This is a genomic window from Metabacillus bambusae (assembly GCF_017497975.1).
GTDB classification, from domain to species: domain Bacteria; phylum Bacillota; class Bacilli; order Bacillales; family Bacillaceae; genus Metabacillus; species Metabacillus bambusae.
In genome coordinates this window covers 1-57671 of sequence record NZ_JAGDEL010000015.1, presented here as the reverse complement: position 1 = coordinate 57671, position 57671 = coordinate 1, and the positions used below count along the sequence as shown (strand labels likewise).

Below are 57671 nucleotides of genomic sequence, written 5' to 3'. Positions count from 1 at the left end.
ATGTAGATATTTCGCACTTTGGATAATAAATTGGTCATAATAGTCTTCAGGGACACTCTGAATCCTTCCGTTTCTCCATATTCTTAATGTTTCTTGACTTTCTGATAGGGACAGCCATTCTTTTTCTAAATCCTCTCTATCATGGTCTGTAAAGAACTTTCCACGACTCTGTTCATATATGATTTGGAGTTTTTCAGGGGATATCTCACCTGAATGAAGTGGAGTATATTTAACTTTTTTCACCTGAAATAGCTCTTCGTACTCTGCTGTCGTGTTGATAAGGCTGATATCAACATTTTTTTCCTTTAAAAGATAAACAACAAATCGCAACCCTGTCTGTTCATGTGCGTTATCAGAAGTCCAAATTGTTATATGAACTCCCTCTGGTATAGAGTTGATTTGGTTAATTGTCTTTTCAAACCCTTTTTTATAATCGAGAAATTCATCATATTCATCCGTAATTATTTTTTTCATCCATTCAAACCTGGCCTCTTTACCACTTTCCTCATGCAACTGCCAGACTGGCCCAATAGAGAACATGTCCCAAAAAGAGATGACCTTTTCCTTTTTATCAAGACCCATTTCCCTTAAAACATATTTTAAACTACCTGAAGCTGATGCTCCGAATAGAATATGTATCATATTTTTGAATTCCTCTCTACTTTAGCAATAAAATATTTTTCAGCACCACTTATATTATTCCACTCAATCTTATACTCATGATTAAGATGATACGTAATATCCTTCTTACCAGTCGGTTTTTGAATTGTTCCCTTTAACCGCTTTTCTTTCCTGAAAAGACGATAAATCCCTTCCTCGCCCTTATTGCTGTAAAATAACGGGTCATTTACAACAACCAAGCAATACGAATCTGAAAAACCTGCATCTACCAGTTCTTCAAGGAACTTAATATCCTTACACATTGAAAACATCTGCTCTGGATACTGACCGTTTGTTGGATACTTAATCTCAATACAATGTTTTTCTTCCGTAGCAGGATTAAAAACAACAATATCCATTTCCTTCTTTAGAAAATGACCTTTATCCAATCCAAAATAATTGATATTCCGTTCTAATTGAATTTTATATTCTTTCGGCAAATCGGCTCTTAAGAAAATTGCTAATTCAAATTGGATGCTAAACTCGTTGTAAATCTCTATAGTGCCATCGGAAACCTGATTCATGAACCCAACTACTTGAGCTTGTAAATCCAAGTCGTTCACCTCTTGCATAAGTTTTCTCTTTGAAACGGAGCAAAATCTTCTTCAAAGCACATATAACAGTAGCCTGACTGGTCTTGATTGAAAATGGCATTTCTCTCCTCAATTAATCCTTTAGGCGTGATACAATACGCACGAACTCTTTGTAAATCGAGTTCATCATCATGATAGCGATAAACCATTAAGACATTTGACTTTTGAACTTTATTCTTTTGAAGAATCAATTCGTTAAGATAATCCATTCTTTCAGCAGATTCTACGTATTGTATCCCAACAACATTATGTGGAATATAGGCATCTTCTGTTTTTGAAAATAACTTTTCAACCGTTTCGATATCCCTCCTTGGGAGACTCTCCCTCTCCAAATGTAAGGCAAGATATAAAAACTGTTCATCATCAATTCGGGCATCCCGCTTCCACCAAGATAAATCCATTGGTCGGGAACGCCCTTTCGATTTATCAAACTTGGAATCTTCTACAAATGCATCGAAGCCAAGGAACTCTCCTAATTGAGCAAAATAGTCAATTTCCCTTTTTGTAAACATAGAGATATTATGTAAGTGGGACAAATTCATTCTGCGATAATTACGCACATATCCATCAAAAAATTGCATGAGATTAAAATATTGCTTCTCCAAATTAGTCCATCTCCTTTTTCACCGTAATTTATAGGCTAAATCTATGTAAGGTAGAATTTGTCCAAAGTCATCTACCCATTCTAATCGAATATACGCCTCATGAGGATATCTTTCATCATCATGCCCTTGCCTATCAAACTTTCTGCCAAGTACACTATCTATTTCATTTTGGATACTAAGACCTAATTTTTGTTCTTTTTTACCAATATGAAGAATAAAATGTCGCTGTCTTTGAATCGATAATGTAGCAAATTTCGGCTTACCAATACGCTTATACCCTATACCATCCTTTGTTTCTGCATCCTTTATATCTGTGTAACCAGACTCATACCATATGTAATCATGAATTTTTCTTGCTAATTCTTGTGCCTTCACTTTTTCAAATTGTAAAAAGAAATATTCATTCGTTTTTGGGCTACCTATACAGTTAATAACACAGAATTCCTCAAACTGCTCCAATAAAAAGCATGTTAAAACCTCATTATTATTTCTAAAATATCTGTGCTGTTCCAGAAAGAAGTTTCTAATCATACCCCATGTTAAAATGATATTTTCCTCAACTTCCTGATTAACAGCAAATCTGTTCTTATGACCTTCAATCTGGGAAATTTCTAAGTAAGAATTTAAACCAATTTTTGTTTCTATTAAAATTGAAACCGAATTTGAGAGGATTGCTCCATCAGGTATATAATATTTTTTATCCTGCAAATTTTTTATAACTCTATCAGTTTCGGCAATTCCTATTACAACTGCTTGTGGAGTCTTGCGGTGGAGTTCATTTGATACTTGATACATGTATTCAAAGGAATCTATGCTGTTTTCCTTTAATCCTAATCACTGGATAAAGTTCCTGGTTAGAATCGGTGAAGAATGCTGTAAAACATTTACAAAGGCTTTTGTTGCATTATTTTCAATCTGTAATTGTTTTGTTTCTTCAGAGCCTTTTCTTGTTTGTCCCCGATAATAATGAAAAATATTCTTATAAATGGACACTTTATTTCACCTTCTATTATCGTATTTAAAGTTAAATATTTCTTTATTTCTCACAATTATTCTATGTTACTATTTGGTATTATGAAAGCTGTATGGATATAAAAGTTACGAAGAATAAATGAAGGAAATAGCAGAATAGACATGCTCAAAACTGATAGAAAATGCTCAGGTCCTTACTTTTCCAAATTGCTCTAAAATCAACGATGAAGATTAGAAGGGTCTATAAGAAAAATAAGTGTTATAAACTTTGAATAGTTACTACACAAAATAAAAACAACCACCTTAACCTTTGCAAAAGCAAATGAAGATGGTTGTTTCGTAAAGCAAAATGGGTGGTCGTTCTCTGTCCTTTCGATGACATAACAAAAGCTCCACCACTTATATTTTACCAGATTTCTAAATAAACAGAAAGCAGAAGGGGTATCGCAAGAGTAAATCATTCTTTCAAATCTTGCTTTAGCAAATGCAATAATTCTTCCTTTGATTCTTGTGGCAGGATTGTTACGAACTTCTGTAAGCCCATATTGAATAAGCACAACAACAGCATCTTTTCCCTTTCATTGTTAAAAGGGAGGAAAACGCCAGACCAGAGTTCTAACTTGTTTTCTCCTGGAGTAAAGCCTTGGTAGATTTCAAAATTAATCGGCTGAGCTTCTTTCTTAGGGATTAACATAAGTTCAAAATTCCCTCCTCCACGTTTTTGAACAATCAGGACATTTCCAAGCATAATGGAATCCCAATTGGAAATACCGATTTTTCTTTTACATATCTTAGATTGTATTTCTCTTGTTCTTGTTCGGTGAGAACTCTTATTAAACTCTTACCACAATACGGGCAATATTCTTTTGGTATTTCTTGCTCATTTTTCATTCTTTTCTTCTAACACTCTCAACAATCTGACATAATCCTTCTTTTAGAAGAAGCCGAACATCTATACAGGCTTCATTAAAATCATTCTGACTGTAAATTTCCTGTTCCCAAAAATTAATTTGGTTTTTTTTACGAATGATAACATGAACATTATCTAACATTTTATAGAAACTCAACCTTGTCCCTCCCATCATAAAGTCAATATTGTTTGTATAACTGCTTTCGGAGCGTTTCCTTTATATCATTAGGAATAACTTTTATCCCAGGTATAAAGTGATTCCGCCCTCTTTCTCAGCAGTTTCTATACAGCAAGATAGGAAACGAAGCAACCTCTCCTTTTCTTGGTCTACATCAAGTTGCATTGGGTGCAAACCCGAAAAGATTAAGACAGCAGGATGCAACAGTTCTCTCTTTGCTTCATTGTAAAATTCTCGGTTCTCCACCTCCTTGTAGGCTTGTTGTAGCGTTTGATAAGAGACTGTGATTTCTTCCCCTCTCCCACTAAAATCTTCGCCATATGGATTAGCCAGACCCAATGGCACATAGAGATGCTCAACATTTGGATTCCAGACCTGAAACGATTTCGTTGCAAAAACCTCATTCTTTTTATTTCGTGCTTCAATATAAAAACCCATAATTCCTTCTCCCCTTATCTCTCCATTAAGTGACTTGATAACTCCTCCAGCATTGCCAAATACTCCTTTTCGCTGTCAGGTTCACCGAATCCATATTCCTTCAACTGAACAGTAGGTGTCTGTAACCATTCCCGAATATCCTTGTCCATTTCCAGGTCCTCCAAAAACAAAACCTCCTCCACCAATTCGTTAATATCTGCTTCTTTTTCCTGCATAATTTCATTGCTCACTCTTATATCCCCCTTGTTCTTAAAACACTCCATTAACAAGACCAGCTACATCAAAAAGAAGACTTTTGCGTAATACCCCATAACTAAGGCAATTGCTATCATCAGAAAGTCCCCAAGTAATTCAACCGAAAGATTTAGCAATGATTCTTTCAACTTTGTTTTATTCAGTAGCATTTTCTATCCCCCTTTCAAATGGAGTTTGGAAACAAACAATATAAAAAACGCCCAGTCGGGTTGACTGAGCGTTAATATATGTAATATGAACTTTTATAGGAGATACCTAAAATCTTCATTTTGTTTCCTCACTTCAGAAATTTTAATATTCTATAAATCTATGATAACTACAGTTTTACACGATATCAACTCGAATTTTAATAAGCCTATCTAAAAAATACGACTACAAATATTCTCAAATTCCTCCTGTAATTCCTCTTTCCATTCGCCCCGAATACAAGCTATCTTGGCAACCCTCCACCATTGTAAGTCACAGCCCTGCCTCTCACATTCACCTATCGCCCATTTGATTCTACGTATTTGGAAATCTCTTACCGAATCAGTGTTTTGTAGTAAGTATTCGTTGGTTTGGGGCAATTTGGATAGATGCTTTTCCAGCAAAGATAATTTGCCAATTTTTTTACCAACCCTGCTTATCGTTATTCTTTCAGGTTTATCATCGGAATTGAGTATTTCTTCTACAACCGCTTTTACTACTTTAAGTATTTCTTCATCTCTTTTATCCCAATCAACTCGATTATTGACCGTAGGAATTTGCCTCTTTTTTGGTGAGTTTGTATTTAGCCATTCCCTATCGTTACGGTATAGCCAAGCATAAGTACGACTATTATCCTTTCGCAGTTCTGTTTTGCTTTTTTCAGGATATTTCTTTTGCAAATCCAGCCATTCTTCCCGAAAACCTTCCTTGTTAATCACATCGTTTTGACCTTCACTACTAAGTTCTACTTCACCTTCTCTTAACTTCTGACCGTATTTTTTAACCGTATTTACGTCTACCTTTAATCTCCTTGCAATTTCTCTCAAACTTAAATCCTTTTGGAGAAGTTCTTTCAGCTTTGCTTCCCATATTTGACCGAACTCTTTTACTCTCCCAACCTTGTACCTATATTCTTCACTGCTGTCAGGACCACTTCTTGCGTAAACAAAACCGCAGGAACAGCTAAATGTTCCAACTGGTCGCTTGATTTTGTTATCATATCGAATAGTCATATTTGTAACTACAGGCTTTAAATAATGGTCTGCTCCAGCATTCAAACATAGAAAAGGAGCTTTACCAAAAGGAAGATAATCATTTTCCACACTCCACAGCTCTTCCAACGTAATTCCTAAAAACTGAATCATCAGTAGGTGTCGAATTGGATGAACGGTTTTACGTGGCTTTCTTACCATCATACTCAGCCAAGAACTGTCATTATCATTAATAGGGGATTGCACTATTTCCAAAAGTGATTCTCCATAAAACTCAATAAACTGACCTCGAAGTTCTTTTTGTCTTACACTTCCATTCGTATTTGCTAACCCCATCATCTTTAATCTCTCTATGTATTGAGAGAAGAACCATTCAGGCGGTTTATTGGGATAACGATTATTTAATAATTTACCCACATTATCCACAAGTTGAATATACTTGGGGATAAATTCAGATTCTATAACTTCTTCTATACTCGTTAGATTTGTATATTCATCGGACAAATTGCAATTGTCTATAGTTGCGGAAATAAATTCATGCTTATTATCGTGATGCACCAATACCTTGCTGTCACTTAATAAGACTTTATGCTTCGGACAAATGATAATGCCAGGGACTTGGTCAATTCGCTTCCAATATATTTCGCCATAAATCTTTAATGACTCCATCGAACACTCTTTGCACACTCTCAAATATCTGTTTTCTTTAATTGTACTTGCCATAATTCCTGTTCGACTATGGATGCCTCCACCGCTGTTTCCTTTCATGGATTGTAAGGTTATTTTTGTACGTTCTGGTGGAAGAAAGGCACTATAAAACGGATATAACGTGTTCTTCACTATCAACCTTTCAGCAGTATAGTTACTTCCAATCGGCAAATTGCTTATTAATCTATCTACATTAGCTGGTAAATCCAAAACAGCAGTGACAGAACGAGAACCAAATAATTCTTCAACAGTGGCCTTTGGGCTGATATTACCGCTTCTTACATGATATCGAGCCAATATCGAGTAAAGTAATTCCCCTTCTGGATATGGGGTAGGAAAGAACGTAATCATAATCGTCACCCTACACTAAAAAAATCGCTTTCTATTACTTTTATGATTCCCTTTTCTTTAAGGGCTTCATGGGCAGATAGACCATTTGCTTTCCCTTCCGAAACAATCAACCTTAAATCCTGTTTGTTTTGCAACTCCACTTTCTTTGGTTTTTTAGTCGGTTTAGGGCTACTTTCTTCTATATTTATAGACAGTTTAAAAGCCTCTTTTACAATCCCCTTTATATCCAATTCTTGTCCTTGCTGTTCCATCACAGAATCAACGCATTTTTTTGCCTTGCTTATTTCTACATCCAACTCACTTAACTTTAATATAGCCTGTTCTCTCACGTTCTCCTTCCAATTTTTCTCCTGCTTTTTCTTCGCCTTTTGAAGCTCTTTTATTTTTTCATTCATGGAAACAGTAGCAAATTCCTGATTAATAAAACCTTCTACATCTATAGGCGTGATATCTTCGTATCTCGAAATAGCTTTAATGTCACCACTTCTTATAGCATTAATCATCGGCTGAATTAGTTGCAAATTCTCTCTTGCTACTTTTCTTATTAGTGAGGGTGTTATTTCTTCTTTGCCACTGGAAATTGCCTTTACTTGAGCCATGACAAAAAGTTTAATCGCAATATCTGTTATTCCTCCAGATTCATCATATAAAATATCTTTAAACTCTTGTGTAAGAGCAGTTGGCTTTCTCACCCACTGATAATCCCACATTCCTTCGAGAATTAAATCCCAATTAAAATCCTTTTTCATGCGTTCTATCACCATATCACCCTGACCACTGCCTCTTCGTGCTTGGCGGAGGTCGCCTCTTAAATAAGGTAGTGCCTTTGGTGTTCCTATCAAAAGAATAGGAGTTCCCATATTAGATAAGTAATGAAAGAAGTTCATCATTTTTTCAGCTCCACCAGATTTGGCAACGCTCAGCGATTGCACCTCGTCTATTACCAATAGTCCAACCCCATGAACTCTAAGCATTTGAGATAAAGCAGGTTGCATGGAGGCTATGGGCATTCTTGCTGAACCAAACCGCTTATAATAACTTGTACCCAACAAACTGTCCAAGCTCCTATATGCATCAATACAAACGCCTTTGATATTTCCATCGAATGAACAATCTAATTTTAGCCAGACCAACTGATACATATTAAAATCATCACTCTTATAGCGAGAATGAACAAGAAGTTGTGGCAGAGCTGATAGTACAACATTTATCATTCGGCTTTTACCGATTCCTGATGGCCCCAAAATCGTCATTGCAGAAGACGTGCTTTTTAAATTGCCATTGTACATATCTATGTTTGCGTTTAGAATCGACTTGTAGTTATCATGCAATCCCTTAGCGAATTCTGGTTTAAAAGGATTTCTATGAACATATCCCATACGAATCATTCTTGAGACCCTTGACTCCAAATCAAGAGTTTGAAAAATCGGCTGGTAGTATTGAAACAAACGCTGAACGAGATGGAGTCTTATATGACTATCCAGCTTTCGTTCATTTTCATCAAAGGGTGGATAATAGGCTAATTTATCAATTGCATCCTCTTTGGAAAGAATGGGAGGCAGAGCTTCAATGAACGGATTATTTTGATACTCCATCACCTCCTGCTCTCTGTATTCTGCCATTACAGCTTCCCCACCATTTGGAATTATTACTTTATTCTGTTTTTCCATTCGTTCTCTCCTTCTGCTTCTTTCTTAATAAAGCAATTTCATTTTCAAGTTCATCTTGCTCCTCTTCTGGTTCTTGATTATTCATTCTATTAAAGGAAACAACTTGTCCTGTTCCCTTCGCTTCCCTCTTATCTAATTCAAATGCTTCACTTTCTCTGTTAATCATTTTTTCTATTTGTCTATTTTTACGGATTCCTTTTAACTTTTGGGTCTTGCTTTCCGTTTCATCCTGCTGTTCTTTGGTCATCTTCTCCGCTTCTCGAACTATGTTTTCTATTTCGGATACCAAATCAATTTTTGATTGTAGCTGTTCGTCTTCTTTTTGCTTTTTCTGTAACTTTTCATACTCCTGCAGATATTCAAGCTCCTCGAAACTCTTGTATTTATGGGCTTCTTGATAATCAAGGAGATGGCATTTCTCAAAACCTTTTCCGTCTTCCTTCTTAATATATACGTAGTTTAAATTTCGTGGGTCATAGGATATTTGAATCTTCTCTCCACTTCCTATTATACGAACACGTTCAAAACTACCTTCTTTAAGAAGGTTTGAGGAGCTGTAAAATAATCCCTTGAACTTAATTCCCTTTCCAGTTATATAAGCATTTGCAGTTGGCATTAAATTCAACTTCACAATATCTTCTGAAACGGAACGCAATAAACCAGCTCTATTTTTTATTCCCCAGTTCCACAACTTTATAGGAATTGGTTCTATATCATCTGCTATCATCATCTCTTCCCGATTATAATTAGATAGCCAACTTTGATTATATTCGAGAATTGAGTAAACCATAATTTGGGTAAATTGGAACAAATCAAGAACACTATCAAGACGATAATCTCGGCTTCCCCTCTTACGGAAATCAGTTTTCACAGTTCCAGGTAAAAATGGTTGAACTGATTTCTTGTTAATAACTTGGAAGCTCCTTTCTACAAAAGGTTTCATGTCTGCTCTGTAGGGACTTGTCGTCTGTACTTTAACATGTAAGGAACTAATGAGTGTCTCAACCTTTTTACCTTGTAACTCTCGGTCAGCTATCAAAGTGTCACAAAGATGGCGGGATGGCCATTGTTCCTCTGTAATCTCAATACCGTATTCTTTACAAAACTCCACTTTATTACTTGCAGAATTAGCAAGAGCACTCATAGCTCCATTCCAAGAAGGACCTTCTAACCCAACATATAAGCCAGTAATCATTCGAGAAAATCTGTCCACACAAAGATAGACAACAGGGCGACCTATTATCCAATTTCTGTTATATCTGGATATCAAAAAAACATCAGCGATAGTTGCGTCAATTTCAAAATAACCAGGACCATAAGCCTCTATGGTAGAGTTACCTAATAACGGTCTATTATTTTGTAGATATTGTTTCGACCCCTCCCTTGAGTATATTTCCTTCTTCAGGTTTCGCTCCTTATAAAAAAAATATTTAAACTGCCCAAAAGTCGGAACTTCACTCGATGGTTTTAATATTGGCTTCTCAATGCCCCCATCTATCTTGTAACCATCCGTATAAAATTCCTTCCGCATTAACTCGTAGGCCGTCTTTAAAGAATTGCTGAAATTTGTATAATAAAATTTATTAAGTGCAACACGAAAAATTCTCTTTGTTTCTTCATCTACATTTATACCTTCTCCCACGATATCCCTATATTTCTTGGGTCTACCTCTCTTCTTACCTGTCCCTTGTTTTTCCTGAGACCTCCCTATATTCTTGTAATCTGGCAAAAGGGCATTCATATGTTTTCCCCTTTGCCAATACCGCCTTAAATACTTGTAGACTGTTTTACTACTTACTCCGAATTTATTACTCGCTCTTTTTACAAGCTCTGCTCGTTGTTTTGCATTAAAAACTTCTGGTTCATTTTCTTTCTCCGCAATGGATTTTATTATCTCCCATGCTTTATTCCTAATTTCCTTCTCTTTTTCACTAATCTCATTTTCATTTCTAAAAGTTTGAAAAGGGTCAGCTTTAATAAGCATCGCACTTTTAGCCTCAATATCATTAATAATGTCATCTACATTTTTATATATTGGAGTGCTTTTATTAGCGTAAATATCAATCAAAACTGCAACATTATAATCTGTACTAATCCACAAAACCCTCTCAATCGTTTCCTGCAAAGAGCTTTCCGTATAACCAATTAACGTATTAACGGTCAAGAGCAATTTTCAATCCCTCCTTTTTATCCTGTGAAACAATCTCTAAAACCTCTGCCGACTGATTTAAGTCAATCTTCTTATCCATATCTACCTTTACCTGTTTTGTTGCTAATAAATGTTTAAATAGCAACACCCCTGAACCAGCTTCAAGATTCAATTGAGCATCAAAGGAACTGGTAATTTCTCGAATCGCCTTTGTATTTTTATAAAATGACTCCATTAGAATTCGGGTTAGATACGAAATATCATCGTTACTAAAATCCGTTGTTTCTTCTAAAAACCTCGCTGGATGTATCCACTCGATATTCTTTGCCTTTACCAAAGGAATTTCTTTTTGCGTTATTAGTCCCCAGCTTGTACCCTTATTTTCAAAATACCTCCGAATTAATTCAAAACGTTCAACTACTGTCTTTTTTTCCAATTCATGACTTGCTTTAACACTCCTTGCTACATCATAGGTATTACCATCATTCCCCTTGACCGTAATTAAAAAGTTTGTTGTTAAAATATAAGGAAATCCAGATTGTTTATCCTTAAATTTTCTTATATCTATATCTTCTTGTTCCCCAACTACATTCTCGAAGTCGTATAAAGGAAAATGCTCTTTCACTTGCAAAATCGATTCATTATATTCGGTTAGGTAAAAGAATCTTGATTCTATATCTGAAAGTAAATGAACTACCCTATTACACTTCCATGTCCTTATGCGACTACTTCTGCCGAGGGACCCGAAATCATGAATTTGTGTAAATGGTTTATAGGATTCAAATTCTCCCTGCCCTCTTCCCTCCTTTACATACCGTTGTAATTTCTCTTCATCCCATTCATTTCTCATTTTCAACACCAGCTTTTCTATTTCTCTTTAACAAGGCTTGAACCTTTCCGAAAACAATTTTATTTATTAAAGGAGTATGATTGCCTTCAATAATTAAATCGGAATGCCTCAACACCCCCTTGTAAAAATCATTTCTCAATATCTCTACTAAAGACTGTTTACTAAACTTGTTACCTCTGCTGGTTTTAAATCCTGAAACGTCTAAATATCTTTTCAATTTTCCAAGACTACCAAGTTCCAAATACTTTTTGAAAATCAATTCAATAATGGCCGCTGATTCGTCATTGACAGTAATTTTCGCTTTATCATTCCACTTATAACCTAAAGGAGCATTGCCACATGCTTTATCGCCACTCTTAATTTTTGTTCTCCTTCCTTTACTAAGTTTCATTGCGATTGACATTCTTTCATATTGGTCAAGCAATTCCATCATTCCATTAATTAGAAAGTCATTAGGGTCCTTGGTGTAAATGCTATAGTTCGGTTGCTCGATACTGATAACATCAGCAGAGTGCCTTTGAAACTCCCTGTGAACTAAAACCTTGACTGTATCACTCCTCCATAAACGTGATGTATTTAGTACAACTACTTTTTTTACTTCTCCAAAAGAACTAATTAAATCATTTAATCCGTCTCTGTTAGCAACCGCTCCTGATAATCCTTCGTCTCGAAGTATTTCAATTAGGTTATATCCATTCTTTTGGCAAAAATCTATGATTGCTGATTCTTGGGTTTTAAGCCCATATCCATCCATTTGTGTTTTGGTACTAACTCTTATATATCCAAAAACATCCAAATCGTTCCCCCTCCTGTACATAAATAGTCAAGTATTATTCATAATGTCTGACTTAAAAACTGAAAAAATATAGGACTATCAATGTCCAGTTGCTTTTTAAGTCATATGTTAATGAATTAATCAATTTATTAGTTAATTGCATAGCCCTTTTCGGTATCACCCCCTTGAATATAGTCATTGGGTATAAAAAATAGCCAGTAGTCAATCCAAATGGTTTTTTTTGGAAAGACTACTGGCTATTCTAATTTTTTTATATAAGTCGAAAGGGCTGAATCTTATCTCCCTGCCCTTAGATGTTTTTCTTTTGTCATCATCTTATCTCAAGGGGTAACAAAACTCAAGCATAAATTGATTGAAAAATTCCAACATACAAATCCATAAGAAACCAAAACCGATATTGCTATAACGTTCAAAGTTCACTCAGATTAGTAAGATAAACAGCATTACTGCTATCGTTCTTGTCTACAATAGAGTCCTTAGTAAAAATGTATTTGCTACTATCCAGTGTTTTCCTAATGCTTTTGAAATAGGTTTCTGCCTCTCTCCTTGTGTAGAATATTTCTGTGTTCCCCATATTCCCCCAACACTCGACAGCCCAACTCTTTTCCATTTTTAATTTCATCCCTTTATTCCGAGTTTCTTCAATTATATATGTTATATTTTATAAATCTGGATTCATTTATACAAGACCCTTGTTCTTTAAACTGACCCTCACCTTCCTAAGTCATCATACCTCAATAAATATGAAAGAAAATCTATTCAAATAACAGGCAAAAAGAAAAGAACTGCAATAATTAACTCGCAGTTCTTCTAAGGCTGTCCTAACCCATGTTCTTCTTAATTCTTGTTCCAATCCTTTTATTTAGTTTTATATTGATAATCAGACCTCCTATACACATCACACCAATCACACCAGTAAACAAACCCATCAAAAATGTCATTTCTTTTGTAATATAATCGCTAATATTTATTACCATAATAAGAATGATAAGGGCAAATATTGTTCTCCGATGGCTTTTCAATATTCTCAAGTTCTTTTTATCATCTTCAAGATTACTATTTGTTCGATGGACTGACCCTAATATATTTAGCACTTTCTCTGCCTCCTTTTTTGTGGTTGTATTTTATTATAGATTTAGCGAAGATATCTATAATCTATAATAATGGAAATTGAAGGAGAATTACTAAGCCCTGATTAATCATCTTCTAATAGGGGATTTTTCTTGTAAACTACAAATTGCTTTATCTCCTCTTCCGTTAAGTCTTCTACACCGACATTTTTCGATTTACAATACTCCAGCAATGCCCGAACTTTAACTTTGTAATGTGATGGAACAGCATAGACACCATCATCAGTATCAAAATCACCATCAAACATTATAAACGCCTCCATTTACCCAGAAATATTTTCAACATATCAATCGATATAACATTTAAATGCTCCAGCAATTTTCCATTTCTTGCTTGACTCTCTTATGTTATTTTCAATATATTTCAAGAATGCACCATATCCCTCCATATATATTTTGCCCTCAATAAAGAACACCAACATCGAGAATTCCACTCTTAACGAATCCCATGCTGACACCTTTACTTCGTCAGTAATAATATTGGATTGAAAACAAGGAAATCTCCCCTCTTCTGCCAGTTCAACTAACTCTTTTAATGATGATAATTCACCAATCATTTCCGAAGCCGATTCAAAACAATCTGTGTCCCATTGCTCTTGAGGATACATCGAATATTGATATTGCATAAATTCCTGCAATTGTTCTAAGGCTACCGTTTCTTTAATCTCAAAAATGACTTCTTCATGAGTTTCATTTATTTCGTACAAGGTAATATCCAAGTGTTTATTTAACTCATTTATCAATCCTTCTAATGTAACCTCTAACTTATCCAATCTTTTTTTATCAACTTCCAATCTATAACAAATTCCCATTTGCAGATATTGCCCCATTATTCTCCCTCTCCTTTACCTCTATCCTTACTTCCTGCCTTCTCCCTGTTCCTTTATATATTCAATCAACAACTTTTTCAGGTCCATCGCTAAAATCTTAGAATCTGTTATTATTTCTCGGGGAGGTGTATCCTCGATGTCCCTTTTTGCAAGTTTCAATCTGTATTGATAAATCCCCTCCAAGGATTCTCGGTCAAAAATTCCATCTGTTTCCACATATAAGTCGAACTTATCTTTTACATATTCATCAAAATCAGCCTGTTCCACTATCTTCTCCGCTTGATTAACACTAAGACTAAAAAGTTTTATGATTTTCGGAAACGGTAGGTAATTCAAACTTTCCATCGCTAACAGCAACCGCTGTTCCCCATTTAATTCAACTGCATTAGCCAATTCCACCGCTTTATTAAAGCCCTTTGCAAATCCTTCATCATAACCAGTTTTATATGGTTCAGTATCCCTCATGCCTCATTTCTCCTTCATTCCCTGTGATGTGGTCAATATTAACACTGGACTTATACAGAATTTCAGGGTCAAAATCTACTTCATTCTCAAACACTACCGTTCCTGCTATTCTGTCTACCCTTGCAGTTCGGAACATATCTATATCCAAAATTTCTGCCAATACACCCTTTTCATTTTTCAGCAATCCTTTCACATTCAGGAGTCGATATTCCCGATTATCGAATTCAAGAATCAGCTTAAATGACATCAAAGCAAAAACAGCAGTTATTTTTACACCATTCTTGCATTTACTACTTACTCTTGTTTCCCCTTTTACTGGTTTTACTTCTTCCTCATTCCCTTCTCTTATCGGTCTTACTAATAGCTTTACTCTTGCAAACATATCGCCTTTTTCTATATAACTGTCCAGGATTTCATATCCCTGTTCGGCATACAGTTTTCTCTTAGATTCAATCTGGGCATTAACTATATCAAGATGGCATCCAAATTTTGATACCCATGTTCCTTCCCATTTCCACCCTTCTGGCTTCTCCACAGGTTTTATCGTTTCAAATTTTCCAGACATCCTTATTCCTCCCTGTTGTTTTTAGACAAAAAGCAAAGGCATCTTGACAATAGACAAAATTCTCCCTTTTTTTAAAAGAAAAACCTCTATTGCAAGATGCCTTTATAGTATAATTTGCTGATATATGACCTTTATCATCTATAGGATATAGGTGGATTAACAGAATTGCAACGAATTTATAACCCTAAATGTCTTTAAAATTACTGCAAGTGGTTAGGAGTAACTAATAAACAAGAGATTTATTCAACAGCTAATTTAACCTTATTAGAGTTCTCCAATAGATTCATAACTTCACCTTTTACATTCATTTTTATAAGTTGTTCCAAAGAATAGGTAACAAAATGTTCCAACTCCCCACAACATTCACAATTAACAAAAATGGCAAAGTCCCTTTTGTTTTTATGTTGGCAGACTACAGTATCCAAACCGTATTTATAACATAATAATGACGAAAGATGGTTTATCCTTTCTAACGCTAATTGTTGTCTCATTTGCCCAAGTCCCATGTTATTTACCGCCTTATTCATTTTACTCATATCATAATTCTCCTTTTCAATGTAAGATTATATTTAAAATTAAACAATTTGTTTTCCCATACAAGATTCAATTATTGGAGACCATTAATGGTCTCCACCTTCACACCACCCATTAAATATTGCTTTTAATAGGTTTTCGTTTTGACTTTCCATATCAATCGCTTTTCTTTCTCGTGAATACAAATATTCATAAGCCATTCTTATTACCGTAAAAGCCTGGAACTCTGTTAGTTGATTCAATTTCTTCAATAGCTTATCGGCAGCAACACCAAATATTTCTTCAGCTAAATTAATTTGAATATCGTCTTCTACATTAGCAACTAACACTGTTTTATTGGGTAATTCAGAAGAATATAAATGTCCATTAAACGCATTGACTATAAGCCTTGCCTCATTCAAACTGAAAAACTCTTTTAATTCTCTTTTTGTTCCTTGATAAACTTCATTCAGCATATACACCATTTGTTTAGCTTTGAAAGAATAATCATCAAGCTCTGTTTCCATAGGAAATTGATTAAATCCCTTCCACTCAGGTTCAAAATCAAGAAAATCAACTGTAAATTCGTGTTCAATTACTACGTTTTGCATAGATTTATTCCTCCCTAAAATTCATTTCGACTTTTGACTAAAGTTTTAGTTATAAGCTGAGGATAGTTAATCTCCAACTCTTCGTTCTTGCTATTAATCTTCATCTGTAAAATTTTCTTCAATCAAATACTTGGTTTCTTCCATCACATCTATTTCTACTAATTCATCAATTGAATACGATTCTAAGAAATGAAGTTCTCCGCAATTCTTACAGTCTTCATATAATGCGAATTCCCCTTCATCAAACCTAACAGCAATAAATATTCCGAATTTAAGTGCGAATATCGTGCCAATATGACGGAGTTTTTGAAACCCTAATTCCCAACTAAGTTCAAAATTATCCCACCCACAACCGCAACACTCTTCTTCATCTTCAATAATCATTTCGCTATCAGATATCTGGAAGATTCCGTTTAATAGTTCCTCACTATCTTGGTCTAATTCTTCATCCAAATCCGTCTCAAGGAATTCAGAGACCATTTTTAAAATGCTAAATGTCTGAAATTCCGTTAATCTTTGCAACTTATTTAGTAACAGAGTATCATCAAAATCTAATAATCCTTCGGCAATACCATGTTGGATATAGTCTTCAACAAACTCATTTACAATGAATTTTGCCGACTGTTCAGAAGAATAAGGTATTCCATTAAGACTGTCTACAATAATCCATAACTCACTCGTAGTAAAAAGACCTTGCAATTCTAACTTGGCCGCTTCGTATTGATTATCGATGAAAAACGACATCTGTTTTTCATCGAATTCTAATCCCCCACCAATTGAATAAGTTTGAAAGTCATTTCCGCTTGTGGTTACTTGATTTTGCATAATTATTTCCTCCTCATATTAGTAAAATTCTTTATTATTGAATCTTATAGATTATTTTAAGAGTTCTTCATATTCATCCTTTGACAGTTGTACAAAGTGCTCCTTCAAAAAAGCTGTAAATCTAACTCCCTTATCCTCCGCCATTTCCCAATAAATCGGATTATCAACAAATACAACATCTACAATATTTCTAATGCCTAATTCATTTTGTATTCTCTTCTTATCCCTTTGTTGACCTCTATCCCCTCCGACCACTGCTACCAATTCACCTTCTTTAAAGGGGAAAACTTGTTTCTTAACCCTATCTACGCAAACAATGCGAACAAGGTCGCTATCTTTTTCACCTTTCTCATATCTTCTCAATTCTTGTACCAAAGTTTTTTCATCTTTGAATTTAATAAATGATTCTTGATATCCCATTCTTTATTCCTCCAATTTTAAAATTCCCGTAATTACCATACATTGTTATTGAATAAAGACCAGTTCCTTGTTGAATCCTGACCAATGGCAGTCAATGTTACAAAAGAGTTTCCATTATCAATTTTTCAAGGAACGACAAAAAGACCGAATCTATTTATTGTAAAAAACACATAGGAATAAATAACCTTAAGGAAAAATCCTTTAGGATATATTCAAAACCTATATGAAGTTACAATAGATAGATTCGGCCTCTTACCGAAATCAGATAATAATACATTTTTAAAAATGTATGAATTAGTCTCAATAAATCTTCTTTAGGCAACAACTTTATTTCCATTGCCTATGGTCCTACTATACATAGATTATAGTTGTTCGTCAATATGTTTTTAAAAAAAATATAAATAATACAATTTACTATAGATAGTTGCAGTGGATTAGCAATGGCATGGGGAGCATATTTTATAGCACTTAATATTATGCAATTTCCCTTTTTACCTTCTTAATTAAGGGAATAAGCATTTTAATAATCTGGCAAACTTCATTTTCTAACTCGTCATAGGTTTCTAAATTGACAAAACCAACACGATAAATCAACTCAATTTGTGCTCTTACTTCGTATGCAGAACCTAATGAAATTGAATAAAACCGTAATTCTTGGTTGGGAAAGAGACCCGCATACCCTTGACCTTCTGCGAGATTGCTGAAAGTCGAAACCGATGCCCTTTCAAGCTGAGACCTTAGACCATATTGTTCGTGTTGCGGAAACCCTTTTGCCAATTTATAGATTTTTTCTGATAATGCCACCGCCTTTTTCCAAACTTCCAGTTTTTTAAAATCTTTTGCGAAAATATCCTGTCTGTTCGTACCTTTTTTCACTACCTTCTTCCTCCTCCTGTTATTATGCAGTTCTATTTAAACTTTCAAGTTTTCTAATGTCCTCAGTTACGTTCTGGTACAACTGCTCTTTTAAAGTGATAATTAGGCTATAACTAATTTCCACCAACTTAAATCGAATCTCTTCCAGTTCCTCCACACTATAACCTACAAAGCAGGTCTCTAAAAAGGCCTCTTTTAACACCTTTGTTTTCTCCTGCAATTATTCCAGCTCTTCTATTGACAGTGGTTGTAATAAATGGAGAAACAGCGTTCTTTCCAATTGGTCGATGGTTGTTTTAATTTGTTCTATAGTCATTTAGTTAGCTCCTTTCATTGAAAACGATAAATCCCATATATATATTTCTGCTATCAATCTTTTTCTTGTAAGTCAATTATAAGAAATATACAAGAGGAAAACGATAGCAAAGCTGTTCTATACTGTCTGACCCCGTAGAGATATGGTTTAAACACTATTAGGTTGAAAATTACACAATTCAATAATCCGTTTATGCTACTTAAAATCCTTTTGTTACCAAAAGAACTACGTCAATTAAAATCATCTTATGCAGTTACCGAAACCCTGAGAATCAAAGTGTTATAACCATAAAACCATAACTTACACACCACCTTGACCGTCATCCACCAAGACACTGATAATTGTCTACATATGGGGTTTAGTAGGGGCTTCCCAAATATTCAAACAAGATAAAAAAACTATCTGAAGGTTCAAGAGTAATATATATTTCTATATAATTAATCCCCCTATGATAGTTCCTGTTGCCAAAATACGATTTGAGGCAAACCGATTTTAACTTAATGACATAGAGCAGTTTGTTGTTTTCCCTACCAACATGATTTTGATTAAAAGTTTTCTTTTAGCTTTTGCTTGTGCTATATCATCCAAGATTAAGTTGAATTAGACGAATAGAAGCCTTTAAAGGCGAAAAGAAGTCAAATGACATAAACACAAATCTTGAATAGTTTTTTTCATATTTGTCTATAGTAAAATATGTTTGTTCATTTGGAATCTTTGAGATTTTCTTTAAAACGATAATAGCAGTTTTATTTATGCAGTTAGTCATAGTAACATAATAAAGTAGTTTTATTTATGCAGTCAGTGTAAGTTACTGCAGAAGCACCGTTTTTCCCTATCCTCCAACACAAAAAAACCTGCCAATCAATCAGCAGGTTCGATATCATAATACAAATGTTCCTCCAAGGATTTTTCCAATAACTGTTCCCGAATAGACATGGGTTTTACATATACTTTTTTGGCAAATCCCTCACTAAAGCACTGTCCTATTTTCTTCTTTGAAATAAGCCACGTGCTTGTAATGCCATGTTCATTTAATTGCTTTACACGTTTTTCTGCTTCTAAAAGAACCTGACGATTAATAGCTGGAACAGTATAGAAATTAACTAATTTAAACTCATTTCTCCTTCCTCTAATAGCTTGGGCTACACTCATGAGGCTATTAGGAATTTCCTCCTCTTTGACCTTTTGTATCAATCCTAATACTGCAAACATATTAACTGCTCGACTACATATCGTTTGGTCTCTACCTACTATCTTTTCCATATGCGTAGTTGATTGAAAAAAGATACTTTCACCTTTAAAGCTGTGCTCCTTTTCCAAGATATGCTTAACTCCCCAATCGTTTAAATGTTCGAGCAAGGGCAAATAACTTTCAATGAAACCAAATAAATTCGGGAAATCTCTTTGTATCTCAACATCTGCACGTTGGATGATATCCATATTTTTTTCATACTTTTTCTCTTGCAAGATTTCCCACTGTCTCTCTAAATAAACGATACCTAAATCGGAAGCTAATCTTCTTCTGGCATTATTCATGCTATGAACAGAACCAATTTCAGCTCCTTCACGTATTTCAATTAAGTCAAAGATATTCAATCCATGAACCGTATGCTTTTCTGCATCTTTAGAATAGTATCTATAGACACCTTCATCATCTTGCTTTATCCATGCTTTATTTCCTTCAATAAATATACATGTCTTCGTGTCATAGATATTCCAATCCTGTAGTCCCTTAAAATAAAATCGGAAATCCAAACTCTGCATATTTTTCATAAATTCTTTGTGCTTGGTAATCTTCTCTGGAATTGTTATCTTATGCTCTGCTATACTATTGGTAGTGGTTAATATTTCAAGATTATTACTTTGAAAAAGTCCTTTTGCGAGAAGGATTTTTTCATTTTTCCCAGGTTTTACATATTTTGTTTGAATTCCTTCTTCTATCTTTTGGTCTTCCAGATGTTTTAATTTATAAACAGCATTTCTGATTTCCTCTCCAGTTGCACCTTCAGCTTCCATTTTGTTTTTTAGCCTATCAATCCTTTTCTGTTTCCTAAACTGCTTTTCCTTTATCTTACTACTGCTTATTCCTGGTTTTAAATCTGTTGAATCTCTTTGCTTCATTACTTTTCACCATTTTTAGAGGCTTTCAATCTTGCAAACATAGCATCAAACTGTGCAACTGTTTTATTAACATGTTCTACTCTTTCCTGATGATTGTAGGCAGAAGCCATTTTCTCTATTTGCTCTCGATTTATCTTATCGTTTTTATTGCTTTCCATATTGCTCATATTCTTTTCAGTTTCAGTAAATGGTTTCATATCAAAAACCCTCCTTCTTAGATGTTATTGTTTTTATAATATAATTTCATTTTACCTCTGTGGTTCATTATTGCCTATAGTAGAACGGTTCTATGGAGTTTGACTATTTTATCACTTAAACTATACGAAGAAGATTATTTCCATGTATCCATCTGCAATTTTGCCAAAATAAAAAGAGCCTTAATGGCTCAATTATCGGATAACACTAAACAAATATTTGGATTTCCCCAAAATTATCAATTCACTTCATTTCTTTTTGCTGAATGCTGATATGATAGCATCTACATTTGAATACGCACGTTCAGGCATTTCATCCCAAAACGTTTCTGTTGCTTCTACGTAGCTTCTAAAGTCTTGTTCCTCCACCATAAGGGAAAATGAATCTAACAATACTGCTCCTGCAAGTTCCAATGTATCTGTCCCTTTTATAAAATCGAGTTCAAAATAATCTGGTCTAATCTTTCTAAGTCTTCTGGCGGATTCGCCATCACCATGTTTGATAGTATTGACCAGTAGCCTTATTTCCTTTATTTTCTCCCAAGATTTCGTATCCTCAAACTTTACACAATGTAACTCAAAAATCTTCTTCGCATCACCGAACGATAAGGAATTATTTTGAATATGTAAAAAGTGACGCAACTCTTTCAAAGTAAACTTGATTAATTGCTGTTCCCATATTTGACAAAGCAATGAAATCGACATTAATAGATGATTCTTCTTCATGGTATCCAAAAGCTCGTAAAGTTGTATCCCTTCATCATTTGCAAAATCTGCAACTGTGGCAGGGTCAGTATTTTCGTCTGCTGGAAAGCTATTATAGATGGTATCAGCGTAATCGTTGGCTTCTTTTTCGATGTCGCCAAAGGATGGTATCGTTCGATTATAATATTCCGCCACCATAGATAACTCTTTTTTATACCTATCCATTAATGGCTTCCAAAAGTAGAGTTGGGTATCCTTCATCTTTACCACTCCTCTCTATTTGCAATCCTTTCATAAATCCAATAATACAGTCTGGAATGAACGTAATCTATTTCCTTCTGCATGTGCTTGAAGTCAATTCCAAAACTTTCTTTCCCATTACCATACTGATACTCTTCTAAATTTTTATCATACGGATATCTGAAAGTCATAGAACTGTCATCAGTATTGTGTAGCTCCATAATTAATTTGCCAATTTTTTTTAGTTCATTCTTTGCCTGTTGATTATCTAAAAAACCATAATTATTTCTTATCTCATTATTTACTTTTGACCACAAGCTATCTAAGCTATGTCCTTCAAGTTTTTCCTTGATTTTTTCGTAATCGACACCATTATCAAGATAAACTTTATAAAGAATTGCTTTTAAACATAACTCAATTGAATGTCGGTAAAGAAATAAAGCTGGATTTATAATACTATCAACAATATGCCCTCGGTTCTCACCAACATCATTTATTAATTTATCCGCAGAATCTTTAAACTGCACCGAATACAGAGCAAACTGTTCATCAAATTTCCTCATTGATTTTTGCCAGTTTTGGTAGGCGTTCTTATAGATATCTGGATTTGATTTAAAAATCATTTTTCCCTCACCTTATTCCTCATATTCTTCCTCACGAAACATATCCGTATGGTCAATATTTTCACACTCTATTATTTCAACACTAAGATAGTCTGGTTCATTCCCTTCAATATACTTTCTTAAAGAGAAATTATCGACAGCCAATTCCTTTTCGATATCCACTGGAAGCAAAAAGACTATATTTTCCGTAACCTTAACCATATCAGTAGCATAACTTTCAAATTTTTCATCTAAATCATCATGTACAGGATTATAAATATAGATATCTACCTCCATTTCCACATCAACATCTACTGAGACAGAAATAGAATCTCCATATACATCAACTTCGCTTAGCCGAATATCACTAATATTCCCAAACAATAACGGGTCAACGTATCCTTGCATAAAATAATCTTCATGTATCCCATTCGGTTGCATATTGGAAAGAAAACTATAAGTTTCGGATAAAATTTCTTCTGCAAAATATTGATTAATCAACTCTTCTGCGATACCATCTTCCAATTGTTCTACCACCTTATCAAATAACTCACTCGATAAGATTTTTGAATGTAAATCTTTAAACAATCTCTTTATCTGTTCATCATTATGGGCGAGAAAATCATGTATATTTTTATATGCAGTTATCTTGTTATTCTTAATAATTTCGGGATGAAGTGGATAAGGCATTTCCTTTGGACTGCTTTTAGAGCCAATTTTGCCAAATTCCTTTGTGTTATTAGAAATAAAATAGCAGTCTTCTAAATTATTATTCTCTGCAAACCGTTGATAAGAATACCAAATAATCGCATCTCTTATCGCCTTATTTACGGTTTTTACATTTTGACCTTTGTTATTCGTAATGTTACCTTGCTTAATAAACGGACTTTTCTCATACATGTCAGCTTCAATGATATCTTCTAATACATCCCCATCATACTCAATAATTTCGATTTGGCTGTCGTCTTGGAAAAATTATACTGCTTATGGAAATCATCTAAAAAATCATCCAGTTTTATATCAATAACAAACTTTTGAGCTGTCTTATCTAAAAAAGGACTTAATTTAACCATTGATTCATTGGCCGCTTTAAGTTGTTGCTCAATAAAAACCTTATGTGCTCTAAAAAGTTCGGAATATACAGCTTTGCATATGTAGATTTTTACATCATCATGTTTTGCAAGGTTTAGTAGAATTCTATTTTTCCCCTTTTTAAAGAATGGGTCATAATATATGGCATTAGTATCCAAAAAGATATTCATGTTACTCTCCCTATTTTTCAATGTGCCATTATAAAAATCTGCTGGAGAAGTTGTTCCCCAGCAGTTCCAGCAATTCTATATTAACTTACTCCTAATGCTTTAAATACCGAATCTATTGGGTCGGAATAAAATATCGGCTGAACTTTTATCAGAAGCTCTGGCGGAACTGTTTGCAAATCTACAACGGAAGAAGCAGGGATTAACACTTTTTTCGCTCCTGCATCCACACACACTTGAAGCATGTTAGCAAACTCCTCTACCTTAGATATTGTTCCTCCAACCGTCATATTTCCTAAAACAACCATACTTTCCTGGACTGGTTTTTCCAAAGCTCCTGAGCATAATCCAATAAGCTCCGCAATTGCTAATGCATCAGTTAGCCCAATTCCTTGTAAATCACTAATATGCATCAGATAATCCTTTGTTTTCGTACTGATTGAACCACTAATGCTCTTACAATTGGCAGTGAAGTATCTAAATGCTGTATCCAAACTTTCTTTAGCTCCCCGATGTGAAGCAATACCTGATTTTTCAAATTTACCAGTACCAGAAACAACTTGGTTTTCGAGTTTATAAACACCAATCATTCCAGAGTTTCCATGGCCTACTGTATAAACATGTCCAGGTCTTCCTAATCCCTCTGGGATTAATTTGCCCCCACCTTGCTCTGGAACTGATACGTATTCTTCTTGCATGGATTCTTTATCTATGTAAGAGAAGTTAATATCATAAAATTCCATACCGCCAATTTTTTTCAGTTGTTCCTTCACCCTTCTTCTACCTTCCAGAGCAAAGGCAAGGATTTCTTCTATATCTTCTTTCGTATATTCTCCATGTGGGAAAATCAGCTTTACAAGTCCAGAGACCGTTTTCCGTACTGCTATAACATCACGTTGGTTCAGATTATTGCCCAACTTAAAGTATTTATCTATAGAGTCAGCAAAGGAACGCTTTCTCATTTCTCTAAAGAATTCTGCCAAATAATCAACGATGAATCCGTACTTATCCGTAAAGAACTCTGGTCGCATTTTAGGTATTTCCCAACCTGGGATGTAGTAGTGCATCCTATCAAAAAAGGCACTGTCATTTGCCATCTCTTCTGGGAACGGAGCAAATAAATGAGATGTTTTGATTAGTGAATCCAAGCTCTGATTGATATTCCCTACAAATATCATGGATGCAGAAGCATTTTTTTCTTCTTTTCCCCTTGCAAAAGAGCCAGATGCCATATAATCCTTCATGATTTGTATTCCATCTTTATCTTTGAAACGGATTCCAGCCACTTCATCAAATGCAACGACATCCCACATTCCTACAAGACCTATCTTTTTTGTTGACATATTGTAAAAGAGATTGGCTACAGTTGATTGTCCTCCAGAAACTAAAATGGAGTTTGGTGATATTTCTTTATAAACATGCGACTTACCTGTTCCCCTTGGACCAAGTTCACACGCATTAAAATTATTCTCAACCAAAGGGACAAGTCTCAATAGAAGATGCCATTTTACCCTATCTTCTAATTGTGTTGATTCCATCCCTGTAGAGCGAATAAGAATATCTATCCACTCTTGTTTGGTGAAGTTTTTCCTTCCTTCAAAGACCTCATTCAAATCCATATTGGGCATTTGGATGGGCTTTAAGCTACTGATACTAAATGGATTCATATTTTTAACTTCTTCATCGTAGAAATAATCCATTTTTAAAATACACCATATCCCACCTGCAAGAAGTTTATCGAACTCTTTTACATAATTGGCTGAGATTGGCACACCCTTTAACCCAAGGTTAGAAAACTCTGCTTCATATGTATCTATCTTGGCGTTTAAGGTTACATTCACCTTATCAATAATGGTGTATTGTCCTTGTTCACGTATCCTTGATTTGATTTTTTCGGCTTCATCAGGTCTTACAAAGTTATCAGCAAGAATTTTTTTGACCCTCTCTACGCCTTCACTAATGCTTTCTTCATCATCTGTGGCCGCATACATACCTAAAAGATACTCAAGCACATAGACAGGGACATTAGCACCTTCTTTTATGAGCTTGGTTAAATCTTTTCTTACTACTCTTCCCGCAAAATAAGAGTTTAGTTTTTTGTCCAAGTCAATGCTATTTTCCTCACTCAATAGCTCCATGCAACTTCACCACCTTTATTAAAAGTCAAAATCACTGACAATTCCTAAGTTTATTTGGAAAGGGATTTTTTCTATAATGACATCTGTTTCACTATCTTTGATAATCAAATAATAGTATTTGTTTTTATCATATTGCTGTGATTTAAGAGCAAATTTCACTCTAAATGTTCTTTCATCTGGTTTATCTGTCTGCTTGTCCCCAATAATGGTTTCTTCATTAGAAATTAATGCATCATTCTCGTCAGCCATATAGATGTTTACTGTTCTCGGAACTACCTTATCTTCCACTTTCTCCGTTTGGAAGAAGGTAAGATTAAATAGACTGTTGGTAATTTTCCTTACAGTATTGGTCAATTTTATATCGACCTTTTCAATTTCTTTACTATTCGACTGACCCCTTCTAATATTTTTAAATTGAATAACAGGAACAACTACTTCTTGAAGACTTGCTCCACCATGAACGAAATTAGCTCCGCTTCCTTGTGTTTTAAATCGTATTGTGGAATTTGGCATATACACCGTCAATGAACTATCATTACCAATAATATAATCCATACTAAAATTTAATAGCCCTTTAATTTCCTTTTGCTCTTTTGATAGTAGGTATCTTCTCTTAACCTCTATGGATGAAATATCTTCTCTTTCAATTTTGTCGCTTTCCTCTAACGAATCTCTCTGATAGATAAATCCATGGTCGGCTGTGATAAATATGTTTGTCCCACTTAAATCATCTTTAATAACTTTAACTAAATTATATAATTCCTCTATCGCTTTCTCCACTGCATTAAACGTATAGAATTCCGTAGAAGCCTTATCACCAGTAGCATCAATAGAATCATGATAGATATAGTTAAGTTTTTTTCCTTTGAAGTGCTCTCTTCGACCTGCTTTGTTCATTGCCATGATTTCCTGATAGTGAATAGCCATGCTATTTTCCACTTTGTCTTCGAGAATGTTTTTTCGATTCTCTAATCCTTGGGAATCCTTTGAATCAACATACACTCTCCCATTATCCTTTATTTCAATCTGCTTATAAGGGAGCAAGGAAGCCATTCCGAGCTTAGTTACCGAAGGAATAACTCCAAGATTACCTTCTATCTCACAGTTACCAATTGTCTCTGTATTTAACTTGTCATTCAATTCAACTGCAACTTCATATCTTAATGCATCCGAAATAATGACAAATACCCTATCACCTTTTTGAACCTTTTGTGATACATAATTTTTATAAAAGTCCATCTGGCTTTCGATACCAGGTATTTTCCATCCTTTTTTCATTTCATCGCTTAAAACTGAAGACCAGTTGGAGCTTAATTGACCCATATACCAATTTGTATATAGATTCTCTACCATAGATTTAAGTTTTTTGAGGAGGTCACTGTTACTCTCATTATCAAAAGCAACGTAAAACTTCCTGTAATAAGTGTCCATCTTATAGAAATCATCTAAATATAATTGATACATCTCCGCAAGTTTTACTTGGGGAATACCCATGTTATATTTTTTGTGAAATTGGTGCATTTTAACTGTATAGAATAGTGCTTCGTAAATATATTGAAATTGCTCATAATAATGCTTCGTTCTACGAAGTTGAATCAGGTCAATGAACTGTTCAAAATCTTCAATATTAGAATCTAAGCTATTAGCAATATAAATAATAATCGCTTTGTCAAAGTACGGAAATACATCAGCATGTTTGAAGTTCTCTATGTCCAGTGCATTTATCAGGTCATGTATATGTATTTCTTTTTCAATAATTTCCGCAAGATTATCATAAAAAGTGTAATCCGTTTTATGATGCATCCAATGGTCAATGAAAATCATGCTATTAGCTCGGTTTTTTTCTGCAATATATTCTTTGATATTTGATAAATACTTTTCATTCATACTATGACTCATAGCAGTTACAGTTAAATGGATTAATAACTTTTTAAGAGATTTCTCTTCCTTATAAAAGCCATAATACTGGGAAACATACTTCCAAAATACATCGATATCAAAGAACTTATCCATCTGCTGAAAATATTTATTCTCGCTTTCTTCAATCCCATTTATCAATATCTTTTTAAGTACATCATCCGTATCGAGTGTTTTGAGATTACATAAAGCACTAATGATAGCAAGTTCAATCTTTTCTTCAGTATATTGTTCAATTTCAAGAGCCTTAAACCTTTTACGTCTTTCTATTTTGTCAAAGAATTTCTCATATTTCTTAATGACATGTCTTAAAGAACTGTCTATTTTCAATTCATTCATCAATAGAGAAATCTTATCAGCATAAAACTGGTTAGAGTATAGGAACGTATCAATTAACCAGTTTTCTTCTTCCGTTTGTATATCTACATTGGAATAAATCAAATAGTTTGAATCTGTATCTTCTTCCTCTAATAAATACTTGGAATAAAAAAAGTTACCTTCATTCAACTTATGAAACTTGACATTATCAATTTTTATTTCATCAATAATCTCAGAAAAACTGCTTTCTTTATCTAACCAGAAGATTATCTTTCGTTGTTCCCCATCCCTTAAAGGGGCATCGTAGCTCTCCTTTAAAGTCTTGACTATTTCATCTATATTCATTGAATGAACACCTCTTAACCTCTGTTACGATTAAATAGAAATATACCAGAAGCTATCTGGTATATTTCTTAATAATACTTTCTATATCTTTGCCAATAATCCCTTGAACATTTCATAGTTCGTTGCCACACCATTATCTAAATCCATCTCTATCTGCTTATCGGCTAAATGGTGCAATAATTCATCATACGCTTTTAACTCTTCAATCTTCTTATCCAAGACTTTTAATTCTTTTTTAGCATTACTGATTTCTTTAACCGTAGAGTCACCTTCAATAATACTAAGCAAACCTTTTTTCTCTGCAAAAAGACGATTTTGTAGTTCATGAAGGTAATCCGTTCTGATTCTTGATAGGGTTGATTTATCATATCGGTGCATATAGATTAAGCAGTTAAATGCCTTTTGCTTACCAGAAGTAAACATCCAATAGATTGGTCTTTTTTTGTAAACCTGAACGTGGTCCTTAAAGAAATCGTTCACGAAATATCTTCTAATCGTTTCTTTAGCTGTTTCTCCACTTTTCTTGCCAAGAGTATCAGCAATAAAATCAAGATTTTGTTGTAAAGTGGCTTCACCAAAAGTCACTTTCACAAACTCAACAAACTTTGAAACAATATCATCTTCAAAATAAGAACCTGACAATACAGGAAGAATGTTATCCTTATCTGCTTTGAAGGTTTTATATGCTTCTGAATCAAACTTCCCACCTGCAAACACAAGACCTTCTTCATCAAGGGAATAACGCCCAAACATACAGCCGACAGCATAGGATATAAACGACTTAATTTCTCTTTTCCTATCTGATTTTCTTATTGTTACATCGTCTTCACTAACCTCGGGAGACATTTCACCTTCTAAACCGTACTCATTGATAAACAACTTGTTCAGTTCTTCTTCGTTATTCTTTAGTCGATTGAATTGGTCTTCGGTATATGAACTCCAATTATTAAATGTCTGTTCAATGATTGAAGTATCTCCTTTATGAATCAAGAATGGATGTTTACAGAAATCCCATGAGTTTTCATATGAGTCCCAATCATTTTTTGAAATATCTATACACTGGATAGACAATTTTTCAATCTCAGCAAATAAATCATCGTCATCTACCATTACAATAGGTAAACTATTAACATCCTTCATCTGATAACTCATTGTTGGATTGAACAAATCCATAATATAATTTATTACCTTAGTATTCAAAAGACCTATAATATAATGTTCACTTTTTCCATCTAACATGTGGAAGGTTGGTCCTTTTTTATCATATATTGCGTTACGGGCAATTCTAACTGAAAACCCCCTATTTGAGATACCGTTATATGTTAGACCATCTCTAAACCAATATTTTTCATTAAGTAAATTTGAGCTTTTATTTAATTTATAAAAACTCCTTGCATCCAGTGACCAATCTACGACATATTCTAAGTTTCCATACCATTTACGATAATTTCCACCTTTTGTATATAAACTCCATTTTTTATTAATATCCTCTTTTTTCACTTCCCAAATTCTTCTTAAAAATCTATCGTTGTCTGCTGTAATATTTTGAGAACCTGTTACTTCGATATAATCTAATAGTTGCTTTTCTCTCCGAAACGTACTCTGTAGTTTTTCAGATATCCAATATGCAATTGGTTGACCTGGAATATTTTCATAGAAGTCATTTTTTTGCGTATATCTATAATAGACATCATTATTTCTTATTGCTTCCAATGCTTTTTTGGGTTGATTCTCGACTCCTGTAAAATCTGCCAGTCTAATATATTCACCAGTTGTTTTTGAGTTGACATTTCGTAATGTAAATGTACAAACTGGTACAACTGCGGCCTCAAATGCGTTGTATTCAAGTTGAATTAGAGAACTTATACTATTTCCTGAGACTATTTCTTTTCTCAAATCTTCAAACGAAGAGAGGAACATCCAAACAAAAGGAGTAATAAATCCTAAATGGCCCTCTTTCTTAACTTTTTGTAAAGAATACTCCATAAACACAGAAAATAAATCTGAACTAAACTTATAATTATTTCTTAAGAATGCTGTAAGTTCTGTTGTCATATATCTGCTTCCCATGTACGGGGGATTGGACACTAAAATACAATAAGTTGTCCGCATTATATCTGTCTGCTTTATTAAACTTGGTAGAAGGTCAATAGCCTTCTTTCTTGATTCATCTTCAAACATATCTCTGGCTGGATTGTTTTGAATATATTCCAGTCTTGCTAAAAGAAAATCCTCGTCAAAATTATTGATTTTAATTAATGAACCAATCATTTTACCATCTCGGAACTGTTCGATAAAACTTTTTGTATTTTCAAAGTTACTTCCGCTGTTTTCACCAGCGATGAAAGCAATGTCCTCTTCATTTAAGTCGTTCGTTTCTTGAATTGATGCTAAATTAAGGTGCAACCCTTCTCTTTCAATGCTTCTAAAAAATCTGTTGTTGTATTGTAATGCTTTCATAACAACGGAGAAACATGCCAGTTGATATGCCCTGTCATCAATATCCAAGCCATATAGGTTATTTTCAATGATAAGTCTTGGAATTTCTCTTTCCATATAACCACATTTGCTGTATATTTCAAAAAACACATCGAAAGCGTAGACTAAAATATGTCCACTTCCCATCGCTGGGTCAAAGAATTTTATTTCTTCCACTTCTAATTCCTTATTAATATAAGGAGCTAATTTCTCTTCAAAGTCTGGTTCTGGATTTGGATTTTCAAGATAGAATTCCCATTCTTGCAATAGTTCCCTATCTCCAGGATGTGATTCCACCCAATATCTACCCAATGAGTTTTGAACCATATATCTAACTATCCAATCAGGCGTAAAGAGTTGCGTTGCAAAAGGGATTTCTTCTGTTTTATACTTAGCTTTCGCCTTAATCACTCGGTCTTTTTCTTCTGCAATAAAATACTGATAAAGCCACCCTATGATTTCAACATCTGCCCAATCTCCTTCTGGAAAGACATCTGTATCAGTCATTTGAGATAAAAATGAACCTTCTGCTAATAATCCGTCAGGGAACAGAAGCTCCGTATAATCGGCAATTTTCTGAAACATAAAAGGAAGAAGTGGTTTTAAACCATTACATTGTTTGATAATGAGATATTTGAATAGCTCTTCCGATTTGTTGTTTAATTTTAGGTTGTAGACATACTCCTTATCTAAATCTAAATCAACATTAAGGGCTTCTTGAACAATATCAGGTTCAAAACTTCCAGAATTGCTCGAAGAAAGCACCCTTATTTTTGTTGGAAGGTAGTTATTGACTTCCATAAATCTTAATGCTGTAAAACGATTAAACCAAGTATATGCCACTTCCTCGATAACTTGGTTAAAACCAATCTTATCTATTCTTGCAATTAATGCATCCCTTTGATTTTTTTGGTCTTTATCAAGCTGTTTACCATCTATATAGATGGCATCCGAGCTTTGAATATCAGCCTTTTTAACCCTATCTTCGGATATTCCTAATTGAAGGGCTTTAACCGTTATTTTTTCTCTTAGTTCATTTCTTGCATTTACTGCAAAATTCTTTAATGCTGTTTTATTCATTTCAATAAACCGCCTTAGTCGATGAACTCGATATTTTTATTGTGTTTAATAATGCTTTTGAGTTTATCGGAGAGCGAATTGATAAACTTGTCCACGTCAGCTTCGTTATTTAGACGTTTTACAAAGAACAATTCTTTAATGTTCAATTTTTCAAGACCCATTTCCACTTTTTCTTCCTCATTAGGGTCTTTAATAATTTCTCCGCTTTCCTCTTCCTGTTTGGCTAACCATTGCTTGATTTCATTTTCGATAATTCTATCGTACTTTTCCTTAAAGCTATTGCTTTGAGAAATAGTTGCATCTACCTTATAAATATCACTAAAGGACTTAATACTTTGAAGCAGATTGTTGTAAAACGATTCGATTGTTTTTTTCGTATTAGCATTTACTTCGTATTGACTTGCCTTTAGAGAAAGTTGGTCATAATCTGCCTGAATTTTTTGTGAGGCATTTTCTTTCTTATCCTTCAGAACCACATTTAGAGCTTCATCAATTTTATTTACGAATTCTGGTATTTTTCGTATTTTCCCATAAGGTAAGATATCCTCTAAAATGGCTGAAAGTTTATTGGCCGCATCTTCCGTATCATTGTCAGTTAAATAGAGCTTATTATCTTCATAATTCTTTATAGCTAATAGTCCTTTATCAAAAATATCCTTCTGGTTTTCAAAAAAGCGTCTTACATAATCTACATCCTCTTCCCAAATCAAAAGGTCTTCTTCTAAATCCTTTAGCTTGGTAAAAAACGTAGCATTGTCCATATTGTTTTCAAACTGATTAAAGTATTCAAGTCCTTTATCGAGAAGGCTCTTACCAGGATATTTTCTTCCTTCATACCGATTTTTTAGTTGTTTAATCTCTTCTATTTGTTGACCGATTAAAGTCTTTATCTCTTTAACAAGACCATCTTCATCACTTGGCAAGTCCGTTTTATTGAATAGCTCTTTACAAATACTCTTTGCTGTCTTTAATAGGGCTTCATCAACATTTACCCTTCTGATGATAATAACCCTATCAACCTGTGAAGACTTTCTCAGAGCATCAATAACATCAACATAGTCTGTTGGTTCTAAATATTGACCATTGTATCTTAATCGAATTCTTTCCTTTTTAAATAGTCCTGCAGTAATTCCAGCAATATCCATTTCATTCCAACCATACGGTTTATCGGTATATCTATCCAGTAGAATTTTCATTCTCACTTGTTTGGAAATGTCATCTTGCAATTTAATAAACGAGAAAATCTCATTTTCTGCTAACTCGTTTGTATCGCTTTTAAAATCCTCCAACGATTGTTGCTCGGAGTTGTTTTTTAGAAGGCTTTTTATATCATCATCACTATTATAAAATTCTTTTACATAACCTAATTTTGTATAAACATTATCCACTAAAGTTTTGAAAGCAGTATTTATTTTGTCTTTTAATGTATTCCCTTTAACATCCAGTCTCTCTCCATTGATATAGAAAGTTCCTGCCTTGATTGCTTCCTCTAACAATTCCTTAACTCTTCTTTTCCTTGATTTTGATTCATGCTTTTTACTATCTATTATATTTTGAATATTTTCAGGCAAGGTAGGGTTTACCTTTTTTGTATATTCATCTATTTTAAGAATTTCTTCCATCTCTTCTACATAGGAGTCATTGCCTCTTAACTTTAAAATCATCTGACTATTACCCATAGTCATCATCATGATTTCTTGGTCTGGCTTATCGTAGTTATCTGATAATGGCGATAAAATATGAATTCCTAAATTTGAAGTTTGATTTAAATACTCCTTTTCATCCATTTTTCGATTGAATGGAAAATCATATTTATCAGAGTATTTTATTTTTTTCACGTCATATAAGTCATGAAACACGTAATCAGCCAGTGCTCTTTTAACCACTTCTTCATCTATATTGATTGATTTGATTTCCCTATTTATATCTTGCTCGTCATCCGTAAGGAAAATATAAACGTCTCCGTTCTTCTGAATGAGGGTTTGTGCAATCAATTTTTTCAGTGAACTCTCAATCTTTTCTTTTAGAACAAGTTTATCTTCATTAATCTTTGTTACCATTAGTGTCGCAATATTTTCTACTGAAGCAGGTAATTCCTTAATATATTTAACCATGAACAACACTTTAAGAAGGTCTATATTAAATTCATCATCTCTTAATGCTGGGTTTTCATATGCTCCTTCAATAACCCTAACGATAGTCGGGTTTAAAAATTCTTTTATTGTATCGTAGAAAGCGTAGAACGGAACGAGTGCTCCCTCGTGTTCCTCAGAATATCTCAGACCTGCTTCCTTAAAAGCTGAAAGCATAGACCTTTCTCCTTCAGATAAATGTTTTCCTGAACTTCCATGTTTTCTGACTTGTTCAAATACATTTTGAAGAAGTTTAAATTGGTACGGAATAAATGGATACACATCAGCGAATTCCTTTTCATCCTCATATCCACGCAAATCTGCTGTACTATCTTTAAAGTCAATTAAATTTTTTAATGTCGCACTTGTATTGTCTTCATGATACATAAGTTGAAGCGTTTCTTTTGCATGTTCCTTTTTAGATAGGATACGTTTCTTTATTACTTCATCCACTGAAATGGAAGATAAAGATAGTCTGGTATCAAAACGCCCTTGGATTTTAGAAAAGTCATTGCCCTTCACTTTTACGATAGAATCAATGCTTTCTTGAGAGGTAACTAAAATCCACACCTTACCATTACAAAATGTTCCCAAATCTTCTGCTACTGTTTGAAGATTTAACATTAATTGTTGATTATCGCCTATATATTGACCAATTTCATCGACTAAGAAAACTAAATGAAAATTTTTACCTTTGCTATCGATGTAGTCTTTTACATCTTTAGCGAATTTTTCAATGCTTATCTCGAAATTGTTTACCCCATTTTCAAACCAATTCCTTGCAGATTCCGCAGTCATATTTGTAACCTGTGTTAATGCCCCAATGACATAATCCGCATCGAAATAAAACGTGTTTCTTCTTTCAATCCAATCTTCTCCAGATAAATCTTTAAACACCATTTTAAAATCTTCATATACGCCTTCCTTGGTTAAGTGCTTTTCCATTTCAGCAACACCAGGTATATCACCATAGAAACCTCTATGCTCATAGAACACCTTCATAAAGACTTTAAGAATAGCATCATCTTTGGATTTACCATCAACGGAACTTTTAGAATCAATGTTAAAGAGAATTACTTCCGTTTCAACATCCGATGTTCTCTTCATATTGGCGAGAACCATCGGGTCTTGAACTTTTTTATCAAAGAATTCAATAGCTTGTTTACCATTTATCTTTTTATTTTCCAATAGGTATGCAAGAATTTTTAGAAAGTGTGATTTACCAGAACCAAAAAATCCAGATATCCAGACACCCATTTTATCTGTGTATCCATCAATTCCCTTTTGGTAATTCTCGTAAAACTTGGATAAATGCTTCGCAAGTTCTCTTGTTACGACATATTCATCCAACTCTTGATAAATGTTGTCTTCATCAGTTTGGGCAACCTTAATTACGCCTTTAATGTTTCTGTGTATATCCTTCTCAAACATATCCTTGATTTGCACAAGAACTCCCCCTATATCTCTTTATCCACTAATCGAAAAGCTCGATAGTAATTGTCATCCTTGAATTTTCCAAACAATTTTAACGAAAGTCCATCATATACCCCTGGAAAGAACATAATGACAGGTATTTTATCCAGTACCTCTTGAAGATTGTTTAAGATGTTATGTGAACGTACAAATGGATAGACTTTTCCAACCCCTGTGATAAAAACAATGTTATTGTCGGCAATTTGCTCCTTTATTCTTTTTAGAAAGGTTTCAGGTGCGGTAAAGTTTTTCATTGCTCGAAATAAGGATTCTCGCCCTTGTTTCTCTTCCATTTGAAATATCCGCTCAAAAATACGTTTTTCCTTTGCAATTTCAACCATCATTTTATAAAGGTCAAATTCAATAATTTTTCGGTTTGACCCCTCGTAATTGAACTCTTTCTTAATATGTTTTACATAATCCCGAACGAACAATTCATGTTCTGGTTCATAATCAAACACATAGAAACTGATTTCATTGCCAAGTCCTCTTCCTTCAAGAAACTTGTCCTCTTTTATTTTAGGGATTATTTTATCCAGCCTATTATTCAAGTTGCTCATAAATTCACCTCTTTAGTGACCCATTGCCTTAACGAACTGGCCATCACCAATTCTAATTATGTATTCCTTCAAATCTTCATCTATTAGAAGTCTGCTTAACTCTCCTGTTTTTTTATCCTTTAAAATTCCAGACTCAAACAGAACTTTGTAAAAGACCTGCTTTAACTTGGCTACTGTCTTTTCCGTAAACCCTGCTACCTTGTTGTCTTGTTCCGCTTTTACAGTAAAATATAAATTTAAATCTTTTGTTTCAATCAACAAATTGTGGAATTCATATTTTTCTCTAATGACTTCATCCATAAATTCAAAAAATAACCTATCCGTCTTCATTATGGCATATAAATTGATGATTTTCCCTGTTTCCAACGGTTCTTCTAATACCATTTGAAAGAGTGTTTCATCCAGAGCATTTACCCTTCTTAACACCGATGGAAGGCTTCTTTTAATGCTTGATTCATATTTATACTGAAAAAGGTTTTCTTCGGTTACTCGTTGCTTAATTTCTTTATCATTCAACCCCTGAACCTTTAGACCTATCACTTGCTTTAATTCATACAGTAAAAATGAAGCTCCTGTTAAGGAGGAACTATATTGTAATTCGCTAATCATCCTACAACTCCTTCCTATTCAGATATACGTTTACTTGCTATCAAGGCCGTTCATATCCAAAATTCTATCTACAATCTCAAGTCGTCTTTTTCCGCACTGTTGCTTAAGAATAGTTGTAAAGTCACCGTTCTTTAGTACCTTATTCGGATTATTTTTGTAAATATCTTCAACTTCTTTTATAAGAATCGTTTCATCAATTTTATTTTCCCAATAAGCATCTATTATGGAGTTTAATGCCGAAGCCAGTTCCCTCTGTGTTTTATAAAAAAGTTTAAGCTCCAATTGTGCCACCTCAAACTAATATTTAATTTTTACTATACTTTTATTTTATTCTTACTTTTTTAGATAAGCAATAAATGGTTCTTAAATATTTATGTATCAACGTTCACAGTATTTATTGGATTTAGATATTGTTTGTTTTCAAAATCTATTTGTCTAATATGGATAACTTTTCGTTTTCAATCCTTTGTAATAATAAGGCCGCTCCCAATCTATAATCTAACAGGCTTAAAAAACAGGGGTAATCGATTACTCGATTACATTGGGAAAGGGAGCAGAACGATGAAAAAGATAGAGATAGTTCTTTCAAAAGAATTGGAACAAGAGATAGCCGAGATTGTTAAGCTAAAATCTATTGGCAATTATGTAGCAAAGGAAGATGCTATTATATTGAAGGTGTTGGAACTGTACACAAACCGATACAAAAGCATGGTGAAAGGCTCAATAAATGCCATTGATAATGCAACAAAAAGAAAATAGAAGCTCCTTCATAGGGGCTTCTGATACTATCCTATTTCTCCTTAATTTACAAACTCGACTTCATCCTCACATTTCACTTTTACCATGCTTATATCGCCTGTAAATGGCTTTAGTGTAGGTCATGCCCCTCATAATATATTATTGGTACTGTATTATAGGGATTGGGAGCTGACTCATAATAGAAACACAGTCTAAGCCACTAAATAAGACCAGCTCATACGGTTTCTTAGTCGTTCCTTGCTTTCAATATTACTCACAAGGGATTCCATTTTTCAGCAACTTGCTCGTCATGTTGGCTTGTATAAAAATAAATTCTCTTCCTGCTTTTATTCTATCTGTTCCTCCTGCACTGATTCTTCTTTTAGTTTATCTCCATAATAATCTATTCCAATTTCCCTACGGAAATCTTCCATATGCTTTATTTCTTCCTCGTCTGATGGTGGAAATGGGATACCGTTCCAATCACTGTATCTTATATCAGCATAAAGGGTAGTTCCAATCACAATATAATTATCATTATTCAGAAGGTCTCCATACTTATTTAGAATGTATAGTACCCCCTCCATATCTTTACAAGGAATAGCAATGTAATCGCCAACAAATATATTCTTGATATCCTCAGTGGAAAACGGTAAAGAAGGGTTTGATAGGCTGATACCCCCCACCGAATTTTGTTTGGCTTCTGGATTAATCCAAGTCGTTTCAAATTTCTCTCTATTTAAAAACCCAGTAACACTGCTATCATTATCTTTGTTAAATTCTGAATCAATGACAGCTTTGATAAGAGAGACTACCTTCTTATATCTGTCATGACATTTTCTGAAAGCAATTAATGTTTGAAAAAACGATTTATTTGTTTCTTCATATAACTGTTCCAGAATTTTATTGGATATCGTTTTTCCCTGAATAGCTTCTCTTCTTAACAGCTTGTTATTAATAAATTCGATTACCTGACGATTGCTTGTAAAATCAATATTCGCATATTCGGAAAGGTCCACCCTTATATTTTCATTTTCCGCTACGGAATGCTTTAACATTGCCTGGACATAGGCTGGTCTGATTCTATAGCCTGTTTCGTTAATTCTGTTTAAAATGGTTTCTACTGTGTACAAATTGGCTCAACTCCTTTCTCAAAACATCTAATATAACTGTCATATTGCTTGTTTATCGTAATTTAATTCTATTTGATTATATCCTTTGCCTTTATCAAGAAATAGCTTAGAGTAGTTCTACAATGTCTTAGAAGGGTTCTATAAGTAATCAGGGGACTTATGGATAAAAAATGATATTTATTTTTTAAACGTATGTATTACCTTTAATAACTGCTGTTTGTAGGGAGTCACTGAAAAATGTCCATTATATCGCCTATATAGGCTTTTATTTATTATTGTGTGGAAACATCTTAGATTTATTTGTAATAGAAGCAATCCCAACAGATAAAATCAATTCATGGAAAGGGAACATCGACCACTTTCATGTATGTGTTTTGTCCTTCTAACAGATTTTGATTAATAGTTGCTCTTGAATTTTTCAAATGAACTTCGACTTTTCATTTGAAAATGATGCAATCGAATAGAAGGCTGTAAAGCCGAAAAAATCAATAAAACAGTAAAGTCCTAAAAAACTTTATTCCTACTTTAGATAAAGGAGTGCGACATTTCAAATCAGTTTTTCATTTTTTCTTTGCCCTATATAGGTTTATGTTTTCCGAAAGTTGTGAGAGGCTGTAAAGTCTTATGTACCAAGGTCTAAGTACCCTTTTTATTTTAGAAATATCATTCCCCATTTCCACTCGAATTCATCTAATTTTTAAAGGATTAATCTAAGACTCAACTAATTATCTACTAAATAAAACACAAAAAGAACCTGTAAGCATCTCCCCTTACAAGTCCTTCTTCAATCTTTTAAATCTATCTTTAAACTCTACAGCCCTATTTATTTTAGACAGGGCTTCCTCCAACTCCTTCTCTTTCTTTTCCTCCTGCATTTTCTCCTGCTCCTTTTCCCTTGCCTTCAATCTCTTTTCAATCTCTTTTCCACGTTTGCCAAGCCTTTTTCGATTAAATTCAGCAAGTAAGCCATATTTTTTTGATTCCGCAAACTCCTTAACAGCTAATGCCTGTTCTGTTGTAAACAATCGCTGACCGTTAATTACAAGTGGCTCTGGAATCAATCGTTCCTTTCTACTCTCAGCCAACCTGTCACTATACTTGCACCATTGAGCAATTGTGACTGGACTACGGTTCACATACGCCCCTAAATCACCAGTGGTAAGGTATTTTTGCCCATTAACAATTCTCACTTTTTCAATCCCCCTTCCAGTTCAGCGAGTTTTTTCTTTAATTCCTCATTTTCTTTTTTCAACTTCTGATAAGTCGTCACTTTTGCTCGGTATTTTAACAAATCACCCTTTCTTAATTTGCCAATTCCATCTCGAATTGCTTTTACCTCTGACTGCTTATAATGCTGGATATTGTTTATCCTTGTTGCATTAGGTAAGAAGCCTTCCATCCCTTCTTCCTTCATCTTACGGTCTATCTGAATAAGGTTAAATAACGTGGCAGGACAAATTTTTAAGAGGGTGGAAATTTCTGAAATCTTGTAGTAAAGCTCCCCATCTTTTCGTTTCAAAGTACGCTCCTCCTTCCTGTTTTTGGATATGATAGGGTTTTGGTATAAAATTTGATACGGAAACTATTAGGTTTTTGTTCTTTGGACAAAAATTGAAAAGGTGCTTTTATGATATTTTTAAAGGTTGATAGGGTTCTTTGATTTGAATTCTGCAATGATATCGTTCAATAGTTCGTTTTTCTTCTTGCTATGATAGACACCGTATAGCCTTAAATACATGTCCAAATCTGGTGCAAGGAATATCGTTTGCTGAACACCTCCTGCCTTCTCGCTCCAGGGAAGATACTTAACTTCTTCTCCTGACTCGGAAACCCTTTCCTTATCTTCAGCTATCTCCTCTTTCTCTCCCACTACCCCTGCTTCTTTACCTAATGTTTTTACACCGTCTTTTTTGTGCCTATTTGTATAACATTGACTGCAATAGGTATCAAAGTATTCTCGCTCTTTCCCTGGATTGCACAACTTATACGTTTCGTTTATATCAACCCATGTCCTATTCTCTAATCTATAAACAGGATGCCAACGATTACAGGAGGAACAGTATATCTGTAGCTCCTCTACACCCTCCATAAATCTATGGTTTACAGCGGTCTTTCCTCGCTTTTCTAAGCTAATTTGAAAACTTCTTGGAAGACTGATACCCCTAATCAGAACATCTTTATCTTTTAGCTTTAAGTCCATACTAAACTTCCCTACCTTTCAGTTATTAGTTTTATATTATAGTTGGTTGTAACGTAATAAATTCCAAAACCCTTGGTTTAATAACTCACGACATTGTTGTATTCCTGTTTTGTGGAAAAGATAACATCACAAATTACTAAAATGATATTTTGGGACAAACAGAAGAACCCATCCCTATAAAGGAAGGTATGAACATTTTCATAACTATTGTGCAAATTACTCGGAACTGTTGCTGAAAAAGTATGATGAATATAAGAACTATTATGAAATTAGCAGGTACTTCTTTAGCAAACCTTCAGATATATTTATGTAACAAACGCTATTTGAACCTGCAAAGTTGAAGAAAAGTTCAGAAAACACATGATATAATATGGATACTAATGGAATTCATTTGGGGGTTATCGCATGAACAAGTTGCTGGATACAATCGAGGTCAAATCCATTAATGGATTTTATCGAATTCATCTTTATGATGACGGAAATGCTCTGCCTAAACTTGCCATTTATCAGGTTGCCGATGGGAATGAAACGCCTGTGAGAAATATGTACAAAGAGCTTAAAAGATTAAATGAAGAGTTTTCCTATGGGATTGAATATGAACCAAAAGATAGAATCAAATTAAACACCAGAGAATTCGGCAGGGAATTTATTAAAAGATATAAAGGCTATTGATATGAGTGTCCACCGTTCTGCAAGAGGTATTTTAGAAAGGGAGAATTAATATGGGCTTGGATAGACTAACCAAATTGTATTCTGAATATCAAATTGCTTCCAATGAATGTTTAGAACAGGAAAAATCACCGTATATGTTAATCAAAGAACACTGCGGCCACACAGAATACTTTCAATCAATGGAGCAATTGAAAGAGAGGCTACCAGATAAATCAGAGCAAAGAGGAGCTGATTTACCCTTTTGGGGAGAGAAATATTTCTCAAAAAACGAAAAGGGACTGCGAACCATGATAATCGCTCAAGATTCTTTATCCGAGGATGCTGGAAGCATTGTCTTTTACGCACCTCTTCTCCATCTAAATTGGGACAAAGCAACGTATAACACTCAATTTTATAAACATTTACCTAAAAAGACTTTCGGCTATACCAGTTATCAAGATGTTTTGTTTGCCCTAAACTCTTGGCAAGTAGACTTAAATTTCCTTTACATGACCGATGCAAGAAAAGTATATAATTCTAATAATCTACCGAAAGAACAACAAAAAATTGATAAGGTTGCCTCATATGATTTTATCAAGAAGGAAATTGAAATTGTACAACCGCATCTTATTTACCTTTTAGGTTCTCAAGCCTTTACGTTATTTGGTTATAAAGGAGAGCTATTCGCAGAAAATGTAGGGAAGAAAATTATTGAGATAGAAAACAAACCTGCAATTGTAGCACCGTTTATTACTGGCAACGGTAATAAAGGAAGCAATAAAGAACGTTTCATAGAGCGATTCAAGGGTACACAAGCTCTTTCTTTACAGTTAAGAGAAGAACTTTTAAAGGCAAAAATATAATAGTAAGTGGGTCGCTTTATGTATGAAATTATGTTTGAAATGAAAACAATGGTGAAAAAGAAACCCTTTAAATATAAAAAGATTTTAAATGGAGTTAAAGAGATTTTCTTTGGAAAAAATGAAAGTACAAAAGTTAAACTAAGCAAAAAACAATATATGAACATAATTGATGCATTTAAAGGGCGGACTGTTTTAATCGGAGCTTCCAGAACCAATCCTCCAAAAGATAGTCTGGGAGAATGGCTAATGAATAATATTACAAAACAGGCTATTGCTTCTTATATTGTTCCGATACTTATTGAGGAAGGCCACGCTACTCCAGTAATGCCACTTGACAGTGGGAAAATAAAATTTACAGTTGTAAAAATTGTCGAGTGTTCAAATTGTCGTGAAGATACTAAGATGCCTTTAATTCCTTTTGCATCACACTTTCTATGTGCAAGATGCATTAGAAATTGGTAGTCTTATATAGATTTGGGGATAAATTCGATATATTGTCTAACTCAACAAGTGTTAGTTAAACAATCATATTGGAATGATGGTTTTATAACTTAAACAAAACGACCTATAAAAATAGGCACTGGATATGACCCAATGCCTTTTCCCTGCTCATTTACAGACTGTATTCAAGTTCTTCTTTCCAACTATCGAGTTTCTCTTCTCCATATAGAACATCGTTGCTAAATGTTAATATGAAACGCTCTGCTATCTGCACCAAGCGTTCAACCGTTTCATATACATCCTCATATGACCGAAAACGATAAGCGATGGTGCATGTATCATCCAGAAATTCAAGCTCCTCGCCAATTATTTTTCTTGCCTTTACTTTTTTCTCCTTAATTTTAAAATAAATGGGTGGTGTATCCTCCTTAAATCTCAGTTCAACAAAAGCACGACGACGCATATCTTCTACTGTTAGCATTAATGAAATTCCAGATTTACCAAATCCGCATGGAATAATTCTTAAACTATCAAGATTAGACTTCTGTCTTTGGAAAGATAGAAAATAAGGGACTTTTTTCCTCAACTGTTTTAATAGATAGTTGTTTACGTCTTCTCTCTTAGTAAAATCCCAATTATATTTTTCCCTATATTCCTTATTACCATGAATCGGGTGAATAATGCTTATACCCTTAAGCAATTGAATAGGATTAGAGATTTCATTAAGAATATGAAGATTTTCAAAGACCTTTAGCTTATGTGTTCCGCTATTCAATAGGTCAATTCCCTGAAATAAATCAGGATTAATCGTTACAAAATAAAGGTTAATATCTTTTCCAGAATCCATTATTTTATCCCTTAACTGTTTGACGTACTTTTCTTTAAATGCCACAGCTTGATAAATAATAACCCCTTTATCTATTGCCTCTATCAACTTGAGAAGTCTGTATTGGTGTGAGTAATCTGATTTTAACAACACATTCTCTACAAATACTTCTGCTCCAGATTCCTGTTCAATTGCGAACATATCTATTTTTAATCCTGCATATTTTGATTCCAATTCTACTCCTGTCAATTTCAAATTTAGTTCTTTTTCCAATATGGATAAATTTTCCTTAAGGTATAAACTGAATATGAACTCTCTTTCACTGCCATTTTTAGACATACTACGATTTCCTCCCTACATGCAGAAAAAGAGAACCATAAAACCTATAGTTCTCTTCTCCACCTGTTTAATGTACTATTTCAATGAGTTTAAAAACTGATTGACCTTTTCAGTAATTTTTACCGTTTCTATATGTTTATTTTCCTCCCATTCGCAATCCAACATCGTTTGCATAAGTGCCAACAGGTTCTCTCTTGCTTCCATACTCGGCAACTTTCCATTAATTAAGTATTCATGAAAAACTAAAACTTCTTGAATACTTTTGATAGGAAGCTCTTCCTCGCTCGGTTCAATATCAATTAAATCGGTTACGTCAATTTTGAGAGCCATACAGATGTTTCTAATCACAGGATAGGATGGAGCTTTTCTCTTTCCTAATTCCATACGATTCACATACCCTGGGTCAATTTTAGCTAACATACCTAATTCCTTGCATGTGTAGCCTCTGAGATTTCTAAAATATCTTAATTTTTGACCGAATGTTCTCGGCATCTCTCTGTCTTTTCCCATATCATTTCCTCCTGTTATATCTGTCTAATCCGAATTGATAGATTAGAACTTCCTATTTTAATAGCTTCAAAATTTGAATCCTGCTTTATTAAAGCTACTGTATTATAAGCAGTTGGAAGAAATATATAACTGATAGGAGGGCTTTGGAACAGGAATAAGACATGGTATAACAAGAGAATTCATACGAAAACAATAAAATGATGATAGGATATAAAAACGATTGATTAATGGTGCATTCCAAAATTAGGGCTATAGCAAATGAGGAAATTGGGTAATAATCGCTGAAACTCTATCACTATCTTCACTATTCATAAGTATCCTCCCATTTTCTAATATTTTTGTATTTGACAAATCTAAAAAACAACAAACAAAACACAATATATAGTACCTAACATTACATTATATATACTATATATTGAATGTATTAGAATGTAGTGCTATAATGCTATATTGTGAGGAGGAAACAAATGGATAAAAAAATAGATAAAAACTCAATATTAAAGCAATTAGCTGAGAACGGTTATAATGTAGGATTTGGAGCAAAAAAACATTTCGCAACTTTTGATATTATAGAAAAAGTCCCAAATGCTATCTCCCTTATTGTTCTGCTTGTCGGAGTAGGTCAATTGGCTTATCCAAATAATCATTATAATACAGGAATATCTACAACCTTAATAATGGTTAGTATCCTCGCATTAACAATTAGCTCTTTTAACTCTGAAAAAGAAAAGTATGAAAAAGCAGGGATTGAACTAACCAAATTATTTAATGAATTAAGAGCTTTATACTATCATGTTAAAAATTCAAATCACGAGGATTTCCAAGTAGAATTCCAACAAATGAACGATGTATTAAATAGATACTATTCTTTAAGCATGAGCAAACAAATATTTACAAGTGACTGGTATGCTCATTATAAATTTTTCTTCCAAATGCAAATAGAATGGATTAACGAACAAAAAAAATTCTCATTTTGGAAAGATAAAATACCTAAATCATTTGTTATTTTCCTTCTTTTTGTAATTTTAGTAGTTTGGTGTTGGATTAAAATTTTTAAGGGGTGAATGAATGTTAAGCCAATCATTTGAGGATTTCTGTGAGTCGCTTAAGGTCGATAATACAGAAGATATAGATATAAAATTTAAAAGCATCACAAAAAGGTTAAATAAGAGTTTTTGGGACAGCGAAAGCGAAGAAGAGCATGGATATAAAGTAGGGTCATTAGGTCGTAATACTGCCATTAAGGGTGTAAGTGACCTGGACATGTTGTTTGTCCTTCCAGATGATTTATATACCCAATACAACAATTATGAAGGAAATGGACAATCCGCTCTTCTCCAATGTGTTAAAAATGAAATAAAAAAACGTTATCCAAATACAATCGTTCGGGGTGATGGACAAGTTGTCGTAGTCAGTTTTTCAAATTACGAGGTTGAAGTATGCCCAGCATTTGAAGAATCAGATGGGAGCTACACTTATCCAAACTCAAATAACGGTGGAAAGTGGAAAAAGACAGACCCGATGCCTGAAATAGAAGAAAGTTTAGATACAATTGATGAAACTAATCAACATTTTCAACACGTTTGCAACATGGTTCGTGCGTGGAAAAATCATATTGGATTTAAGATTGGCGGACTTCTAATTGACACTTTAGTATTTAACTTTTTTAACCAATATCCCGATTATAAATCTACAACATTTGATAACTACTTATCTCTGTTCCAGGATTTATTCAAATATTTAAAGGGTTTGAATAAAGACCAAAAATATTGGTTAGCTCTGGGAAGCAAACAGCATGTTTATAATAAAGATGGGAAGTTTGTCACTAAAGCTAAGAAAGCGTACAACAAATTAGATGGCTTAGTTGAAGATAGTGATGAACTATATGAAAAACTACAGGAGATTTTCGGAAAAGACTTCCCTATTCCTGAAACAGTCGAAGAATCCGCACAAGCAACTTTTGCCTTATCATCACGTTCAAATTCAGAGAAATTTATCGAAGACATGTTTCCCATTGACATCAAATATAATTTGAAAATTAACTGTGAAGTAAAACAAAATGGTTTTAGAGAGGCATTATTAAGAACCCTATTGTTGCAAGATAAGCCTTTACTAATCAATAAACAGCTAACCTTTTTTATTGAACACAATGAAGCCAAAGACAAACAACTTCAATTCACTGTATATTGGAAAGTACGTAACCGTGGGGATGAAGCGATAAAAAGAAAACAGCTAAGAGGGGAAATAGTTCGAGGCACTGACCAAAAAGTAGAAAGAACCTCCTTTAAAGGAGGACATTATGTAGAATGCTACATCATTCATAATGATGTATGCGTAGCCAGAGACTTCCTTGATGTACCTATTTCATATAGTTTCAACAGTGCAATTGCCTCTTACTAAAATGAATTCTTGATTGTTTAATAAGCTCCATAATGAACATGAATCAATGAGTTCAAATGGAGCTTTTATTTTTAATATTTCAGTAATCGAGGAACAGTTCCATCTCTCCAGGCGATAATTGACTCGGCTTTAAACCTTTTTCCTGACAATAATCCCACAAGGCTCTAACTTTTACTTTTGGTTCTCCTTTCCTACAACTTATAGCAAAAATCCCGTCTGGGAATGCATCGTCAAATTTAATCATTTCTTCAATCATCCTTTTCTTATCAAACATATTCCCACCAACTTTTTAAATATTATATCAATTTTTCACTTAGATTTTCTGCCCCCTTAACCCTTCCCCCTATATAGTTCAAATCCACTTTAGATTTCACTTCAAAAAAATCCCTGCCTTCTATGTAGTTGTCAAAAATAGTTCTACACTCCCCCCTTCTCACAAACCCCTGTCATTCCTGCCTTTCTCCGATTTCCCCAATTTCTGTCGTTTAATTGGTTCTTCCCTAACTCACTCCTTTTTTCTCCTATTTTTTGTCAGAACCCTATTTTTTCAGGAAAATAAGTTGTTCCGTAGGAACAGGAATAAATGGGATTAGGAACAAGGTTTTCTCCTACCTTTTTCCGCCTTTTTTCTCTGGATTTCTTTCTTGAAATCGTTGATTTATCGGGCATTGTCATGCTTTTCCTCTTGCTTTTATTCATGCCTTTCTCATGCTTTTTTCTGGCTTTCCCTCCGCTTTTGGATACAAAAAAAAGAGGAAAACTGGAGAAGACACTCCGATTTTCACTCGTTTTAGGGAACGACTTATTTAACCAAGGGAACAGTTTATTTTGCTACGGAACACTTGGAATTTCCGATAACATGTACATTCCAGTTCAGCCAGGCTTTATATTCAGGCTTTCTCCCGCAATTAATCAAATGATTGATTAGACCAAGGGCTTAATAGGCAAACAAAAAAGAATCGAGAAATCGTACCCACGGTACGTTTCCCGATTCTTTTGGAGTCTACATACATAGTTGCCAGCTCCAGCTATCTCCCCAGTTCAGATACCAACTTATTTACAGCAGGTACGAACTTGAATTACATAGGGGAGAACTTAATTGCAGAGAGGACAAACAAAACCTTCAAAAATCCCCTGTTTACTCCACTGTAACACTCTTCGCAAGATTACGTGGTTTATCAACGTCACATCCACGATGTAGTGCTGCATAATAAGAGATCAATTGTAATGGTACAACTGCTGCAAGTGGTGATAATTGTTCATGAACACTTGGAAGAACAAAACGATCGTCTTCTTCTTCTAGGCCCTTCATTGTGATTATACATGGATTAGCTCCACGTGCTACAACCTCTTTTACATTTCCGCGAATGCTTAGGTTAACATGCTCTTGAGTCGCTAATGCAATAATTGGTGTACCATTTTCAATTAACGCAATGGTACCATGCTTAAGCTCTCCGCCTGCAAAGCCTTCTGCTTGAATATAAGAGATTTCTTTGAGTTTTAGTGATCCTTCAAGTCCTACGTAGTAATCAACAGAACGTCCGATGAAGAATGCGTTACGTGTTGTAGAGAGATATTCACGTGCAATAGCTTCCATTTCTTCTTTTTGATCACAAAGAACTTCCATTGCATTTGCAACAATACCTAGCTCTTTTGTTAAATCAAATTCTAGAGTACGTCCTTTTCCATATGCTGCAACAGCCGCAAGAATTGATAATACTGCTAATTGTGCTGTATAAGCTTTTGTAGATGCAACAGCAATTTCAGGACCTGCATGTAATAATAGCGTGTAGTCAGCTTCACGAGATAATGTTGACCCTTGAACATTTGTAATCGTTAAAGCTTTGTGACCAAGCTCTTTTATCTGTACTAGTACTGCACGGCTATCTGCTGTTTCTCCACTTTGTGAAATAAAGATAAATAGTGGATTTTCAGAAAGCAATGGCATATTGTATGAGAATTCACTTGCGATATGAACTTCAACTGGGATTTTCGCCCAATTTTCAATAAATTGTTTTCCAACTAATCCCGCATGGTAGCTAGTCCCTGCTGCAATGATATAGATTCGATCTGCTGCATTCACAGCGTTTACGATTTCAGCATCAACTGTTAAACCACCATCTTCATTACGGTATTTCTCAATAATTCTTCTTGTAACTAAAGGCTGTTCATCTATTTCTTTTAACATGTAGTGAGGATAAGTGCCCTTTTCAATATCGCTTGCATCAAGCTCTGCTTTATAAGGGGCACGTTCAATTACATTACCTTGTAAATCTTTAATTGTAACAGACTCACGTTCAACAAAAACCATTTCTTTGTCCATAATTTCAACATATTGGTCAGTTACTTGTAACATTGCCATAGCATCTGACGCAACTACGTTAAAGCTACCATCACCTAAACCAACAAGCAGTGGACTTTTGTTTTTTGCTACATAAATCATATTAGGATTTTGCTCATCTAATAATCCAATCGCATAAGAGCCTTTTAAAATTGATAACGTTTGACGGAACGCTTCTTCAACCTCTAATCCGTTTGCTACAAATTTTTCAATTACTTGAACAATTACTTCTGTATCTGTATCACTTTTCAGTTGAACATCTTGTAAATATTCACGCTTCAAAATAGCATAGTTTTCGATAACACCGTTATGCACAAGTGTAAATCTACTAGTAGTACTTTGATGTGGATGTGCATTTACTCGGCTAGGTACACCATGTGTTGCCCATCTTGTATGACCGATTCCTGTTGATGCTTCTACTTGTTCATCAACACTCTCACGTAGCTCAGCAATACGGCCCTTTTCTTTGAAAATGTGCACACCTTCATTATTCATTGCTGCAATTCCTGCAGAGTCATAACCACGGTATTCTAATTTTTCTAGCCCTTTTAATAATATTTCCTTAGCATCTTGTTTACCAATATATCCTACGATTCCGCACATATTCGTTTCCTCCCATAGTGTGTAAACTAGGGACAGGAAGTCATTTTCGGAGACATTCACTGTCCCCTCACACATGTTTTTAATTTTGGAAGGCTACGCTTCTCCCTTTGTACAAAAAGTTACCTCTTTGGTTTAAGGAAAAACTTACGGTTGTAACCAATCAACCGGGAGGCATCCGCCGAAATTTCGATAACCTCCATCCTCGTCAACTAAGTTATTTTCGATCCCTTAGTTCAGGCGCTTTAAATTGTCAACCTTCTTTACTATGCCCCTTTCTATCATAAATAAAAATACAAAGTTAATAATACAACATAACAAAATAAACCGTCAATCAATTTATGCCATTCTCTAACAATTCTACCTGAATTGCTATACATATATGATATGTTCGAACATGCAAACATGTTAATAAAAAGGCGGGTTCCCCCGCCTTATGTCTTACTCCAAGCCCATCTCTTGTTTGACTATGTCTACAATTCGCTCAACATATTTACTGCATTGTTCTTCTGTTGGTGCTTCTGCCATAACACGAACTAATGGCTCTGTACCTGAAGGGCGAACAAGGATACGACCATTCCCATTCATTTCTTGTTCCACAGATTCAATAATCTCTTTCACTTTTTCATTTTCTGTTACCCCATGTTTATCTGTTACTTTTACATTTATAAGTAATTGTGGGTACTTTTTCATTTCACTAGCAAGCTCTGATAATTTTTTACCCGTAAGCTTCATGATGTTCACAAGTTGTAATCCCGTTAGGAGTCCATCACCAGTTGTATTATAATCAAGGAAAATAATATGACCTGATTGTTCTCCACCAAGGTTATAGTCATTTTTCTTCATTTCTTCTACTACATATCGGTCACCAACAGCTGTCGGGATACTTTTAATTTCATGCTCCTCAAGTGCTTTGTAAAAGCCTAGGTTGCTCATAATAGTCGATACAACTGTGTTTTTCTTTAGTCGTCCTTCACTGTTTAAAAATTTTGCACAAATATACATGATTTGGTCGCCATCAACGATTTCACCATTCTCATCGACAGCAATCAATCGATCACCGTCACCATCAAATGCCAAACCGATATCTGCATTTTTCTCCTTCAAAAAGGCTGCTAATGCTTCTGGATGTGTTGAACCAACTCCCGCATTGATATTTAATCCATTTGGAGCTGTACCCATTGTCGAAACATCTGCATCTAAGTCAGCAAACAAATGTGTAGCAAGTGATGATGTAGCACCATGTGCACAATCCAATGCCACATGAATACCAGTAAAGTCTTCATCAACTGTTTGCTTTAAGAATTGAAGGTATTTTTGCCCACCTTCAAAATAATCGTTAACTTGTCCTAAATGTTCCCCTACTGGTCTTGGTAGTGTATCTACTTCTTGATCCATTAAGCTTTCAATTTCAAGCTCCTGCTCATCTGATAATTTATATCCATCTGGACCAAAATACTTAATACCGTTATCCTGTACAGGGTTATGTGATGCAGAGATCATAACTCCCGCTTGTGCACCAAGTGCCTTCGTTAAAAATGCTACACCTGGAGTTGAGATAACACCTAAACGCATTACTTCAGCTCCGATAGAAAGGAGACCTGCTACAAGAGCACCTTCAAGCATATGACCTGAAATACGAGTATCTCGACCGATTATTACTTTCGGTCTGTCCGTATCTTTTGTTAATACATAACCACCAAATCGGCCAATTTTAAAGGCTAACTCAGGTGTTAATTCACTATTAGCAACTCCTCGTACTCCATCTGTCCCAAAATACTTTCCCATTGGTTTCGCTCCTTTATTTAATCTGCCTTATGAGGCTGAAGAAATTTTAACTTTTACTTTTTCAATTTCTAATGACCATGTTATATTTTGTGGGCCGTTCACCTCAACATCTACCTCATGCTCACCATTACTTAGGTCTGACAAATTTATATATAATTCTATATCAGATGATTTTATATTTTTAATGACACTTGGTGCCCCATATATCTTAACATCTTGTGTTCCTGCCTCAGGTTCAATAAACTCAAGATTCTTAGCTTCTGATAATCCTACAGCTTTTATCTCTTGATCTGTAAACGCCTTTTCTTCTTGTTCATCTACATCTACATTAATCTTGAGCTTTTCAGGATCTATCTTTTTTATTCCTTCAGGTATCGGCACATCTACTTCTAATACAGTATCTTTTTCAATCTTACTAAGGTCTACTGTAACTCCATCGATAAATTCAAGCTTATCCAAAACATCCATAGGACCGAATACCGTTATTTCCTTTGGATCAGGTTCAATACTTGATATACTCAAGCCTTTTTTAAGCTCGCCCTCCCTTATTATTTTAAACGGTAAGGCTTTACTTGGACTTTTTATCGGAACTGTCACATCTACAACTGTTGGTTCCACTTCAACAGGAAGTATATTCCCATCGCTATCATATATCGTAATCCGAGATTCACGGTTAACCGTTTCTTCCGCATTTTCAAGATTTACAGCAGCTTTCACACTGGATATTCGATCAATCAATTCTTTAGAAGCTGTCACACGAATGCTATTTGGATTGACAATTGGTTGATCAGGCGTATAGCCTTCCTCAAGCTTATCTTCATTTAGAAAATCAACTTCGACCTGAAAATCTTTCGCTACCTTCTCTTCAATAGAAACTGTGATAACTGAAGGAGAAATACTTGCCTTTAAGTCATCAGATAGGTTTTTAATTTTAAGCTTAACTCGATGAGTCCCAATTGATAACTTAGTCAAGTCTGCATAAACCTCAAAATCTCTAAGCTGCCTTGCTTTTGTTAATGAACTTGTTGCACCTTCTAAATTGACGTTAACCGATTCGGTTATACCTGTTACAACAAGGTTTTCTTGGTCAAAGTATGTTACAACTGGTACTTCTGTGACAGTAGCCTTGTCCGCTGTAGGCGATTGCGATAATGGTGTCGTTGGCTGATTAACAGAAGGAGCTGATTCAATATTAACCGAAGCATATAACATCAACGCCATAAATAAAGCAATAACCCTCATCACCCAACGGCTATTCATCAACTTATCCATTTTTCTTTCCCCTCCATTGCCAACGGTTTGAGGAAACAGGTTTTGTTGTTATAATTAACTCTCTTTGAAGAATTTCTCTTAATTCATCTTGAGTTAAGTTTCGATGAAGCTCACTATTTCGAGCAACTGAGACACTTCCTGTCTCTTCAGAAACGATAATTGTAAAACTATCTGTCACCTCACTAATCCCTAAAGCAGCTCGGTGACGTGTCCCAAGTTCCTTAGAAATAAACGGGCTTTCTGATAGAGGTAGATAGCAAGCTGCAGCTGCAATTTGATTCTTTTGAATAATAACTGCCCCGTCATGAAGAGGTGTGTTAGGGATAAAGATGTTAATCAATAATTCAGACGAGATCAATGAATTTAATGGTATTCCAGTTTCTATGTAATCGCTCATCCCTGTTTCTTTTTCAATAGACATTAACGCACCAATGCGTCGCTTCGCCATATAGTCTGTTGCTTTCACAATTGCTTCAACTGTTATTTCAGGATCATCCTCTCCAGGTAAACCACCTCGAGAAAATAATCGTCCTCTTCCTAGCTGTTCTAATGCTCTGCGCAGCTCTGGTTGGAAAATAATAATAATGGCAAGAAAACCCCATGTTAAGGCTTGGTCCATTAACCACTGTAACGTGCTTAATCCTAGGTATTGACTCAACATGCGGACTACAATTATTACAGTAATTCCTTTTAATAGCTGTACAGCCTTTGTTCCCCTTACGACCATAATCAGTTTATAGATAACGTACCACACAAGGAGAATATCAACAGCTATGCCGAGGTAATGCAATATTGGTATATCCTCATATCCCATTCACTCGTCCTCCATGAGTTTCACTCTTTTAATATATAAAAACGTAAATGTCGCCATCAATTCACGAAGAAATATGAAAAAAATGAAGTATGTACTAGCCCACATTAATATATCAGCTTAATCAGAGCAAGCCTTATATTAATTTGTTGAAGCTATATTCATCAATTTTCTAAGTAGGTTGGTATTCCTAGAAATTAGCTTAATTCCAACCCCGCTTCACTCATATATAAGTTTTGTTGATAACTATGTTATTATATCACTTTCTAAAACAAAATGTAAAAAGGCCACCGTATTGATGACCTCGTGTTTAACGAAAAACTCCTACAACATCCTGAGAGAGAGATTTTATATGGTACCATAACCATTCAAACATCTCATCGACTTCCTCTATCTCCCCGGTTACTTGTCCTGCTGCTGCCCTATAATTCTCTCCATTAATCACAGTTACATCACCCTCAATTTTACCTTCAATCATTAAAGAGCCGTTTTTCACAATCACATCACCTTTTACAACCTCTCCCTTTGGAACGGTGACCTTACTATTCTCAACAACTAGGTTAGACTGCTTAGAGACGCTAAAGTGCTGATTCTCATTCCAGGCTGAAAATAGACTTCCTGTCATGAGAAGAACAAACAATGAGGCTGCAGCCAATAGTGGGTGACCTTTTAACAAGCGGCTCCAGGAAGCTGTTCGCTTTTCTTTTGGTAGACTATTCATTACAGCTTGGGTGAAATCCTTTGGAGCTTCAATATGGGATGTACTTTGGACAAGCGCAACAGCCTTTTCAAGCTCATGAAAATGTTGATAGCAACTCTCACAAGTGTGAAGATGGTTTTTTACCTTAATTTCTTCATCACTAGATAATTCATGATCCATATATTTATGCAAAAGCTGAACAAACTCAGAAGAACAGCTCATATATTCTCACCTCATTATAAATGCCTTAATTGCTTTCTAAGGGCTTCTCTCCCTCTGTGAATCCGTGTTTTGACTGTACCTATTGGAATATCGAGAATTTCGCTTATTTCTATTAATGATAGCTCATCTATATACTTTAAGACAATAACTGTTCGATACTTATCAGGGAGCTTTAATATTTCTTTTTGAATTGTTTGTTGTAGTTCCATTGTTTCTAGCTCATCTTCAGGTAAAGCTATTTCAGCAGCTACTTGGGAATACATCGTTAATCCGTCTGTTCCTGAAACCTCTGCATCAAGATAATAATCTGGCTTCTTTTTTCGAATACGATCAATTGATAGATTCGTTGCAATTCGGTATAACCATGTCGAGAATTTTTTATTCATATCATACGTATGAATATTTACAAATGCACGTATAAAAGCTTCTTGTGCAATATCCTCTGCTTCGTGTGCATTTCCGAGCATTCTGTAACATAGTTGATAGATTTTATCCTTGTACAAATCAACTATTTCAGCAAATGCATTTTGATCGCCTTTTTTAACCTGTTTTATTCGATTCTTTACTATCGTTTCCATAAACATACCTCCGCACTCTGCGGGTCTCTTTATATACGTATAAGTTTCCATTTGGTTTCATTTTATTTACATAAATTATTTTAACAAATTTTGGAGGTTATTGGTGATAAATTTTCAATTATTTATTAAGCTGGTTTCGCAATATTGTTGCTATATACAAAGTAATGCGGTGTGGTTGATTTCCATGGGCTTGTGATAAGCCTCGCACTTCCACTCCAATCACCTGAGTTAGTTTTTTAAAAGGCTGTTTTCGTAAACTTTGTTGCTATTTACCAAGTATGCGGTGTGGTTGATTGCAGCGAGAGATGCTCGCTTTCCGCGGGGCGGGCGGTGAGCCTCCTCGGCGTAAACGCCTGTGGGGTCTCACCTGTCCGCTGCTCCCGCAGGAGTCTCGCACTTCTTTTCCAATCAACCTGAAATAGTTTTTGTTTTAAAAGAAACAATCTCTTAGACAATTATTAAGACGAACAATAAAAGAAGGACTACTTGAAATAGTCCTTCTTGTTATTCATAGAAGCTATCAAGAATTCATTTACGTATTAAAAGTCAGAATCATATATAGTATAAAAATAACTTTAACTTGCTAGGTCTTATTTTTGCTTCCTTAAGTACGTAATTCTAGTATTTACATTTACAAATAACAAAAAACCACAAACATCAGTTTATGGTTTGAATTATCATATATGTAATGGTGGAGCCTAGCGGGATCGAACCGCTGACCTCCTGCGTGCAAAGCAGGCGCTCTCCCAGCTGAGCTAAGGCCCCAAATACTAAGGGGATTCTATGGAGCGGAAGACGGGATTCGAACCCGCGACCCCCACCTTGGCAAGGTGGTGTTCTACCACTGAACTACTTCCGCAAATGATGAGCCATGAAGGACTCGAACCTTCGACCCTCTGATTAAAAGTCAGATGCTCTACCAACTGAGCTAATGGCTCTAAATAAAAATGGCTGGGCTAGCTGGATTCGAACCAACGCATGTCGCAGTCAAAGTGCGATGCCTTACCGCTTGGCTATAGCCCATTATTTAACTATATGAAAATTAATTCCCTGAACTTAGTATTTCATTAGTAGTAAAACAGCCTAACTTGCTAGCAATCAATTTGTATAACATATTATAAACATTGTTTAGTTATATTATTCACAGCTTTCTAGCCTTCTAAACAAAATCAAAGATAAACAAATTATGAAATGGATACCCATTTACCTTCGTTTATCTACATTGTTTTATGTAAATGGTGGAGGGGGGCAGATTCGAACTGCCGAACCCTAAGGAGCGGATTTACAGTCCGCCGCGTTTAGCCACTTCGCTACCCCTCCATATGTGTGAAACAGTGCCGGCAAGAGGACTTGAACCCCCAACCTACTGATTACAAGTCAGTTGCTCTACCAGTTGAGCTACACCGGCATAAATGGTGGAGGATGACGGGATCGAACCGCCGACCCTCTGCTTGTAAGGCAGATGCTCTCCCAGCTGAGCTAATCCTCCGAATGGTGACCCGTACGGGATTCGAACCCGTGTTACCGCCGTGAAAGGGCGGTGTCTTAACCGCTTGACCAACGGGCCATGAAATTTTTAATAAGTCTCTGTGTAAGCTTCCAACCGGGCTCGAACCGGTGACCTCTTCCTTACCATGGAAGTGCTCTACCAACTGAGCTATGGAAGCAATGGCTCCGCAGGTAGGACTCGAACCTACGACCGATCGGTTAACAGCCGATAGCTCTACCACTGAGCTACTGCGGAACAATTTGAAGCCTGGCAACGTCCTACTCTCACAGGGGGAAACCCCCAACTACCATCGGCGCTGAAGAGCTTAACTTCCGTGTTCGGCATGGGAACGGGTGTGACCTCTTCGCTATCGCCACCAGACAATTACGACAAGAATTATTATACTATTTTGAAAGAATATTTCAAGTGTTTTTTTGTAAAAAATAAATATTCCTTCAAAACTAGATAACGATTCACAATTCAATTCACTTAACTGAGTTTACGCTCTTACTTTGTCCAGCTACAGAAGCCAAATCCTACGGTAATTTCACTCTCTCGTACGAAGTCAAAGAACGACTTCTTCTAAGGTCGCTCCAATTCCCTATGGATAAAAGCTAAGCTTCTTCCGCTTTTCTATTTAGGTTAAGTCCTCGATCGATTAGTATCTGTCAGCTCCACACGTCACCGCGCTTCCACCTCAGACCTATCAACCTGATCATCTTTCAGGGATCTTA

Annotated in this window: 59 protein-coding genes, 10 tRNA genes and 2 rRNA genes (1 of these 71 running past the window's edge); 7 read left to right on the top strand and 64 right to left on the bottom strand. The window is 34.8% G+C overall.

Translation table 11 applies throughout. The annotated features are described in order from the left end of the window. From I7822_RS18135 to I7822_RS17950, 39 genes are all read right to left on the bottom strand, one after another. Nucleotides 1-642: the 5' portion of a DUF1835 domain-containing protein gene (locus I7822_RS18135; protein ID WP_207980518.1), read on the bottom strand. Its footprint begins 189 nt before the window's first position; the window shows 642 of its 831 coding nt (coding positions 1-642); the start codon lies at nt 640-642; its stop codon lies off the left edge, out of view. Beyond that, nucleotides 639-1232, bottom strand: a complete 594-nt coding sequence (locus tag I7822_RS18130; protein WP_207980517.1) for a hypothetical protein — start codon at nt 1230-1232, stop codon at nt 639-641. The genes I7822_RS18135 and I7822_RS18130 overlap by 4 nt, the downstream gene beginning before the upstream one ends. After that, a complete protein-coding gene (locus tag I7822_RS18125; RefSeq protein ID WP_207980516.1) occupies nt 1220-1858 on the bottom strand; it encodes a hypothetical protein in 639 nt (212 codons plus the stop codon). Before I7822_RS18125 ends, I7822_RS18130 begins: the two co-directional genes overlap by 13 nt. 18 nt (nt 1859-1876) lie before the next feature. Further along, the gene (locus tag I7822_RS18120) at nt 1877-2653 is read right to left on the bottom strand and encodes a hypothetical protein (protein ID WP_207980515.1); all 777 of its coding nucleotides are present in this window, start codon (nt 2651-2653) and stop codon (nt 1877-1879) included. A gap of 39 nt (nt 2654-2692) precedes the next feature. Further along, a complete protein-coding gene (locus I7822_RS18115) occupies nt 2693-2851 on the bottom strand; it encodes a hypothetical protein (RefSeq protein ID WP_207980514.1) in 159 nt (52 codons plus the stop codon). 436 nt (nt 2852-3287) lie between these two features. Beyond that, a complete protein-coding gene (locus I7822_RS18110) occupies nt 3288-3578 on the bottom strand; it encodes a hypothetical protein (RefSeq protein ID WP_207980513.1) in 291 nt (96 codons plus the stop codon). Nucleotides 3579-3717: 139 nt separating this feature from the next. After that, nucleotides 3718-3897, bottom strand: coding sequence for a hypothetical protein (locus tag I7822_RS18105; RefSeq protein WP_207980512.1), 180 nt, complete (start codon nt 3895-3897; stop codon nt 3718-3720). Between the two features lie 81 nt (nt 3898-3978). Then, nucleotides 3979-4356 carry a hypothetical protein gene (locus I7822_RS18100; protein ID WP_207980511.1) on the bottom strand — a complete coding sequence of 126 codons (378 nt, stop codon included), beginning with the start codon at nt 4354-4356 and terminating at the stop codon, nt 3979-3981. A gap of 14 nt (nt 4357-4370) precedes the next feature. Then, entirely contained in the window at nt 4371-4586 is a 216-nt protein-coding gene (locus I7822_RS18095; RefSeq protein ID WP_207980510.1) for a hypothetical protein, read from the bottom strand. Between the two features lie 45 nt (nt 4587-4631). Beyond that, nucleotides 4632-4760 carry a hypothetical protein gene (locus tag I7822_RS30275; RefSeq protein WP_279381992.1) on the bottom strand — a complete coding sequence of 43 codons (129 nt, stop codon included), beginning with the start codon at nt 4758-4760 and terminating at the stop codon, nt 4632-4634. Nucleotides 4761-4970: 210 nt separating this feature from the next. Then, nucleotides 4971-6848 carry a TnsD family Tn7-like transposition protein gene (locus I7822_RS18090; protein ID WP_207980509.1) on the bottom strand — a complete coding sequence of 626 codons (1878 nt, stop codon included), beginning with the start codon at nt 6846-6848 and terminating at the stop codon, nt 4971-4973. A gap of 5 nt (nt 6849-6853) precedes the next feature. After that, nucleotides 6854-8518 carry an AAA family ATPase gene (locus I7822_RS18085; protein WP_207980508.1) on the bottom strand — a complete coding sequence of 555 codons (1665 nt, stop codon included), beginning with the start codon at nt 8516-8518 and terminating at the stop codon, nt 6854-6856. Further along, nucleotides 8502-10688 (bottom strand): TnsB C-terminal domain-containing protein, encoded by a 2187-nt coding sequence (locus tag I7822_RS18080; protein ID WP_207980507.1) that lies wholly within the window; start codon nt 10686-10688, stop codon nt 8502-8504. Before I7822_RS18080 ends, I7822_RS18085 begins: the two co-directional genes overlap by 17 nt. Continuing rightward, nucleotides 10672-11517 (bottom strand): TnsA endonuclease C-terminal domain-containing protein, encoded by an 846-nt coding sequence (locus tag I7822_RS18075; protein ID WP_207980506.1) that lies wholly within the window; start codon nt 11515-11517, stop codon nt 10672-10674. The genes I7822_RS18080 and I7822_RS18075 overlap by 17 nt, the downstream gene beginning before the upstream one ends. Then, nucleotides 11507-12313, bottom strand: a complete 807-nt coding sequence (locus tag I7822_RS18070) for a recombinase family protein (RefSeq protein WP_243459537.1) — start codon at nt 12311-12313, stop codon at nt 11507-11509. Before I7822_RS18070 ends, I7822_RS18075 begins: the two co-directional genes overlap by 11 nt. An 821-nt stretch (nt 12314-13134) precedes the next feature. Beyond that, nucleotides 13135-13407 (bottom strand): hypothetical protein, encoded by a 273-nt coding sequence (locus tag I7822_RS18065; protein ID WP_207980504.1) that lies wholly within the window; start codon nt 13405-13407, stop codon nt 13135-13137. Nucleotides 13408-13508: 101 nt separating this feature from the next. Next, the gene (locus I7822_RS18060; protein ID WP_207980503.1) at nt 13509-13691 is read right to left on the bottom strand and encodes a hypothetical protein; all 183 of its coding nucleotides are present in this window, start codon (nt 13689-13691) and stop codon (nt 13509-13511) included. Nucleotides 13692-13730: 39 nt separating this feature from the next. Then, the gene (locus tag I7822_RS18055) at nt 13731-14273 is read right to left on the bottom strand and encodes a hypothetical protein (RefSeq protein WP_172859900.1); all 543 of its coding nucleotides are present in this window, start codon (nt 14271-14273) and stop codon (nt 13731-13733) included. 27 nt (nt 14274-14300) lie between these two features. Then, nucleotides 14301-14738 carry a hypothetical protein gene (locus I7822_RS18050; protein ID WP_207980502.1) on the bottom strand — a complete coding sequence of 146 codons (438 nt, stop codon included), beginning with the start codon at nt 14736-14738 and terminating at the stop codon, nt 14301-14303. Beyond that, nucleotides 14725-15303, bottom strand: coding sequence for a DUF2442 domain-containing protein (locus tag I7822_RS18045; RefSeq protein WP_207980501.1), 579 nt, complete (start codon nt 15301-15303; stop codon nt 14725-14727). Before I7822_RS18045 ends, I7822_RS18050 begins: the two co-directional genes overlap by 14 nt. Nucleotides 15304-15542: 239 nt before the next feature. Beyond that, nucleotides 15543-15839 (bottom strand): hypothetical protein, encoded by a 297-nt coding sequence (locus tag I7822_RS18040; protein ID WP_172859897.1) that lies wholly within the window; start codon nt 15837-15839, stop codon nt 15543-15545. Nucleotides 15840-15923: 84 nt separating this feature from the next. Next, nucleotides 15924-16427 (bottom strand): hypothetical protein, encoded by a 504-nt coding sequence (locus tag I7822_RS18035; protein ID WP_207980500.1) that lies wholly within the window; start codon nt 16425-16427, stop codon nt 15924-15926. A 93-nt stretch (nt 16428-16520) separates the two neighbouring features. Next, on the bottom strand, nt 16521-17252 hold the full coding sequence (locus I7822_RS18030; RefSeq protein ID WP_207980499.1) for a hypothetical protein: 732 nt from the start codon (nt 17250-17252) through the stop codon (nt 16521-16523). Nucleotides 17253-17303: 51 nt separating this feature from the next. Next, nucleotides 17304-17672 (bottom strand): hypothetical protein, encoded by a 369-nt coding sequence (locus I7822_RS18025; protein ID WP_207980498.1) that lies wholly within the window; start codon nt 17670-17672, stop codon nt 17304-17306. A 474-nt stretch (nt 17673-18146) separates the two neighbouring features. After that, nucleotides 18147-18548, bottom strand: coding sequence for a four helix bundle protein (locus I7822_RS18020; RefSeq protein WP_207980497.1), 402 nt, complete (start codon nt 18546-18548; stop codon nt 18147-18149). Nucleotides 18549-18570: 22 nt separating this feature from the next. Next, nucleotides 18571-18768, bottom strand: coding sequence for a hypothetical protein (locus I7822_RS18015; RefSeq protein ID WP_207980496.1), 198 nt, complete (start codon nt 18766-18768; stop codon nt 18571-18573). Nucleotides 18769-19725: 957 nt separating this feature from the next. Then, nucleotides 19726-20985, bottom strand: a complete 1260-nt coding sequence (locus I7822_RS18010; RefSeq protein ID WP_207980495.1) for a hypothetical protein — start codon at nt 20983-20985, stop codon at nt 19726-19728. Then, nucleotides 20985-21182, bottom strand: a complete 198-nt coding sequence (locus I7822_RS18005) for a hypothetical protein (RefSeq protein ID WP_207980494.1) — start codon at nt 21180-21182, stop codon at nt 20985-20987. Before I7822_RS18005 ends, I7822_RS18010 begins: the two co-directional genes overlap by 1 nt. A gap of 246 nt (nt 21183-21428) precedes the next feature. Then, nucleotides 21429-22145 carry a hypothetical protein gene (locus tag I7822_RS18000; RefSeq protein WP_207980493.1) on the bottom strand — a complete coding sequence of 239 codons (717 nt, stop codon included), beginning with the start codon at nt 22143-22145 and terminating at the stop codon, nt 21429-21431. 2 nt (nt 22146-22147) lie between these two features. Continuing rightward, complete coding sequence (locus I7822_RS17995; protein ID WP_207980492.1) at nt 22148-22747, bottom strand: hypothetical protein; 600 nt, start codon at nt 22745-22747, stop codon at nt 22148-22150. Nucleotides 22748-22759: 12 nt separating this feature from the next. Continuing rightward, a complete protein-coding gene (locus I7822_RS17990) occupies nt 22760-23626 on the bottom strand; it encodes a hypothetical protein (protein WP_243459536.1) in 867 nt (288 codons plus the stop codon). 20 nt (nt 23627-23646) lie between these two features. Continuing rightward, entirely contained in the window at nt 23647-23988 is a 342-nt protein-coding gene (locus I7822_RS17985; RefSeq protein WP_207980491.1) for a hypothetical protein, read from the bottom strand. An 80-nt stretch (nt 23989-24068) separates the two neighbouring features. Beyond that, a complete protein-coding gene (gene brxL / locus I7822_RS17980) occupies nt 24069-26123 on the bottom strand; it encodes a protease Lon-related BREX system protein BrxL (RefSeq protein WP_207980490.1) in 2055 nt (684 codons plus the stop codon). Between the two features lie 18 nt (nt 26124-26141). Beyond that, nucleotides 26142-28703 carry a BREX-1 system phosphatase PglZ type A gene (gene pglZ, locus I7822_RS17975; RefSeq protein WP_207980489.1) on the bottom strand — a complete coding sequence of 854 codons (2562 nt, stop codon included), beginning with the start codon at nt 28701-28703 and terminating at the stop codon, nt 26142-26144. A gap of 81 nt (nt 28704-28784) precedes the next feature. Beyond that, complete coding sequence (gene pglX, locus I7822_RS17970) at nt 28785-32261, bottom strand: BREX-1 system adenine-specific DNA-methyltransferase PglX (RefSeq protein ID WP_207980488.1); 3477 nt, start codon at nt 32259-32261, stop codon at nt 28785-28787. A gap of 14 nt (nt 32262-32275) precedes the next feature. Next, complete coding sequence (gene brxC / locus I7822_RS17965) at nt 32276-35839, bottom strand: BREX system P-loop protein BrxC (protein WP_207980487.1); 3564 nt, start codon at nt 35837-35839, stop codon at nt 32276-32278. A gap of 11 nt (nt 35840-35850) precedes the next feature. Continuing rightward, nucleotides 35851-36426, bottom strand: a complete 576-nt coding sequence (locus I7822_RS17960) for a DUF1788 domain-containing protein (protein ID WP_207980486.1) — start codon at nt 36424-36426, stop codon at nt 35851-35853. A 12-nt stretch (nt 36427-36438) separates the two neighbouring features. Then, nucleotides 36439-37035: a DUF1819 family protein gene (locus I7822_RS17955; RefSeq protein WP_207980485.1), complete on the bottom strand. Its 597-nt coding sequence runs from the start codon at nt 37033-37035 to the stop codon at nt 36439-36441. Nucleotides 37036-37065: 30 nt separating this feature from the next. Then, complete coding sequence (locus I7822_RS17950; protein ID WP_259548281.1) at nt 37066-37326, bottom strand: TIGR04540 family protein; 261 nt, start codon at nt 37324-37326, stop codon at nt 37066-37068. Nucleotides 37327-37596: 270 nt separating this feature from the next. Here I7822_RS17950 and I7822_RS17945 point away from each other — a divergent pair, with 270 nt between their 5' ends. Beyond that, a complete protein-coding gene (locus tag I7822_RS17945) occupies nt 37597-37794 on the top strand; it encodes a hypothetical protein (protein ID WP_207980483.1) in 198 nt (65 codons plus the stop codon). Nucleotides 37795-38120: 326 nt separating this feature from the next. Here I7822_RS17945 and I7822_RS17940 read toward each other — a convergent pair whose 3' ends face one another. From I7822_RS17940 to I7822_RS17925, 4 genes are all read right to left on the bottom strand, one after another. Then, entirely contained in the window at nt 38121-38906 is a 786-nt protein-coding gene (locus I7822_RS17940; protein ID WP_207980482.1) for a hypothetical protein, read from the bottom strand. A 770-nt stretch (nt 38907-39676) separates the two neighbouring features. Continuing rightward, a complete protein-coding gene (locus I7822_RS17935; protein ID WP_207980481.1) occupies nt 39677-40096 on the bottom strand; it encodes a hypothetical protein in 420 nt (139 codons plus the stop codon). Beyond that, nucleotides 40093-40425 (bottom strand): hypothetical protein, encoded by a 333-nt coding sequence (locus I7822_RS17930; RefSeq protein ID WP_207980480.1) that lies wholly within the window; start codon nt 40423-40425, stop codon nt 40093-40095. Before I7822_RS17930 ends, I7822_RS17935 begins: the two co-directional genes overlap by 4 nt. 117 nt (nt 40426-40542) lie before the next feature. Then, nucleotides 40543-41106, bottom strand: a complete 564-nt coding sequence (locus tag I7822_RS17925) for a hypothetical protein (protein WP_207980479.1) — start codon at nt 41104-41106, stop codon at nt 40543-40545. A 405-nt stretch (nt 41107-41511) separates the two neighbouring features. Between I7822_RS17925 and I7822_RS17920 the strand changes: the two genes are divergently transcribed. The 3 genes from I7822_RS17920 to I7822_RS17910 are packed head-to-tail and all read left to right on the top strand — an operon-like array spanning nt 41512 to nt 43082. Beyond that, complete coding sequence (locus tag I7822_RS17920; RefSeq protein ID WP_207980478.1) at nt 41512-41778, top strand: hypothetical protein; 267 nt, start codon at nt 41512-41514, stop codon at nt 41776-41778. A gap of 50 nt (nt 41779-41828) precedes the next feature. Next, nucleotides 41829-42620, top strand: coding sequence for a uracil-DNA glycosylase family protein (locus I7822_RS17915; protein ID WP_207980477.1), 792 nt, complete (start codon nt 41829-41831; stop codon nt 42618-42620). Between the two features lie 18 nt (nt 42621-42638). Next, the gene (locus I7822_RS17910; RefSeq protein ID WP_207980476.1) at nt 42639-43082 is read left to right on the top strand and encodes a hypothetical protein; all 444 of its coding nucleotides are present in this window, start codon (nt 42639-42641) and stop codon (nt 43080-43082) included. Between the two features lie 151 nt (nt 43083-43233). Here I7822_RS17910 and I7822_RS17905 read toward each other — a convergent pair whose 3' ends face one another. Then, a complete protein-coding gene (locus I7822_RS17905) occupies nt 43234-44226 on the bottom strand; it encodes a hypothetical protein (RefSeq protein ID WP_207980475.1) in 993 nt (330 codons plus the stop codon). A 75-nt stretch (nt 44227-44301) separates the two neighbouring features. Continuing rightward, nucleotides 44302-44736: a helix-turn-helix domain-containing protein gene (locus I7822_RS17900; RefSeq protein WP_207980474.1), complete on the bottom strand. Its 435-nt coding sequence runs from the start codon at nt 44734-44736 to the stop codon at nt 44302-44304. Nucleotides 44737-45203: 467 nt separating this feature from the next. Here I7822_RS17900 and I7822_RS17895 point away from each other — a divergent pair, with 467 nt between their 5' ends. Then, entirely contained in the window at nt 45204-45800 is a 597-nt protein-coding gene (locus I7822_RS17895; protein ID WP_207980473.1) for an SLATT domain-containing protein, read from the top strand. A gap of 4 nt (nt 45801-45804) precedes the next feature. Continuing rightward, nucleotides 45805-47136: an SMODS domain-containing nucleotidyltransferase gene (locus I7822_RS17890; RefSeq protein WP_207980472.1), complete on the top strand. Its 1332-nt coding sequence runs from the start codon at nt 45805-45807 to the stop codon at nt 47134-47136. Between the two features lie 79 nt (nt 47137-47215). On the opposite strand, the gene I7822_RS17885 is transcribed toward I7822_RS17890, so the two are convergent. Then, nucleotides 47216-47410 carry a hypothetical protein gene (locus tag I7822_RS17885; protein WP_207980471.1) on the bottom strand — a complete coding sequence of 65 codons (195 nt, stop codon included), beginning with the start codon at nt 47408-47410 and terminating at the stop codon, nt 47216-47218. A gap of 309 nt (nt 47411-47719) precedes the next feature. Here I7822_RS17885 and I7822_RS17880 point away from each other — a divergent pair, with 309 nt between their 5' ends. Beyond that, a complete protein-coding gene (locus tag I7822_RS17880) occupies nt 47720-48064 on the top strand; it encodes a hypothetical protein (protein ID WP_207980470.1) in 345 nt (114 codons plus the stop codon). A gap of 210 nt (nt 48065-48274) precedes the next feature. On the opposite strand, the gene glmS is transcribed toward I7822_RS17880, so the two are convergent. The 18 genes from glmS to I7822_RS17790 form a co-directional block, all read right to left on the bottom strand. After that, a complete protein-coding gene (glmS, locus tag I7822_RS17875) occupies nt 48275-50080 on the bottom strand; it encodes a glutamine--fructose-6-phosphate transaminase (isomerizing) (protein ID WP_207980469.1) in 1806 nt (601 codons plus the stop codon). Nucleotides 50081-50518: 438 nt separating this feature from the next. Then, on the bottom strand, nt 50519-51865 hold the full coding sequence (gene glmM, locus I7822_RS17870; RefSeq protein WP_207980468.1) for a phosphoglucosamine mutase: 1347 nt from the start codon (nt 51863-51865) through the stop codon (nt 50519-50521). 27 nt (nt 51866-51892) lie between these two features. Continuing rightward, nucleotides 51893-53137: a CdaR family protein gene (locus I7822_RS17865; protein ID WP_207980467.1), complete on the bottom strand. Its 1245-nt coding sequence runs from the start codon at nt 53135-53137 to the stop codon at nt 51893-51895. After that, complete coding sequence (cdaA, locus tag I7822_RS17860) at nt 53130-53951, bottom strand: diadenylate cyclase CdaA (RefSeq protein WP_207980466.1); 822 nt, start codon at nt 53949-53951, stop codon at nt 53130-53132. The genes I7822_RS17865 and cdaA overlap by 8 nt, the downstream gene beginning before the upstream one ends. Nucleotides 53952-54258: 307 nt before the next feature. Beyond that, nucleotides 54259-54870 carry an anti-sigma factor family protein gene (locus tag I7822_RS17855; RefSeq protein ID WP_207980465.1) on the bottom strand — a complete coding sequence of 204 codons (612 nt, stop codon included), beginning with the start codon at nt 54868-54870 and terminating at the stop codon, nt 54259-54261. Between the two features lie 14 nt (nt 54871-54884). After that, nucleotides 54885-55448 carry an RNA polymerase sigma factor SigW gene (gene sigW, locus I7822_RS17850; RefSeq protein WP_207980464.1) on the bottom strand — a complete coding sequence of 188 codons (564 nt, stop codon included), beginning with the start codon at nt 55446-55448 and terminating at the stop codon, nt 54885-54887. A gap of 689 nt (nt 55449-56137) precedes the next feature. Continuing rightward, a tRNA-Ala gene (locus I7822_RS17845) sits at nt 56138-56213 on the bottom strand. A gap of 19 nt (nt 56214-56232) precedes the next feature. Next, nucleotides 56233-56307 (bottom strand) — tRNA-Gly (locus I7822_RS17840). A gap of 6 nt (nt 56308-56313) precedes the next feature. After that, a tRNA-Lys gene (locus I7822_RS17835) sits at nt 56314-56386 on the bottom strand. 10 nt (nt 56387-56396) lie between these two features. Further along, nucleotides 56397-56471, bottom strand: a tRNA-Gln gene (locus I7822_RS17830). A gap of 213 nt (nt 56472-56684) precedes the next feature. Further along, nucleotides 56685-56768: transfer RNA gene (locus tag I7822_RS17825), tRNA-Tyr, on the bottom strand. 15 nt (nt 56769-56783) lie between these two features. Beyond that, nucleotides 56784-56856 (bottom strand) — tRNA-Thr (locus tag I7822_RS17820). A 5-nt stretch (nt 56857-56861) separates the two neighbouring features. Continuing rightward, nucleotides 56862-56937, bottom strand: a tRNA-Val gene (locus I7822_RS17815). A 3-nt stretch (nt 56938-56940) separates the two neighbouring features. Next, nucleotides 56941-57015: transfer RNA gene (locus I7822_RS17810), tRNA-Glu, on the bottom strand. A gap of 27 nt (nt 57016-57042) precedes the next feature. Further along, a tRNA-Thr gene (locus tag I7822_RS17805) sits at nt 57043-57115 on the bottom strand. Between the two features lie 2 nt (nt 57116-57117). Continuing rightward, nucleotides 57118-57192: transfer RNA gene (locus I7822_RS17800), tRNA-Asn, on the bottom strand. Between the two features lie 10 nt (nt 57193-57202). Beyond that, nucleotides 57203-57318, bottom strand: a 5S ribosomal RNA gene (gene rrf, locus I7822_RS17795). Between the two features lie 257 nt (nt 57319-57575). Further along, a 23S ribosomal RNA gene (locus I7822_RS17790) occupies nt 57576-57671 on the bottom strand; the annotation flags it as partial.

What these genes read in the sequence shown, in the direction of transcription:
- I7822_RS18130 (WP_207980517.1), bottom strand. Translation starts at nt 1,232, where the DNA reads ATGCAAGAGGTGAACGACTTGGATTTACAAGCTCAAGTAGTTGGGTTC.
- I7822_RS18120 (WP_207980515.1), bottom strand. Translation starts at nt 2,653, where the DNA reads ATGTATCAAGTATCAAATGAACTCCACCGCAAGACTCCACAAGCAGTT.
- I7822_RS18110 (WP_207980513.1), bottom strand. Translation starts at nt 3,578, where the DNA reads ATGCTTGGAAATGTCCTGATTGTTCAAAAACGTGGAGGAGGGAATTTT.
- I7822_RS18100 (WP_207980511.1), bottom strand. Translation starts at nt 4,356, where the DNA reads ATGGGTTTTTATATTGAAGCACGAAATAAAAAGAATGAGGTTTTTGCA.
- I7822_RS30275 (WP_279381992.1), bottom strand. Translation starts at nt 4,760, where the DNA reads ATGCTACTGAATAAAACAAAGTTGAAAGAATCATTGCTAAATCTTTCG.
- I7822_RS18090 (WP_207980509.1), bottom strand. Translation starts at nt 6,848, where the DNA reads ATGATTACGTTCTTTCCTACCCCATATCCAGAAGGGGAATTACTTTAC.
- I7822_RS18085 (WP_207980508.1), bottom strand. Translation starts at nt 8,518, where the DNA reads ATGGAAAAACAGAATAAAGTAATAATTCCAAATGGTGGGGAAGCTGTA.
- I7822_RS18075 (WP_207980506.1), bottom strand. Translation starts at nt 11,517, where the DNA reads ATGAGAAATGAATGGGATGAAGAGAAATTACAACGGTATGTAAAGGAG.
- I7822_RS18060 (WP_207980503.1), bottom strand. Translation starts at nt 13,691, where the DNA reads ATGTTTGATGGTGATTTTGATACTGATGATGGTGTCTATGCTGTTCCA.
- I7822_RS18055 (WP_172859900.1), bottom strand. Translation starts at nt 14,273, where the DNA reads ATGGGGCAATATCTGCAAATGGGAATTTGTTATAGATTGGAAGTTGAT.
- I7822_RS18050 (WP_207980502.1), bottom strand. Translation starts at nt 14,738, where the DNA reads ATGAGGGATACTGAACCATATAAAACTGGTTATGATGAAGGATTTGCA.
- I7822_RS18045 (WP_207980501.1), bottom strand. Translation starts at nt 15,303, where the DNA reads ATGTCTGGAAAATTTGAAACGATAAAACCTGTGGAGAAGCCAGAAGGG.
- I7822_RS18040 (WP_172859897.1), bottom strand. Translation starts at nt 15,839, where the DNA reads ATGAGTAAAATGAATAAGGCGGTAAATAACATGGGACTTGGGCAAATG.
- I7822_RS18035 (WP_207980500.1), bottom strand. Translation starts at nt 16,427, where the DNA reads ATGCAAAACGTAGTAATTGAACACGAATTTACAGTTGATTTTCTTGAT.
- I7822_RS18030 (WP_207980499.1), bottom strand. Translation starts at nt 17,252, where the DNA reads ATGCAAAATCAAGTAACCACAAGCGGAAATGACTTTCAAACTTATTCA.
- I7822_RS18025 (WP_207980498.1), bottom strand. Translation starts at nt 17,672, where the DNA reads ATGGGATATCAAGAATCATTTATTAAATTCAAAGATGAAAAAACTTTG.
- I7822_RS18010 (WP_207980495.1), bottom strand. Translation starts at nt 20,985, where the DNA reads ATGAAGCAAAGAGATTCAACAGATTTAAAACCAGGAATAAGCAGTAGT.
- I7822_RS18005 (WP_207980494.1), bottom strand. Translation starts at nt 21,182, where the DNA reads ATGAAACCATTTACTGAAACTGAAAAGAATATGAGCAATATGGAAAGC.
- I7822_RS18000 (WP_207980493.1), bottom strand. Translation starts at nt 22,145, where the DNA reads ATGAAGGATACCCAACTCTACTTTTGGAAGCCATTAATGGATAGGTAT.
- I7822_RS17995 (WP_207980492.1), bottom strand. Translation starts at nt 22,747, where the DNA reads ATGATTTTTAAATCAAATCCAGATATCTATAAGAACGCCTACCAAAAC.
- I7822_RS17990 (WP_243459536.1), bottom strand. Translation starts at nt 23,626, where the DNA reads ATGTATGAGAAAAGTCCGTTTATTAAGCAAGGTAACATTACGAATAAC.
- I7822_RS17985 (WP_207980491.1), bottom strand. Translation starts at nt 23,988, where the DNA reads ATGAATATCTTTTTGGATACTAATGCCATATATTATGACCCATTCTTT.
- brxL (WP_207980490.1), bottom strand. Translation starts at nt 26,123, where the DNA reads ATGGAGCTATTGAGTGAGGAAAATAGCATTGACTTGGACAAAAAACTA.
- pglZ (WP_207980489.1), bottom strand. Translation starts at nt 28,703, where the DNA reads ATGAATATAGATGAAATAGTCAAGACTTTAAAGGAGAGCTACGATGCC.
- pglX (WP_207980488.1), bottom strand. Translation starts at nt 32,261, where the DNA reads ATGAATAAAACAGCATTAAAGAATTTTGCAGTAAATGCAAGAAATGAA.
- I7822_RS17960 (WP_207980486.1), bottom strand. Translation starts at nt 36,426, where the DNA reads ATGAGCAACTTGAATAATAGGCTGGATAAAATAATCCCTAAAATAAAA.
- I7822_RS17955 (WP_207980485.1), bottom strand. Translation starts at nt 37,035, where the DNA reads ATGATTAGCGAATTACAATATAGTTCCTCCTTAACAGGAGCTTCATTT.
- I7822_RS17945 (WP_207980483.1), top strand. Translation starts at nt 37,597, where the DNA reads ATGAAAAAGATAGAGATAGTTCTTTCAAAAGAATTGGAACAAGAGATA.
- I7822_RS17925 (WP_207980479.1), bottom strand. Translation starts at nt 41,106, where the DNA reads ATGGACTTAAAGCTAAAAGATAAAGATGTTCTGATTAGGGGTATCAGT.
- I7822_RS17920 (WP_207980478.1), top strand. Translation starts at nt 41,512, where the DNA reads ATGAACAAGTTGCTGGATACAATCGAGGTCAAATCCATTAATGGATTT.
- I7822_RS17915 (WP_207980477.1), top strand. Translation starts at nt 41,829, where the DNA reads ATGGGCTTGGATAGACTAACCAAATTGTATTCTGAATATCAAATTGCT.
- I7822_RS17910 (WP_207980476.1), top strand. Translation starts at nt 42,639, where the DNA reads ATGTATGAAATTATGTTTGAAATGAAAACAATGGTGAAAAAGAAACCC.
- I7822_RS17905 (WP_207980475.1), bottom strand. Translation starts at nt 44,226, where the DNA reads ATGTCTAAAAATGGCAGTGAAAGAGAGTTCATATTCAGTTTATACCTT.
- I7822_RS17900 (WP_207980474.1), bottom strand. Translation starts at nt 44,736, where the DNA reads ATGGGAAAAGACAGAGAGATGCCGAGAACATTCGGTCAAAAATTAAGA.
- I7822_RS17895 (WP_207980473.1), top strand. Translation starts at nt 45,204, where the DNA reads ATGGATAAAAAAATAGATAAAAACTCAATATTAAAGCAATTAGCTGAG.
- I7822_RS17890 (WP_207980472.1), top strand. Translation starts at nt 45,805, where the DNA reads ATGTTAAGCCAATCATTTGAGGATTTCTGTGAGTCGCTTAAGGTCGAT.
- I7822_RS17885 (WP_207980471.1), bottom strand. Translation starts at nt 47,410, where the DNA reads ATGTTTGATAAGAAAAGGATGATTGAAGAAATGATTAAATTTGACGAT.
- I7822_RS17880 (WP_207980470.1), top strand. Translation starts at nt 47,720, where the DNA reads ATGGGATTAGGAACAAGGTTTTCTCCTACCTTTTTCCGCCTTTTTTCT.
- glmS (WP_207980469.1), bottom strand. Translation starts at nt 50,080, where the DNA reads ATGTGCGGAATCGTAGGATATATTGGTAAACAAGATGCTAAGGAAATA.
- glmM (WP_207980468.1), bottom strand. Translation starts at nt 51,865, where the DNA reads ATGGGAAAGTATTTTGGGACAGATGGAGTACGAGGAGTTGCTAATAGT.
- I7822_RS17865 (WP_207980467.1), bottom strand. Translation starts at nt 53,137, where the DNA reads ATGGATAAGTTGATGAATAGCCGTTGGGTGATGAGGGTTATTGCTTTA.
- cdaA (WP_207980466.1), bottom strand. Translation starts at nt 53,951, where the DNA reads ATGGGATATGAGGATATACCAATATTGCATTACCTCGGCATAGCTGTT.
- I7822_RS17855 (WP_207980465.1), bottom strand. Translation starts at nt 54,870, where the DNA reads ATGAGCTGTTCTTCTGAGTTTGTTCAGCTTTTGCATAAATATATGGAT.
- sigW (WP_207980464.1), bottom strand. Translation starts at nt 55,448, where the DNA reads ATGGAAACGATAGTAAAGAATCGAATAAAACAGGTTAAAAAAGGCGAT.